The sequence below is a fragment of the Streptomyces sp. NPDC096012 genome (assembly GCF_040426375.1).
Taxonomy (GTDB): Bacteria; Actinomycetota; Actinomycetes; order Streptomycetales; family Streptomycetaceae; genus Streptomyces.
The window spans coordinates 11,917-69,587 of record NZ_JBEOTD010000024.1; the positions used below are offsets into that span (position 1 = coordinate 11,917).

40 protein-coding genes and 2 pseudogenes (1 of these 42 running past the window's edge) are annotated in these 57,671 nt (G+C 73.9%); 26 read left to right on the forward strand and 16 right to left on the reverse strand.

Annotated elements, in window-relative coordinates; genetic code table 11:
• A pseudogene (locus ABVB68_RS22440) lies at window positions 1–318 on the reverse strand (hypothetical protein); the annotation flags it as partial.
• Here ABVB68_RS22440 and ABVB68_RS22445 point away from each other — a divergent pair.
• The 10 genes from ABVB68_RS22445 to ABVB68_RS22490 all read left to right on the forward strand — a co-directional run bounded on the left by ABVB68_RS22445 (window position 299) and on the right by ABVB68_RS22490 (window position 25,958).
• Complete coding sequence (locus tag ABVB68_RS22445) at window positions 299–12,619, forward strand: hypothetical protein (protein ID WP_353602887.1); 12,321 nt, start codon at window positions 299–301, stop codon at window positions 12,617–12,619. The pseudogene ABVB68_RS22440 and the gene ABVB68_RS22445 sit on opposite strands and share 20 nt — an antisense overlap.
• 592 nt (window positions 12,620–13,211) lie before the next feature.
• The gene (locus ABVB68_RS22450) at window positions 13,212–13,514 is read left to right on the forward strand and encodes a chorismate mutase family protein (protein ID WP_353602888.1); all 303 of its coding nucleotides are present in this window, start codon (window positions 13,212–13,214) and stop codon (window positions 13,512–13,514) included.
• Window positions 13,511–15,691, forward strand: coding sequence for an aminodeoxychorismate synthase component I (pabB, locus tag ABVB68_RS22455; RefSeq protein WP_353602889.1), 2,181 nt, complete (start codon window positions 13,511–13,513; stop codon window positions 15,689–15,691). Before ABVB68_RS22450 ends, pabB begins: the two co-directional genes overlap by 4 nt.
• On the forward strand, window positions 15,688–16,665 hold the full coding sequence (locus ABVB68_RS22460; protein ID WP_353602890.1) for a prephenate dehydrogenase/arogenate dehydrogenase family protein: 978 nt from the start codon (window positions 15,688–15,690) through the stop codon (window positions 16,663–16,665). Before pabB ends, ABVB68_RS22460 begins: the two co-directional genes overlap by 4 nt.
• Window positions 16,666–16,757: 92 nt before the next feature.
• Complete coding sequence (locus tag ABVB68_RS22465) at window positions 16,758–18,440, forward strand: class I adenylate-forming enzyme family protein (RefSeq protein WP_353602891.1); 1,683 nt, start codon at window positions 16,758–16,760, stop codon at window positions 18,438–18,440.
• Complete coding sequence (locus tag ABVB68_RS22470; protein ID WP_353602892.1) at window positions 18,437–19,102, forward strand: mycothiol-dependent nitroreductase Rv2466c family protein; 666 nt, start codon at window positions 18,437–18,439, stop codon at window positions 19,100–19,102. Before ABVB68_RS22465 ends, ABVB68_RS22470 begins: the two co-directional genes overlap by 4 nt.
• A gap of 167 nt (window positions 19,103–19,269) precedes the next feature.
• Window positions 19,270–21,882, forward strand: coding sequence for an ATP-grasp domain-containing protein (locus tag ABVB68_RS22475; protein WP_353602893.1), 2,613 nt, complete (start codon window positions 19,270–19,272; stop codon window positions 21,880–21,882).
• Window positions 21,882–23,144: an MFS transporter gene (locus ABVB68_RS22480; RefSeq protein ID WP_353602894.1), complete on the forward strand. Its 1,263-nt coding sequence runs from the start codon at window positions 21,882–21,884 to the stop codon at window positions 23,142–23,144. The genes ABVB68_RS22475 and ABVB68_RS22480 overlap by 1 nt, the downstream gene beginning before the upstream one ends.
• Window positions 23,141–24,424, forward strand: coding sequence for an ATP-grasp domain-containing protein (locus tag ABVB68_RS22485; protein WP_353602895.1), 1,284 nt, complete (start codon window positions 23,141–23,143; stop codon window positions 24,422–24,424). Before ABVB68_RS22480 ends, ABVB68_RS22485 begins: the two co-directional genes overlap by 4 nt.
• 253 nt (window positions 24,425–24,677) lie before the next feature.
• Complete coding sequence (locus ABVB68_RS22490) at window positions 24,678–25,958, forward strand: MFS transporter (protein ID WP_353602896.1); 1,281 nt, start codon at window positions 24,678–24,680, stop codon at window positions 25,956–25,958.
• Between the two features lie 48 nt (window positions 25,959–26,006).
• Here the strand turns inward: ABVB68_RS22490 and ABVB68_RS22495 are convergent, their stop codons facing one another.
• Window positions 26,007–27,008, reverse strand: a complete 1,002-nt coding sequence (locus ABVB68_RS22495) for a histidinol-phosphate transaminase (RefSeq protein WP_353602897.1) — start codon at window positions 27,006–27,008, stop codon at window positions 26,007–26,009.
• A gap of 137 nt (window positions 27,009–27,145) precedes the next feature.
• Window positions 27,146–28,090 carry a hypothetical protein gene (locus tag ABVB68_RS22500; protein WP_353602898.1) on the reverse strand — a complete coding sequence of 315 codons (945 nt, stop codon included), beginning with the start codon at window positions 28,088–28,090 and terminating at the stop codon, window positions 27,146–27,148.
• Window positions 28,091–28,258: 168 nt separating this feature from the next.
• Here ABVB68_RS22500 and ABVB68_RS22505 point away from each other — a divergent pair, with 168 nt between their 5' ends.
• The 5 genes from ABVB68_RS22505 to ABVB68_RS22525 all read left to right on the forward strand — a co-directional run bounded on the left by ABVB68_RS22505 (window position 28,259) and on the right by ABVB68_RS22525 (window position 35,043).
• Window positions 28,259–28,435, forward strand: a complete 177-nt coding sequence (locus ABVB68_RS22505; RefSeq protein WP_353602899.1) for a hypothetical protein — start codon at window positions 28,259–28,261, stop codon at window positions 28,433–28,435.
• Window positions 28,436–28,624: 189 nt separating this feature from the next.
• Window positions 28,625–30,661, forward strand: a complete 2,037-nt coding sequence (locus tag ABVB68_RS22510) for an AMP-binding protein (protein WP_353602900.1) — start codon at window positions 28,625–28,627, stop codon at window positions 30,659–30,661.
• A gap of 3 nt (window positions 30,662–30,664) precedes the next feature.
• On the forward strand, window positions 30,665–32,755 hold the full coding sequence (locus ABVB68_RS22515) for an FAD/NAD(P)-binding protein (protein ID WP_353602901.1): 2,091 nt from the start codon (window positions 30,665–30,667) through the stop codon (window positions 32,753–32,755).
• Window positions 32,752–34,152: a nitrosuccinate lyase gene (locus tag ABVB68_RS22520; RefSeq protein WP_353602902.1), complete on the forward strand. Its 1,401-nt coding sequence runs from the start codon at window positions 32,752–32,754 to the stop codon at window positions 34,150–34,152. The genes ABVB68_RS22515 and ABVB68_RS22520 overlap by 4 nt, the downstream gene beginning before the upstream one ends.
• A 150-nt stretch (window positions 34,153–34,302) precedes the next feature.
• The gene (locus ABVB68_RS22525) at window positions 34,303–35,043 is read left to right on the forward strand and encodes an isocitrate lyase/PEP mutase family protein (protein ID WP_353602903.1); all 741 of its coding nucleotides are present in this window, start codon (window positions 34,303–34,305) and stop codon (window positions 35,041–35,043) included.
• A gap of 398 nt (window positions 35,044–35,441) precedes the next feature.
• On the opposite strand, the gene ABVB68_RS22530 is transcribed toward ABVB68_RS22525, so the two are convergent.
• The 5 genes and pseudogenes from ABVB68_RS22530 to ABVB68_RS22550 form a co-directional block, all read right to left on the reverse strand.
• Window positions 35,442–36,413 carry an aldo/keto reductase gene (locus tag ABVB68_RS22530; protein ID WP_353602969.1) on the reverse strand — a complete coding sequence of 324 codons (972 nt, stop codon included), beginning with the start codon at window positions 36,411–36,413 and terminating at the stop codon, window positions 35,442–35,444.
• Window positions 36,414–36,502: 89 nt separating this feature from the next.
• Entirely contained in the window at window positions 36,503–36,967 is a 465-nt protein-coding gene (locus ABVB68_RS22535) for a Rossmann-fold NAD(P)-binding domain-containing protein (protein WP_353602974.1), read from the reverse strand.
• A gap of 112 nt (window positions 36,968–37,079) precedes the next feature.
• Window positions 37,080–37,511, reverse strand: a pseudogene (locus tag ABVB68_RS22540) (SDR family oxidoreductase); the annotation flags it as partial.
• Window positions 37,441–38,490 carry a ParB/RepB/Spo0J family partition protein gene (locus ABVB68_RS22545; protein ID WP_353602904.1) on the reverse strand — a complete coding sequence of 350 codons (1,050 nt, stop codon included), beginning with the start codon at window positions 38,488–38,490 and terminating at the stop codon, window positions 37,441–37,443. The gene ABVB68_RS22545 and the pseudogene ABVB68_RS22540, both read right to left, overlap by 71 nt.
• A gap of 587 nt (window positions 38,491–39,077) precedes the next feature.
• Complete coding sequence (locus tag ABVB68_RS22550; RefSeq protein ID WP_353602905.1) at window positions 39,078–39,443, reverse strand: YybH family protein; 366 nt, start codon at window positions 39,441–39,443, stop codon at window positions 39,078–39,080.
• Window positions 39,444–39,545: 102 nt separating this feature from the next.
• On the opposite strand from ABVB68_RS22550, the gene ABVB68_RS22555 reads away from it, so the two are divergent.
• The gene (locus ABVB68_RS22555) at window positions 39,546–40,460 is read left to right on the forward strand and encodes a LysR family transcriptional regulator (protein WP_353602906.1); all 915 of its coding nucleotides are present in this window, start codon (window positions 39,546–39,548) and stop codon (window positions 40,458–40,460) included.
• A gap of 139 nt (window positions 40,461–40,599) precedes the next feature.
• Here the strand turns inward: ABVB68_RS22555 and ABVB68_RS22560 are convergent, their stop codons facing one another.
• The 8 genes from ABVB68_RS22560 to ABVB68_RS22595 form a co-directional block, all read right to left on the reverse strand.
• Window positions 40,600–42,168: an MFS transporter gene (locus ABVB68_RS22560; RefSeq protein ID WP_353602907.1), complete on the reverse strand. Its 1,569-nt coding sequence runs from the start codon at window positions 42,166–42,168 to the stop codon at window positions 40,600–40,602.
• A 37-nt stretch (window positions 42,169–42,205) separates the two neighbouring features.
• Complete coding sequence (locus ABVB68_RS22565; protein ID WP_353602908.1) at window positions 42,206–43,624, reverse strand: FAD-binding oxidoreductase; 1,419 nt, start codon at window positions 43,622–43,624, stop codon at window positions 42,206–42,208.
• A gap of 100 nt (window positions 43,625–43,724) precedes the next feature.
• On the reverse strand, window positions 43,725–44,351 hold the full coding sequence (locus ABVB68_RS22570) for a 4'-phosphopantetheinyl transferase superfamily protein (protein ID WP_353602909.1): 627 nt from the start codon (window positions 44,349–44,351) through the stop codon (window positions 43,725–43,727).
• 94 nt (window positions 44,352–44,445) lie between these two features.
• On the reverse strand, window positions 44,446–45,297 hold the full coding sequence (locus ABVB68_RS22575; RefSeq protein ID WP_353602910.1) for an alpha/beta fold hydrolase: 852 nt from the start codon (window positions 45,295–45,297) through the stop codon (window positions 44,446–44,448).
• A 114-nt stretch (window positions 45,298–45,411) separates the two neighbouring features.
• Complete coding sequence (locus tag ABVB68_RS22580; RefSeq protein WP_353602911.1) at window positions 45,412–46,251, reverse strand: class-II aminoacyl-tRNA synthetase family protein; 840 nt, start codon at window positions 46,249–46,251, stop codon at window positions 45,412–45,414.
• Window positions 46,251–46,496: an acyl carrier protein gene (locus ABVB68_RS22585; protein WP_353602912.1), complete on the reverse strand. Its 246-nt coding sequence runs from the start codon at window positions 46,494–46,496 to the stop codon at window positions 46,251–46,253. The genes ABVB68_RS22580 and ABVB68_RS22585 overlap by 1 nt, the downstream gene beginning before the upstream one ends.
• Window positions 46,493–47,371, reverse strand: coding sequence for a diiron oxygenase (locus ABVB68_RS22590; RefSeq protein WP_353602913.1), 879 nt, complete (start codon window positions 47,369–47,371; stop codon window positions 46,493–46,495). Before ABVB68_RS22590 ends, ABVB68_RS22585 begins: the two co-directional genes overlap by 4 nt.
• Window positions 47,372–47,462: 91 nt before the next feature.
• Window positions 47,463–48,173 (reverse strand): class I SAM-dependent methyltransferase, encoded by a 711-nt coding sequence (locus tag ABVB68_RS22595; RefSeq protein ID WP_353602914.1) that lies wholly within the window; start codon window positions 48,171–48,173, stop codon window positions 47,463–47,465.
• Window positions 48,174–48,612: 439 nt separating this feature from the next.
• On the opposite strand from ABVB68_RS22595, the gene ABVB68_RS22600 reads away from it, so the two are divergent.
• From ABVB68_RS22600 to ABVB68_RS22645, 10 genes are all read left to right on the forward strand, one after another.
• Window positions 48,613–49,764, forward strand: a complete 1,152-nt coding sequence (locus ABVB68_RS22600) for an acyl-CoA dehydrogenase family protein (protein WP_353602970.1) — start codon at window positions 48,613–48,615, stop codon at window positions 49,762–49,764.
• A 194-nt stretch (window positions 49,765–49,958) separates the two neighbouring features.
• Entirely contained in the window at window positions 49,959–50,420 is a 462-nt protein-coding gene (locus ABVB68_RS22605) for a PhzA/PhzB family protein (RefSeq protein ID WP_353602915.1), read from the forward strand.
• Between the two features lie 50 nt (window positions 50,421–50,470).
• A complete protein-coding gene (locus ABVB68_RS22610; protein WP_353602916.1) occupies window positions 50,471–51,643 on the forward strand; it encodes a 3-deoxy-7-phosphoheptulonate synthase in 1,173 nt (390 codons plus the stop codon).
• Window positions 51,644–51,798: 155 nt separating this feature from the next.
• Entirely contained in the window at window positions 51,799–52,422 is a 624-nt protein-coding gene (locus tag ABVB68_RS22615) for an isochorismatase family protein (protein WP_353602917.1), read from the forward strand.
• The gene (locus ABVB68_RS22620; RefSeq protein ID WP_353602918.1) at window positions 52,419–54,338 is read left to right on the forward strand and encodes an anthranilate synthase family protein; all 1,920 of its coding nucleotides are present in this window, start codon (window positions 52,419–52,421) and stop codon (window positions 54,336–54,338) included. The genes ABVB68_RS22615 and ABVB68_RS22620 overlap by 4 nt, the downstream gene beginning before the upstream one ends.
• Complete coding sequence (locus tag ABVB68_RS22625; protein ID WP_353602919.1) at window positions 54,335–54,670, forward strand: hypothetical protein; 336 nt, start codon at window positions 54,335–54,337, stop codon at window positions 54,668–54,670. The genes ABVB68_RS22620 and ABVB68_RS22625 overlap by 4 nt, the downstream gene beginning before the upstream one ends.
• Window positions 54,671–54,704: 34 nt before the next feature.
• Window positions 54,705–55,538, forward strand: coding sequence for a PhzF family phenazine biosynthesis protein (locus ABVB68_RS22630; RefSeq protein ID WP_353602920.1), 834 nt, complete (start codon window positions 54,705–54,707; stop codon window positions 55,536–55,538).
• A 38-nt stretch (window positions 55,539–55,576) separates the two neighbouring features.
• Window positions 55,577–56,215 (forward strand): phenazine biosynthesis FMN-dependent oxidase PhzG, encoded by a 639-nt coding sequence (gene phzG / locus ABVB68_RS22635; RefSeq protein ID WP_353602921.1) that lies wholly within the window; start codon window positions 55,577–55,579, stop codon window positions 56,213–56,215.
• A 69-nt stretch (window positions 56,216–56,284) separates the two neighbouring features.
• Window positions 56,285–56,668 carry a VOC family protein gene (locus ABVB68_RS22640; protein ID WP_353602922.1) on the forward strand — a complete coding sequence of 128 codons (384 nt, stop codon included), beginning with the start codon at window positions 56,285–56,287 and terminating at the stop codon, window positions 56,666–56,668.
• Between the two features lie 25 nt (window positions 56,669–56,693).
• Window positions 56,694–57,671, forward strand: partial view of a phenazine antibiotic biosynthesis protein gene (locus ABVB68_RS22645; protein WP_353602923.1) — the 5' portion only. 132 nt of this gene lie beyond the right edge of the window; 978 of the gene's 1,110 nt are visible here — the first part of the coding sequence; its start codon is at window positions 56,694–56,696; its stop codon lies off the right edge, out of view.

A 57,671-nucleotide genomic window follows, 5' to 3' on the forward strand; every position in this document is an offset into this window, starting at 1 on the left:
CCCGGCGCCCCGCCCCGTCACCGAGAGCGGTACGACCGTGGACAGCGGGCCGGTGACGACCTCCGGCGCCGAGCCGTCTCCGCCACCTCCGCAGCGCGCGAAGCCGGTGTCGGACGCGAAGCGCCCGGCGCCCCGCCCCGTCACCGAGAGCGGTACGACCGTGGACAGCGGGCCGGTGACGACCTCCGGCGCCGAGCCGTCTCCGCCACCTCCGCAGCCCGCGAAGCCGGTGTCGGACGCGAAGCCCCCGGTGCACAGCGCCGTCGCCGCACCCCCCGCCACCGTCTCCGCCGAGCCCGTGACGGCCGAGCTCGCCACGCCCTCCCGGCCCCCGACCGACGTGGCCACCGACCTGCACCTGGAGTCCGGGGACACTGCCACCATGTCCGCCACCGCCACCGACGCCGAGGAGACCGGCGGACACACCGGCGGCGCCGGTCCGGGCGGCGGACACGGCCCCGCGGACGGCGGAACCCCGCCCCCGCCCGAGCCCGGCACCCCGGAGGCCACCGCTCCCGGCAGCCCCCCTCCCGCACCCCCGGCCCGCATCGTCGTACGGCCCACCGCCGGGCCGGTCGTCACCACCCTCGACGGGCACACCGTGCCGCTGGCCCGGTTGCGGCGCCTGGTGCCCGACACCGCGGTGAAACCGGTGCCGGGGCGCGCCGTGCGGACGCTGACCATCTCGCAGAGCGCGGCCGAGGACGGCACCGCGCACGGAGCGAGCCGGCGTGCCCTGATCGACCAGGACACCTACCGAGGAGTGCGCACCACCTCGCTCGGCCCGGAGACCTCCACGGCGCCGGACCCGTCCGAGGGGCGGCCCGCTCGCCGTACGGTGTTCACCGGCCCGCCCGCCCCGCTGCCCGGCTCGGGCACCGAGCACGGGGCCGACTACTTCGCCGGGCACGGCACCGCACGCACCGTCACGCTCGGCACCGACGACGCGGCGCACCCCACCGTGAAGGTCAGCGGCGTGCAGCTCGGCGAGGTGCTCAAGACCTGGACGGGGGACGGCGACCAGGACCGGCCGCTGGTGCTGTTCTCCTGTGAGACCGGACGACAGCCGGAGGTGGCGGGCCTGCCCGTGGCCCAGCACGTCGCGAACCGGACCGGGCGGCCCGTGTACGCGCCCACCACCGAGGTCGGCACGGCCCGCGACCGGGACGGCGACGTCCGTGCGGTGCTCACCGAGGGCCCCGACGGGCCGGGACGGTGGCGGCTGTTCACCCCCGAGCCCACCGGCGCCGATCTGGACGCCCTGGCCCGTGTGGCCGGCCTGCACTCGGGACCGGGCCCTGCGGACGCCTTCGCCCGGGCCCGCACCCTCCAGCAGATCCGCACCCTGCGCGACGCCCTCGGCCCGGACGCGGAACAGCGCCCCGAGAACCACGAGTCGCTGGCCGGGCTCGCCTACGTGGACGGCCTGCGCTGGCTCAGCCCGGACACCGCGGCCCGCTACGGCGACGGCCGGATGACCCCGGACCTGCTGCAGCGGATGACCGTCGACCGGCGCCGCGCCGGCGCCCCCGCCACCAGCCCGGGCGGCGACCCCACCGCCGAGGAGTACACCGCGTTCCTGCGGGCCGCGGCCGGACTGCGCACCACGGCCGGGCCCGACACCACCCTCGACGCCCTGCTGCCCCCGCCACCGCCCGCCCTCCCGGCCACCACCCTCGTCTCGCCCGAGGACGTACGGGGACTCGCCTACGCGCCCGCCGCACAGGTCACCTGGTCGCTCTCCGACACCCCGCTGCCGCTGTCCGAACTGGCCCTGAGCCCCGAGGACACCGCCGAACTCGCCCGCCGCAGGCCCGATCTGGCGCCCGCGCCGAGCCGCCCGGAGAGCACCGCCGAGGACCTGACCCTGCTCAGCAAGGACGCCGTACCGTCCGGCCGGGCGGACGTCGTGCACGCGGACGGCACGGCCTTCCGCCGACTCGACACGCCCGGCGACGGCAACTGCTTCTTCCGCGCCCTCCTCGACAGCGCCCGGAGCCAGGACGTACCGCCCGCGTGGGCCGCGCGCAACGTCGCCGGACTGCGCGGGCTGCTGCGCGACCGGATCGCCGGGTCCGAACTGGCCGCCGCCGCGGCCGAGGCGACCCCGGACCCGGTGCTCGCTGTGGTGGACGACCTGCGGATGACCGCCCTCGCCGGAGTGCGCGACCCGCGCCGGCACCAGGCCGTCACACGGCGCTGGAACCGGATCGCGCAGCAGGTCGTCACCGAAGGCGACCCGCGCCGGTGGCGGCGCATCCTCCGGGACAGCGGCTATCCGCACCTCGCCACCGTGGCGCCCACCCCGGCCGCCGCCCGGGACCTGGGCACCGAGGGACTCATGGCCGCGGCGGCCGAGCACCCCGCCCTGTGGTCCTCGCCCTTCGCCGACCTGATCCCGCAGGCGGCGGCGCACACCCTCGACCTCGATCTGCGGCTCGTGCAGCCGGACCGGCACGCGCCGGGCACCACCCTCGTCACCCCGCTCCACCCGGGCGGACGCGGCGGCACCCTGCACCTGTCCTACAACGGCAGCGACCACTTCGACGCCCTGGTCCCGGCCTCGGCCCCGCTCACCGCCGTACCGGACCCGGTCACCACCACCGGTGCCCCCCACCCCGCCCCGGCGTCCGGCACCCCGGACCCGGCCCTCCCGGACCCGGTGACCGAGGAGTTCGCCGCGCCCGACCCGTTCGGCGAGTGGCTGCGCGGCATGGGCGGGGTCGACGGCGTCTACGGCCCGGACACCGGCCACGCCGACCACGGCGATCCGGTGCCGCTGGAGACCCAGCTCGAACGGCACCGCCCGGCCCGGCTGCTGACCGGTCCGGACGCCCGGCCGCCCGGTCCGGCACCGCGCACCGTCACCTTCGAGGACGGCAGCCTCCTGCCCGCCGCCCTGATCAGCCCCGAGTCCGACCCGGAGGCCCCGCGCCCCGACGGCACCCCCGCGACCACGTCCGGCGGGCTGCTCACCGGGCCCGGAAGGCTCACCCTGCGCTCGCCCGGCCACGTGGCAGGGGAGATCCTCGGACAGCTGCCGAAGAAGCTGCGCGACCGTTTCGACGAGGCGGAACTGCTGCGCCTGCTGACCCACCAGCCCGCCGCCTTCACCGCGCCGCGCGGCGCACGCCTCGTCGGCCGCGAGAAGTCCGGCGTCGGCCTGGAGATGACGGTCGAGGCCATCCCGTACCACCGCTGGGAACGGTTCAGCGACGTCAACGGCTCCACCGTGCGGATGGACACCATGCGGCGTGGCCAGGCCGGCACCGGCGGCGGGCGCAGTGTCGGATCCGGGCGCCGGGTCGCCGCCGCCCTCGGCATGGGTCCACCGCTCAACTGGCTGCTGAAGATCGGTGTTTCGCTGGGCTGGACGCGCCGGACCGACTACACCCTGGGCACCCAGGCCTACCACCAGTCCGAGCACCGCGGCTGGGAGGGCTCGCACCTCCACCTGGACGACGTCCACTACCGGGTCCGGGTGGAGCGGGTCACCGAGGCGCCGGGTCCGGGCGGACGGGACGGCCGTACCGACTCGGGGGCCACGGCGCCCCGTTGGCGGCGCACCCAGGTGCACAGCGCCCGCTTCGCCATGCGCGACGGGCTGAGCTGGCGGCTGCCGGACGACCTCACCGTGCCCTTCACGGGCCCCCGCCGGGCCCCGCGTACGCTCACCTTCCCGGACGGCGCCGAGCCGCGCGTCTCCGACATCACCGGTCTGTACCTGACGGACCCGCCGGAGGAACTGGCCCTCGCCGTCTCCGGTGCCCGGCCCGGCAGTTCTGCCCACCGCACGCTCGTGTCCTACGTCCGGCCGGGCCGGCTGCTCTCCCTGTTCGGCCGGCTCTCCGGGCCGGTCAGCGGGCCCGAGCTGACCCGGGGGAGCGGCCGGCACCCGCTCGGTCACCTGATCGTCGAACGGTCCGTCCCGCACCGGGCGACCCTGGTCACCGAGTCGGTCAAGGCGGAGCTGCGCGACCTCACCCAGACCACGTACCAGAACCAACGCGGCCACGTCCGCGAGACCCGCTTCGGCCTGCAGATCACCTCCGGGCCCAACTACACGATCGCCGGCCCGGAGACAGACGTACGCCTCCAGGGCGGCGCGGCGATCCGTACGGACCTGGGCATCGGCCGGGGCCACCACCTCGGCACCGACGCCGCCCGCAAGGTCACCGGCCGCATCCGCAACCAGCCCGTCGCGCTCTACCGCGTGGAGCGCACCCTCGTGGTCCGCAAGGCGGGCGAGCCGTCCTCCGCGGCCCGTTCGGTGCGGGTGGTCAGCCTCGACTGGATGTCCACCCAGGACGCCCGTCGCCTCGCCGGCTGGGACGGCCGCACGCCCGGACGGACGGGACCGCACCCGGACGCCGAGCCGCCGGTCCCGTGGTACCTCACCCGGGAGGACCCGGTGCACCTCGGCGGCCAGGTCCGCGCCGAGGGCTTCCGCCCGGACGGCCCGAGCGACGTACCCGATCCGACGGCCTCACCGGACCCGGTCGCGCCTGCCGACCAGGACGAGCAGAACCAGGACCGGCAGGACCAGCGGCCCGCCCCGGCCGCCCCCGCGGCTTCGCCGGACCCGATGCGCGTCTTCGCCGACAGCGTCCTGGAGACCCTGCACCGCTCCTACCCCTCGCTGTTCGTGCCGCCGCTGATGCTGCGGCACCCCCGGCTGGCCCGGTTCTGGTACGGCGACGGGCGGATGCGGACCGCGCTGCACAACGACCGCCAGGTGCGCGAGGCCCTCGACCGGCCGACCCTCGCCCAGAGTCTGGACGAGCTGACCACCACCGGTGTGCCCGTCACCCTCACCGAGGACGGCAAGGTGAGCCGTGGCCACCACACCCTGGTCCTGCGGGCCCGGCTGACCGACCGGCGTTTCGAGTCGACCCTGAGTGAACGCTCGCTGCGCAACGCGGTGATCGGCACCGAGATCTCCGGCCAGGGACAGCAGGCGTCCACCACCCTCTCCGCCGGTGCCGAACTCGGCATCTCCCCGCGCGACCATGACAAGGTGCCCGGCACCGGCCTGCCGGGCCGGACCGGCAACGTCTCCCTCGGCGCCCGCTACGCCGTCACCGGCCAGAAGGCCACCCGTGCCACGGTCGCGGTCGCCCACGACCACCTCACCTACCAGAACGGCGCCGACCTCTACAGCTACCGGGTCGAACTGGGCGCCTCCTTCGAGGGCCACCGCCGCCCGCGCGGCTGGGCCCGGCTCGCCACGTTCGGCGTGCTCGGTACCGGCGTCTTCGTCAGCAAGGTCGCCGAACGCCCGCTGTTCACCGGGGGCACCGAGACCGTGGGCCGGGTGGAGCTGGCCGTACCGGCGGCGCACGGCTCCGACCGCTACGCGCCCACCGACCCGACGCCCACCGGCTCTACGCCCGCCGGCCCGACGCCCGTCGGCTCTACGCCCACCGACCCGACGCCCGTCGGCCCTACGCCCGCCGGCCCGGCACCCGCCCCGGCCCCCGGACCACGCCCCCTGTCCGCCGCCGAGGCCGACCAACTCCTCGACGGCACACGCCCGTTGCCACGCACGGACGATGCCGACCGGCAGCTCGTCCGGAAGCTGCTCGGCGCCCCGCACGTGGTCCTCAGCACCGCGGGCGGCCGGCAGCGCCGGCAACTCGCGCAGGAAACCGCCGACCGCGCCTCGGGCGGCACCTGGCACGTCAGCGCGCCCGGCGCCCCCGTACGCACGGCCCTGCGCCGGGCCCTGGCCGACCTCGGCGTGGCCGGTCAACTCGGCCAGTACCTCGGCCCGTTCGGCTCCCGGATCACCGGACTCACCGGCGCCGGGCCGCTGCGCACGCACTACCTGAAGGCCGCCGTCCGCGGCGAACTGCACGGCCTGCGGGTCCGCAGCGACCCGAAGCCGTCCAGCCTGGAAGCCACCCTCGGCAACGAGCACCGGGTCACCGGCAGCGCGACCACCGTCTCCCGCACCACCCTCGGCCTCCAGGGCACCGACATGCCGCTCCAGCAGGCTCCGGGCAAGCAGGCGGTGGTCGGCTCCTACTCGACCGCCCTCCAGTACGCCTGGGGCAAGGGCCGGAGCGTCTCGGCGACCGTCACACGGGGACGCCAGACCACGCTCGCCTTCGCCGGACGGATGTACCTCGTCGTCGCCGACGCCGCCGAGACCGTCGCCGTTCGCGACCGCTGGACGGCCGCGACGGGCATCGTCGGCACCCGCGCCGGAGCGCGGATCAGCTCCGCCGCCGGCCGGATCTCCCAGGGCCTCGGCCGCGGCCTCGCCCCGCGCCGGGCCGCCGCCGCGCTCCAGCGGATCCGCGACGCGGTGATGTTCCACCTGCCGATGCAGGACGCCATCGAGGCCGGGCTCGCCCCCGACGGCCTCGGCACCGGCACCCCGCGCAACCTCGGCCGCGGCTACCGGGTGCCGGCCTTCCTGCGCGGGCGCCGCTTCGCCGCCCACCCCAGCGGACAGCTCGACGCCGGTCACGCGGCCCAGCAGCTGATGCGGCGGCTGGAACGGAGCGGCGTGCCCTCGCACGACCGCGAGCAGGTCCTGCAACGGCTCTCCCCGGACTTCCTCCGCGCCCACCTGCACGAGCTGACCACCGACGGAATGACCCTGCCCGTCCGCTACCGCACCTGGACCAGCCCCACGCACCTGCCCGTCGGCGGCAGCCCCGGACAGCTCCACTTCAGACTGACCCCGGTGACCACCACGGTGGAGCGGCTGCGCACCGGATACGAGCTGGAGGACTACCGCACCACCGCGCGCGACGACGCGGACGGCTCCTCCCAGGACCGCGGCGCCGACGTCACCCTCAGCGCCGGTGAGCGCGCCGCGGGCAGCGGCGTCCTCGTCGCCAGCCCCTCGCTCCAGGGCACCGCCGCCAAGCAGCGGTCCAGCGGCCGTACCGAGACCACCGGCACCACCTCGATGCCGAACGTCGCCACCACGCAGGCGCACGCCGAGATCGTCACCAGCTACACCCTCACCGTCACCATGACCGACGCCACCGGCGAGCCGCTCCCGCCGCGCGCCGTCGCCCAGGTAGGCGACCTCCACGAGATGGTCCCGGCCGGCCTGCTCACACCGGACGGCGACGGCGCCGACGGCGCGCTCACCGAGCAGGACGTGCCGGAACCGGAACGCGCGGTGCGGATGCTCACCGCCGAGCAGGCCCGCCCCGACGGCATCGCCGCCTGGCGCACCTCCGGCTCCGCGGGAACCGGGACCGACGGCACCGGCCAGGGCGCCACGGACGTCCTGCCCTTCGACGACCGCGTCGGGTCCGGCATCCTCGCCGTCGACATCCGCGGAGCCGCCAACGTGCGGGACGCCCTCACCCTCGCCACCGCCCGCGCCGACGGCCTCGGCGACAGCGACCTCGGCAGGCGGCACACCGGCCGGGCCCTCTCCGAACGCGTCCGCATGGCCCGCCTCACCCCGCTCACCGGCCTCGGCACCGCCCCCGCCCAGGCCCAGCAGGAGGCCACCACCCAGACCGGCCTGACCGCCGGCTTCCGCGAGGCGCTCGGCACGAACGGCTCCGTGCTGCCCACCCAGGCCTCCGCCCGCCTCTTCGGCCAGTTCCACACCGCCGAATCCCGCCTCTACGCGAAGATGCACCGCAGCGGGGCCCGCCTCCTCGCCGTCGAGAACAAGCCGCGCATGGAGGCCATGCAGCGCCAGAAGACCTCCGACGCGCTGGAGTCCGGCATCACCGACAACGTCGAGGGCGCCGTCGGCACCTCGCCGCTGGCGGGCAACAGCAACGCGGGCGTCACCAACCCGGGCGCCACCGTGCCGATCGGCGGCTCCAAAGACGGCACCACGCTCAAGGCCACCGTGGACACGACCTCCGGCACCCACGTCAAGGTCGTCACCGACCGCACCATGCTGTTCGCCGTCCCGGTCAGCTGGCTGTCCGTGGCCGAGGTGGACCACCGGGTCACCGACGGCCGGCCGCTGCGCGCGCTCGGCAAGGCGCGGCGCGGCCCGCGCGCCGTGGAGGCCGAGACCACCGCCCTGGTGTGGCTGCGCGAGGACATCGCCCGCGACTACGGCCTCCTGGACGAGAGCACCTTCCCGGACGAGGCCGGCGCCGCGTGGGACGACCTCGCCAGGGCCGCCGGTGACCTCGCCAAGGCCGAGAGCTCCTACTACGACGCCCGGGCCCGGGCCCGCGAGACCTGGCTCGCGCTGAGCGACGACGAGCGGGCCGCCCTCGGCGACGGCCGGCCCGATCTGCCGACGGTCCTGCCGAGGACAGCGGCCGAGTCCCCGGCCGTACGCGCGTGGCAGGCCGCCCGGGACGAGGTCCGCCGCTGGCAGGGCCGCACCGACACCGCCGCCGCCGACCACCAGCGGCTGCACCTCGCCGCCTCCCGCCTCACCGCCCACCACCAGGGATCGGTCTCGGTCCCGGTGCCGGACCGGCCGCAGCCGTACACCGAGCCGGGCTGGCGCTCCGAGGCCCCCGCCCCGTACACGGTCACCGACGGCACCGGAACCGGCCCGCGCACCCTCACCTCCCCGGACGGCGCGACCGTCCGCGAGATCCACGACGTGCCGCACGACGGCGCCTCCTTCTTCCACGCGCTGCTCGCCGCCGCCGGGGACCGCGGGCGACTGCCCCACCTGCTCGGCACCGACCTCGCCGCCCGGTTCGCGGCCGCCCCCGGCGACCCGGCCGTCACCGCCGAGGCGATCGGCGCCGCCCGCGACCGCCTCGCCTGGGCGCTGGGCGAGGACGGCAACGAGGACCTCCTCGACGCCCTCGCGATGGACGTCCGGGACACCTTCACACGGGACGAACTCGACGCCGCGGGAGTCACGTTGACCCCGGCCCAGCGGGCCGAGTTCGACGCCTTCGGCCGCCTCCCGGACACGTACTGGCCGTCGGCCGACGAGCGCGCGGCACTCGCCGTGGCCGCACTGTCCCGGCCCTTCTCGAGCGAGCCCAGGGGTGCCACGACGGACGGTGGGAACGGCACGGGCAGCACGGACGCAGGGGCCGGCACGCGCACCACCCGGGACCTGGACGGCGACACGACCCCGCCCGAGCGCCGCGCCGGCGACCACGGCGGCGCCGACCTGCTGCCCGCCCTGGCCGCACGGGTCCTCGGCACCCCGCTCACCGTGGTGACCGGCGAGGGCCGCGAACAGCTGTTCCTGCCGCCCGGCGCCGACCCGGCCGCCGTCGACCCGGCCACCGACCCCGTCCTGTTCACCGCCGGTGGCTTCTTCCACGCCGCCCTCCCGCCCGGCACCCCGGCCCCGGTCACCACGCCACTGCCGGCCCCGGCCACGCCGGAGGGCTCCGGTACGGCGACGACGCCGACCCCGGCGGCACGGGAGGGCTCCGGTACGGCGACGACGCCGACCCCGGCGGCACGGGAGGGCTCCGGTACGGCGACGACGCCGACCCCGGCGACACGGGAGGGTTCCGGTACGGCGACGCCCGGCCCGGCGCAGCCGCCCGCGCACCGCAGCCACACCGTCCCGCCCTGGATGCCGCCCGCCGACGGCGACGGACCCCGCTACCGCCTCGGCCGCGACGGCGTCCTCACCGCACCCGACGGCGCCACCTACACCCAGGGCACCGCCACCGGCCGTGGCAACGGCTTCTTCGGCGCCCTCTCCGCGGCCCTGCGCCACGCCGCCCGGCAGCCGGGCGTCGAGCGTCAGGAGGCGACCCGCCTCCGCGTCCGCGCCGACATGCGGCCCGCCCAGCTGATGCGCCTCAACGGCCTGCCCGGTGAACCGGCCCGGCGCGACGCCCTCTTCACGCCCCCGCCCCTGGTGGTCCGCCCGGGGGAGCCCGAGCCGAGCCGGTACGCCCGCGACGGGCACCTGCGCCGCCACCTCGCCGAGGCCCCCTGGAACCCCGGGGCCGACCGCGCGGTGGCCGAGTGGGCCGCCGCCGCGACCGGCACCACCGTCACCCTGGTCGAGGAGAACGGCACCGCCCACACCTACCCCGGTCCGGCCGGCGACAGCGGCACCCATCTCCGCCTGCGCCGCCGGGGCGGCGACTTCGTCCCCCTGTACGAGCGCACCCCGGCACCCCGGCCGAAGGCGCCCGCGCCCGCCCCCGCAACGGTGCCGGAGGAGGCGTACGACCTGAACACGCTCTCCGGGGCCGACGCCGCGACGGACCCGGGCGTGAACATGGGCCATGCCACGGTCACGGACCCGGCGTCGGACGTCGAGATCGATCTCGACTCCGGAAAGACGACGGCCGTGCTCACGCCGTTCAAGTCGGGGAACTTCGAGTTCACCAACCTGAAGCACACCGACGAGCGGTACCGCGACCGGGCGATCCGCATCATCGAGCTGCTGCGGAAGCACGACACGATCAGGGACTACATCGGTGGCCGCCCGTGCCGTATCACGCTGCACGTGCGGACGACCGAGACCCCGGCCGACGTCATCGACCGCGGTGACGCGGGTGTCGAGATCAACCTCGCGAGCTACTACTTCGAGAAGTACGACATGGGTTACATCATGGGCATGCTGGCCCATGAGATCGGTCTGCACCCGCTCGCGTCGCGGGACACCGGGATTCCGGACGAGGAGTCGATGTTCGAGGGTGTCCCGCTGACGGTACCGGGCCTCGCGGACCTGAAGAACCCGCGCACGATGAACACCGAGGGCGCCGGTCAGGCGGACCACATCATGGCGGCCTTCCCGAGCAGTACCCGGCACCGGATCTACCGGGACATCGTGCAGAAGATGGCGCATGTGCTCGCGGAGGACGCGCGCGTGGGCGAGGAGGGCGCCAGGCCTCAGGACGTCACGGACCTGGTCGACTGCTACCTGATGGACCTGGCCACGATCGCGCTCACCAACGACCGCCGCAAGGACGCCGCCTGGGAGCCCCGCAACACGGCGAAGGTCTACAACGCGTACAGGGAGATGTTCCTCGCCCAGCTGGCGGCCGACAGTCCGGTGCGCGCTCTCGTGCCACCGGACAAGGTCTGGTGGAGGGTGACGAGCAACTTCCTGGGTCTGGGCAGCAGCGCCCTGTTCAACAACCAGGGCGACAGCATCCAGTCCCGGCTGCCGCGCAGCACCCCGTCCACCACGGCCGGGGCACCCGCGCCCCGGCCGGCCGGACCGCGTGACGACCGCCCGCGCTTCGTCGTCCGCTCCGCTTTCGACGCGCGACGGTTCACCCACGGCGGCGAGCCCGTCACGGACCTCACGGTCCGTCTCGCGATCAGAGGCCCGGAGGCCGAGACCGCGCACGTCCGCGCACAACTCGACACCGGCGTCCGGGACCTCCTCAACGCCCCCGCCCACCGCCTCCCGAACGGCGACCGCCTGCATGTCACGGTCGAGTACGTCGATCCGGCGGACGCGCCGCACCTGACGGTGTCCCTGGCGGGCCGGGACCGGGCGATGGACCAGAACACGTGGTGGGTGGATGCCGAACCCGTTGAGCTGGTGCACGAGTTGAGCCACCAGCTGGGTCTGCGGGACGAGTACCGGGACGCGGACGCCCCGCACCGCCCGCACGTCGCGGGCAGTCTGCTGGGCGACCTGCACGCGGAACCCGAGGACACCTCGCTCGCGCCCGGCGGTCTGCGGGGGCGGCACCTGGCCCTGCTGGGCGCTCTGATCGGTGACGTCGAAACGGCCGGGACCGGTCCGGACGCCGGGTGGGAGGACGTGCGCCGGGCCGTGGCCCCGGTGGCGCGCGCGTCGGTGTGGGTGGACCCGGTGTCCCTGCCGCGGCCGGCGGCCGGGCCGGTGGACGCCGAGGTCCCCGCCCGGATGCCCGGGGAGACCACGGCCGTGCTCACGCCGTTCAAGTCGGGGAACTTCGAGTTCACCAACCTCAAGCACACCGACGAGCGGTACCGCGACAAGGCGGTCCGGATCATCGAACTCCTCGGTGACCACCCGACGATCGGCCGATACCTCGGTGAGCGTCCGTGCCGTATCACGCTGCACGTGCGGACGACGGAAACTCCGGCCGACGTGCGGGACCGCGGTGACGCGGGCGTGGAGATCAACCTCGCGAGCTACTACTTCGAGAAATACGACATCGGTTACATCATGGGCATGCTGGCCCACGAGATCGGCCTGCACCCGCTCGCCTCCCAGAACACCGGGATCCCCGACGAGGAGGAGGCGTTCCGGGACTTCCCGCTGCCCGTACCCGGACTCGGCGACCTGAAGACGCCCCGCACGATGAACACCACGGGCGCCGGTCAGGCGGACCACATCATGGCGGCCTTCCCGAGCAGCACCCGGCACCGCATCTACCGCGAGATCGTCCTGGAGATGGCCAGGACCCTCGCCCGGGACGCGCAGCACCGGGTGGAGAACGCCAGAACCCAGGACGTGACCGACCTGTTCGACTGCTTCCTCATGGACCTCGCCTCCATCGCCGTCACCAACGACCACCGGGCGAGAGCGGCCTCGGAACCCAACTACACGGCCCGGGCCTACAACGCCTACAAGGAACTGCTCCGCGCGGAGCTGACGGCGGACCCCGCCCTCGTCGCGCTGCTGCCGGCGGACAAGGGCATGTTCGGCGTGCTCAACGACTTCCGGCGCATCGGCACGTCCGTCGCCGTCGGCAACAGCGGTGACAGCATCCAGCGGGCCGGCACGGGCTGACCCGGCCGGTCGCAGCAGGGCCCGCGTCGGCGATGGCGGCGCCCTCGTCCGGCGCCGGCGAGTGGCGACGATCGGCCGCCGGCGAGTGGCGACGATCGGCTCGGCAGGGAGCGCGGAGTGTGCCGCAGCCCGCTCGAGCGCGTCTGGAGCGCCGCGCAGGCGGCGTGATCGTGTGCCCTTGGGCAGCCGGCCGAGGTGGTGCTCGGCCGGCTGGATATGGTGGCGAGCGAGGCGCCCGTGGCGGAGACCGGGGCGGGATGCCGCGCCGCCGCCGGTATGTCCACTGCCCTTCGAATGACCGGCTGTCGGCCCGTCACCTGCCCATTCGCGCCGTCGTACCGGCGGTTTCGGCCGCGACGTCACCGGCGTGTTCCAGCCACGCCGCGGTTACCGACCGTTTCGGCCATCCGCCTGCTCGACCGAGCGCCGCGCGGCGGGGCTCTGGCTGAATGTCAGCCGTCGGAATGCCCCGCTTGTCCTCGTATCGATCCACGCATTGTCTGCACTGCGTTGATACGAGCTATCGGGCAGGTGGCGGCACAAGGGAGCCGACGGGCACATTCGAACGGTGAACAGGCGGGGAGGGACAGCCATGGGGGACAGGCCGACGACCGGCGTCACCATCGAGGACCTTCGAGCGGAGCTCGACGCGATCGACGAAAAACTGCTGGAACAACTGCGCGCCCGCATCGAGAAGTGCGTGGAGATCGGGCACTTCAAACGGGAGCACGACGTGCCGATGATGCAGCCGCACCGCATCGGCGTCGTGCAGGAACGCGCCGCCCGGTACGGCGAGCGGCACGGTATCGACCAGACGTTCCTGCGCAGGCTCTACGACCTCGTCATCGAGGAGACGTGCCGGGTCGAGGACTGGGTGATCGGGAGGTCCTCGTGAGGACCCTGCTCATCGACAACTACGACTCGTTCACCTACAACCTCTACCAGTTGCTCGGCGAGGTGAACGGACGGCCGCCGGTCGTCGTCAGGAACGCCGCCGACTGGTCGTCGCTGCGGTTCGACGAGTTCGACGCCATCGTCATCTCGCCCGGCCCCGGCCGCCCAGACCGCGACCGGGACTTCGGCATCAGTGCCCGGGCCATCATGGACAGCGGACTGCCCGTCCTCGGCGTGTGCCTCGGGCACCAGGGCATCACCCATCTGTTCGGCGGCAGCGTCGGGCTCGCCGCCGAACCCATGCACGGGCGGATCTCCGCCGTGCACCACAACGGCGCCGACCTTTTCGCCGGGCTGCCGAGCCCGTTCGACGTGGTGCGCTACCACTCCCTCGCCGCCGTCAGCCTCCCCGAAGAACTGGAGGCCGTCGCCTGGACCGAGGACGGCGTCGTCATGGGCGTGCGGCACGTGTCCCGGCCGATCTGGGGGGTGCAGTTCCACCCCGAGTCCATCAGCAGCGAGTACGGGCGCGAACTGCTGGACAACTTCCGCCGGCTGGCCCTCGCCCACGCGGCCGGCGCCGTCGACCGGTCGCGCTACACCGTGCACGTGCGCCGGGTCGACGTCGAGCCCGACACCGAGACCGCCTACCGCACCCTCTTCGCCGGGGACACCCACGGCTTCTGGCTGGACAGCGGCGCGGTCATCGAGGGCCTGTCCCGCTTCTCCTTCCTCGGCGACGGCCGCGGCCCCCTGGCCGAGTACGTCAGCTACCGGGTGTCCGACGGCGGCGTCACCGTGCGCAGCCCCGGCCGCGAAGGCGACGAGGGCGAGATCGTCGAGCAGGGCTTCTTCGAGTACCTCGAGGGGCAGATCCGCTCGCGTGCCGTGCCCGTGCCGCACGGCCTGCCCTTCGAGTTCAACCTCGGCTACGTCGGCTATCTCGGCTACGAACTCAAGGCCGAGACCGGCGGCCAGGCGGTGCACAAGTCGGCCACCCCGGACGCGGCGATGCTCTTCGCCGACCGCATGCTCGCCGTCGACCACGCCGAGGGCGTCAGCTATCTGCTGGCCCTGTCCGCCGACGGCGACGACCAGGACGCCCTGCGCTGGCTGGCGGAGACCGAGAACCGGCTGCGCGCGCTGTCCGTCCCGGCCGCCGGGCAGCAGGACGCGGCCCCCTTCCGCGGCGTCGGCATGATCGACCCGGCGGCCGCCGGAGTCGTACGCCTCCGCCACGACAAGGACGCCTACCTCGACCGGATCCGGCAGAGCCTGGAGGAGATACGGCAGGGCGAGACCTACGAGGTCTGCCTGACCAACTCCGTCGTCATGGACGTCCGCATCGATCCGCTGACGACCTACGCCCGGCTGCGCCTGCTGAGCCCCGTGCCCTACGGCGCGCTGCTCGACTTCCCGGGCGTCGCCGTGCTCAGCGCCTCCCCGGAGCGGTTCGTCACGGTCGGCACCGACCGGGTCACCGAGTCCAAGCCGATCAAGGGCACCCGGCCGCGCGGGGCGACTCCCGAGGAGGACGAGGCGCTGCGCCGGGACCTCCTCAGCCAGGAGAAGGACCGCTCCGAGAACCTGATGATCGTCGACCTGATCCGCAACGACCTCAACGTCGTCTCCGAGGTCGGGTCCGTGCACGTACCGAGCCTGTTCCAGGTGGAGACGTACGCACCCGTCCACCAGCTGGTGTCCACCATCCGCGGCACGTTGCGACCCCAGGAGACGGCCGTCTCCTGCGTTCGGGCGGCCTTCCCCGGCGGCTCGATGACCGGGGCGCCCAAGCTGCGCACCATGGAGATCATCGACCGGCTCGAGGAGGGGCCGCGAGGCGTCTACTCCGGGTCCCTCGGCTGGTTCGCGCTCAGCGGGGCCGCCGACCTCAACATCGTCATCCGCACCCTGGTCGCCACCCCCGACCGCGTCGCCTTCGGCGTCGGCGGTGCCATCGTGGCCCTGTCGGACGCCGAGGAGGAGTTCGAGGAGACCGTCGTCAAGTCCCGCGCGATGGTCACCGCGGTCCTCGCCACCGCACTCGAACCCGACCCGACGGGCTCCCCGGCCCCGACCGGCTCAGCGACCGCCCCGGCCTCGCCGGTCTCGCCGACTTCCCCGGCTTCTTCCGCCGCGCAGGACTCCTCGGCCGCCCCGGTCGGGAGCCTGCCGTGATCGGGCGCGCCGTCGTGGTCGGCGGTGCCGGCGCCGTGGGCCGGCTGTTCACCGAACGGCTGCTCGCCGGAGGCGTCGAGGCGACCGTCGTGGACCCGGCGGTTGAGGTGACCGTAGTGGATCCGGCGGTCGAGGTGACCGTAGTGGATCCGGCCGTCGAGGCGACCGTCGTGGACCCGGCCGTCGTGGACCCGGCGGCCGGTCCCGGCGCCGCGCCGCTGGAGGCGGCCCGCTGGGTGCGGGGCGACATCACCGCCGTCGATCCGGCGCTCGCCGCCGAACTCGGCCGCGCCGACCTGGTCGTCCTCGCGGTCCCCGAACCGGTCGCGCTGGCCGCGCTGCCCGGCCTGGCCGCGGCACTGCGGCCCGGCGCGGTGCTCGCCGACACGCTGTCCGTGAAACAGGCGGCGGCCCAGGCCGTACGCGACCACGCCCCCGGCGTGCAGGCGGTCGGCCTCAACCCGATGTTCGCCCCCGCGCTCGGCTTCACCGGCCGGCCCGTGGCCGCCGTGGTCGTCCACGACGGCCCCGGCGTCACCGAACTGCTCGGGCTGGTCGAGGACTGGGGCGCCACCGTGGTGCGCGTCGACGCGGCCGAACACGACCGGCTGGCCGCCGCCTCCCAGGCCCTCACCCACGCCGCCGTGCTCGGCTTCGGCCTCGCCCTGGCCGGGACGGGCGTACCCGCCGCGCAGCTGCGCCCGATCGCACCGCCGCCCGCGACCACCCTGCTGGCGCTGCTCGCCCGCGTCGTCGGCGGCACCCCGGAGGTGTACTGGGACGTCCAGTACGCCAACGCCGAGGCGCCCGCGGCCCGCAAGGCACTGGCCGCCGGCATCCACCGGCTCGCCGAGACGGTGGAGCACGGCACCGAGGCCGGCTTCACCGCCCTCCTCGGTGAACTGCGGGACTACCTGGGCGACGACCTCGCCCACCACCAGGACGCCTGCGCTCGGCTCTTCGCACGGAACTGACGCATCACACGCGGCCGGCCGGCCGCGGCCGGGAGACACCGACGGCGGCGATCCCACCGCACACTGCCCGACCCCTGTCCGAGAGGCTGCCCATGACCACCTTCGCCCCCACCGTCCTCACCCCCGAGCAGCGCTCCGCGCTCGCCGCCGACCCCAGCGTGGGCGGGGGGAACCTGCTGCGTTCGGCGCTCGCCGCCAACCCGCACCCCGACCTGCCGTTCCTGCGCTCCAGCCGACCGATCGCCACGCCGGACGGCGAGTTGCGGGAGGAGTTCAGCCTCGCCGAGTTCGACGCGCTGGCGCAGAGCTGGTCGGCCTGGTACCTGGCGCAGGGCGTGCAGACCCGGGACCGGGTCGCCGTCTGGTTCGAGGACTCCCTCGGCTACTCCCTGCACTTCTACGCGCTCGCCCAGATCGGCGCCGTGGCCCTGCTGATCAACTCCAACGCCTCGCAGGCCATCGCGACCTCGCTCATCGAGCAGACCACGCCGGTCGGCCTGTACGCCGACCAGGCCCGCCTCGACCGGCTCGGCCCCACCGCCGACCTCGGCCTGAGCTGGACCGCCAGCGTCGAGGAGCTGCCCGCCCCGCCCGCGGCGACCCTGCCGGACGACGCCTACTGGCACCACCACGACGACGACCCGGTCACCATCCTGCACTCGTCCGGGACCACCGGCCGTCCCAAGCCCACCATCCACACCCACAAGTCGATCGTCTCCGGGCCCAAGTTCCGGCTGGTCGACCACACCGAGCACCCCGGCGCGCTGATGATGACGGCGCTGCCCCAGTCGCACCTCGGCTGCATCGCCTACACCGTCTACGCGGTGCTCGGCGGCACCCCGATCGTCGCGCTCAGCGACCGCAGCGGCCCGGGCCTGGCCGGCGCGGTGGCGAAGTACCGGCCGACCTCCGTGATGTCCTTCGCCCACGCCTACGCCGAACTCGCCAACATCGAACCGGAGCCCGGCGCGCTGGACTCCGTCCAGGCCTGGGTGTCCATCGGCGACGCCGTGCACCAGGCGCACATCACCAAGGTGCTGTCCATGCGCAGCCCGGGCCTGGCGCCCGCCGCCTTCCTGGACCGCCTCGGCACCACCGAACTCGGCTGGGGCGTCCTGCTGAAGGCCCGCACCCTGGACAGCAAGCGCAACGACCGCTGTGCCGGCAAGCCGGTCGGCGTCGCCGAGGTCACCATCCTGCGCAAGGACGGCAGCCACGCGGACGACGGCGAGATCGGCTACCTGGCCGCCAAGGGGCCCGCGATCACGCCCGGTTACTGGGGTGACTCCGAGACCACCTACCGCTACCGGCTGTCCGGCTACTGGATGCCCGGCGACATGGCCTACCGCGACGCCGAGGGCGACTTCTTCCTGGTCGACCGCGCCGCCGACGCGATCGAGACGGAGGAGGGCACCGGCTACTCCGTCTTCATGGAGGAGGTCATCCTCAACGAGGTGCCGGACACCGGTGACGTCGCCGTGGTGGCGGGCCGCCGCGACGGCAAGGTGGTGCCCGTGGCCGTCGTCACCGTCGCCCAGTCCGTCGCCGACCCCGACCCGGAGAAGCTGCTCCGCCAGGCCAACGACGCCCTGCGGGCCGCGGGCCACCCGCTGCTCGGGCTGCTGGAGATCGTTCCGGAGGAGCCCGGTCTGCCCGTGGGTGTTACCGGTAAGGTCCTGAAGCGGCAACTGCGCGAGCAGTACACCGACTTGACCGCCTACGTCCGGGACCGCGACGGCGCGTCCGTCGCGGTCCACGAGGAGCCCATCGCATGACCGCACAGACACCCGCCACCGCGAGCACCCCCACCGGGGCGGCCTCCGGCGCCGGTACGGACACCGCCAAGGTCGACTTCTACTTCGATCCGGCCTGTCCCTTCGCCTGGATCACCTCGCGCTGGATCCTGGAGGTGCAGCAGCACCGCCCGATCGACCTGCGGTTCCGGCTGATGAGCCTGTTCGTCCTCAACGAGGGACGGGAACTGCCCGACTGGTACCGCACCCTGGTGGACAACTCGCTCGCCCTCAACCGGATCTGCGCCGCGGCCGCGCACCACCACGGCGAAGAGGTCTACCCCGGCCTGTACCAGGAGATGGGCACGAGGATCCACAACGGCGGCAACAAGGACTACCTCGCCGTCGCCGCGGAGGCGCTCGCCGCGTGCGGGCTGCCCGAATCGCTGCTGGCCGCCGCCGACACCGACACCTATGACGAGGAACTGCGCAAGAGCCACCACGAGGGCATGGACCCGGTCGGGGAGGACGTGGGCACGCCCACCATCCACATCGACGGCGTCGCCTTCTTCGGCCCGGTGCTCAACTCCATCCCGCGCGGCGAGGAGGCCGCACGGATCTTCGACGGAGCCCGCGCACTCGCCAACTACCCGGACTTCTTCGAGCTGAAGAGGACCCGGACGGGCAGTCTCCGCTTCGACTGAGACGGCCCCCGCGGCCGGGCAGCTCCCGTTGCCGGAGCGGCCCGGCCGCCGCCGGACACCGTCCGCGCCGAACGCCGAACGCCGAACGCCGGACACCGTCCGCGCCGAACGCCGGACATGTGCCGCCCAGGCACCCACATCGTGAACAGCACTCGGGGGAGACGGAGATGGACGACCCGCAGCACGGAAGACAGAGACCCGCCGCCTTCGTACTGGCGGGATCATTCCTGGTGGTGTGCCGGTCACCCGCCTATCTGGACGAGCTGACCCGGCGCGGCCTGAAGATCCTCCTCATCACGCCCGCGGCCGGGCGGGACGAGGCCCTGGCGAAGGCCGCGGAGGCCGGCCATCCCGCCACCGCCATCGACGACTTCGCCTTCGTCGACGGGGACCCCAGCCGCGACAACTCCTACCTGCCGGGCGCGGTGGCCGCCGCCCGCCGCTGGCGCGAGGAGTACGACATCGTCGGCGCCTGCGCCGTCGGCGAGACCCAGGTCGAGCCGATCGGGCTGCTCGCGGACGCCCTCGGCGTGCCCAGCCCCGGACTGCGGGCCACCCGCGCCTGCCGCAGCAAGTACCTCCAGCGCTGGTACCTGCCCGAGTGCAGCCCGGCGGCCGTCGTCGTGCCGCCCGGCGAACGGGACCGCGTCGACGCGGCGGCCCTGCGCTATCCGGTCGTGTTCAAGCCCGCCGGACGGCACTCCAGCTCCGGGGTGGAGAGCGTCGCCGGCCCGGGCCGGCTCCGCGACCTGCTGGCCGGACATCCCCCGCACGAGACCGTGCTGATCGAGGAGAAGGCCACCGGGCAGGAGTACTCGGTGGAGTCCCTGGTCCAGGGCGGCGACATCGTGTTCGCCTCCGTCACCCGCAAGGAGACCACGGACACGCACGCCGCCACCTTCGTCGAACTGTCCCACACGGTGCCCGGCGACCGCCCGGCCGACGAGGCGGCGCTGCTGGCCGCCAACGCGGGGATGCTGCGGGCGCTGGCCTTCCGCGACGGCGTCGCGCACGCCGAGTGGCGGGTCGGCGAGGACCGCCGGCCCGTCCTGATGGAGGTCGCCGCGCGGCCGCCGGGCGACGGCCTGTGCGTGCTGTACGAGCTGGCCACCGGGGCCTCGCTGGAGCGGCAGATCATCCGGATCGCGCTCGGCGAGCCCGCCGCCTATCCCGCCCCGGTGCGCGTGGCCCGGCAGGTCTACCTGGAGCACACGCCCGGCGTCCTGCGCGACGTCACCGTGACGGGCTTCGACGTGGCGCCCGCCTGGGTCGGTGAACGCGGCCTGTGGCCGCGCACCGGGCCCGGCGCCGCCGGCGACCCGCCCACCCTGCGCGCGATCCTCGTCCACCAGGACCGGGGCGCCCGCCTGGGCGCACTGCGCAGCTCCGAGGACCGGGCCGTGTCCTTCCTCATCGACGCCCCGACCGTGGCCGGACTGGACGCGCTGGAGGCCGACGTGCGCGCCGCCGTCAGCATCGACACCGTTCCCGACGAGCCCCCGGTGCCCGGTTCCGTCACCCATGTCCTCGTGGGCCACAGCCCGGTCATGCTCGGCAAGCTGGACGGCCTGCTGCCGGCCGACTCGGTGCTGGTCCTGGAGGAGCCCGAGGTCATCGCGGCCCGGGAACTCGCCGGGCTCGCCGAGCGGCACGCCTGCGTGGCCGCCCTGCTGCCCGCCGCCACCCAGGACGAGGCCCACCCCGAACGGGTCGTGGCCGCCGTGCCGCGCCCGCCGCAGGTCCGCGCGGTCGTCCCGGTCGTCGAGTACGCGGTGGTGACCGCCGCGGCGCTCGCCGAGGAGTGGGGGCTGCCCGGCGCGGGCAGCAAGGCGGCCGTCGTCTTGCGCGACAAGGCCCTGCTGCGGGCCACCCTGGCCGGCGCCGGCATCGCCCAGCCGGCCTGGGCGAGCGCCGGCGGCCCCGACGACGTGACCGCCTTCCGCGCCGCGTACGGCGGCGAGGTCGTCCTCAAACCCGCCAACCGGCAGGCCAGTCTGGGCGTGCAGCTCCTCGGCCCGGCCGACGACGTGACCGCGGCCTGGACCCACACCACGGCGGCCGACGAGCCGGCCCTGCGCGCCCACCACGGGGAGTCGGCCCGCCACCTCGTCGAACAGCGGCTGCGCGGGCCCGAGGTGAGCGTCGAGGCCGTCGTCCACGAAGGGGTCGTCGGTTTCGTCAACGTCACCGCCAAGTCCCTCCAGGACTCGCGTCATCCGGTCGAGACCGGCCACACCGTGCCCGCCCCGCTGCCCGAGGCCACCACGTCCGCGCTGCGCGACGCGCTGGTCCGGCTCGCCGGGACCGTGGGCTTCCGCTCCGGGATCCTGCACTCGGAGTGGATCCTCGCGGAGCCCGACGGCCGCCCGCACCTGATCGAGTGCGCGGGCCGGATGCCCGGCGGCGGCATCACCGTCCTGATCGACGAGGCGTACGGCATCGACATCCTCGGCTGCCTGCTGCGCGTGCTGGAGGGCCGTGGCCCGGTCGAGCCGCGGCCGGCCCGCCGGGGCGCCGCCGTACGGTTCCTGACCCCGCCGCCCGGCAGGGTCGCGGCGGTGTCGGGTGCCGACCGTGCGCGCACCGCCCCCGGCGTGCTCCAGGTGCACCTCGCCGTGGCGCCGGGCGCCACCGTCCGCCCCGTCACGAGCTCCTGGGAGCGGGCCGGCTTCGTCATCGCCACCGCCGAGGACGCGCCGGCCGCCGCGCGACACGCGATGGACGCGGCCGGCCTGATCGACGTCGTCACCGTGGCCGAGGCGCCCGCGGGGGCGCGGTGATGCCCCGCTCCGTGTTGCGCGCCTACGTACCGGCCACCGCCAACGGCCGTGCCTTCGCGGTGATCTCACTGGTCAACGCCATAGGCACCGGCCTGTATCTGGCGGCGTCCGCGGTGTTCTTCGTGCGCTCGGTGGGGCTGACGGCCGCCGAGGTCGGCACCGGGCTCGCCGTCTCCGGTGTGGTCGGCTTCCTGACCACCGTGCCGATCGGCGCGGCCGGCGACCGCTTCGGTGCCCGGCGCACGCTCGTCGCCCTCCAGGTGTGGCGGGCCGGCGGCTTCGCCGTGCTCTGTCTCGTCCACGGCCTGGTGGGGTTCACCCTCGTCTCCTGCGCGCTGGCGGCCGCGGAGGCGGCGACCCAGCCGATGACCCAGGCGGTGGCGTCCGCGACGGTCGCGGGCACCGATCGCACGCGCACCATGGCCATCATCCGCACCGTGCGCAACGCCGGGTTCTCCGTAGGGGCGTTGCTGGCCGCGCCGCTGCTGACCGCCGACAGCGTCTGGCCGTACCGGGTCATCGTCCTCGGCACCGCGGCCGCCTTCCTCGTCTCGGCCCTCATGCTCACCCGGCTGCGGCTGGACGGCGCCGACACCGTCCAGCGCAAGGTCGGCCCGCTCCGTGCGATACGCCGGTTCCGCGACTGGCGCTACGGACTGCTGACCGTCCTCAACGGCGTCCTCAACCTGCATGTGACGATCCTGTCGGTGGGACTCCCGCTGTGGGCCCTCGAAGCCACCGCGATGCCCGCCGGGGCGCTGCCCTTCCTGGTGCTGGTCAACACCCTGATGTCGATCGTGCTGCAGGTCCCGGTCGCCCGGATCGCCGAGCGCGAGGGCGGCGCCGCCCGCTCCCTGTGCCTCGGCGGCGTCGCGCTCGCCCTGTGCTGCCTCGCCCTGGCGGCGGCCGGCACCCCCGGATCGCCCTGGGCCGCCGCGGGCGTACTCGCCCTGGGCTGCGTCCTGCTGACGTTCGGTGAGATGTGGCAGGCCACCGGCGGCTGGGAGTTGAGCTACGACTGGGCCCCCGAGGACCAGAAGGGCGTCTACCTCTCGGTGTTCAGCCTCGGCGGCACCGGCCAGCGCATCGTCGGCCCGGCGCTGATCACCTCCGTGGTGATCGCCGCGGGTCCGGCCGGCTGGATCGGTCTCGCGGCGGCGTTCTGCCTGGCCGCCCTGCTCGTCACACCCGTCACCCGCCTGCTGCGCACCGCCCCGCCCGCCGCCGAACCGGCGGCCCCCGTCGAGAGGATCCACCCGTGAGCGCCGAGCCCGCCGTCCCGGCCTCCGCCGCCGCAGCGCGGCCCGGAGAACTGCTGCTGGCCGGCGTCGGCACGATGGGCCGGCCCTATCTGGAGGCCGCCGCCCGGCTGGGCCTGCGAGCCCGCGCCGTGGAGTCCGCGGCGACCTGGGACAACCGGCCGACGGACCTCGCCGGGCGTTTCTACCGGGTGTCCGGCGACCGCGAGGAGTCCTGGGCGGGCGCGGTCGCGGCCGCCGTCGCCGAGCGGGTGCCCGACGGCCTGATCGGATTCGCCGAACCGCAGGTCGTCGCGGCGGCGCTGGCCCAGGAGCGGTACGGCCTGCGCGGGCCGTCCCTGCACGCGGCGGTCGTCTCCCGCAACAAGGCACTGCAACGCGCCCTGTTCGGCGCGCACGGCGTGCCGCAGCCCGCCCATCTGCACGTGGCCCGGATCGCCGACGCGCGCGCGTGGATGCTCGAACGGCTGCCGGTGGTGGTCAAACCGCTGAACCTGTCGGGCAGCGAGGGGGTGGAACTGGTCCGCACCCCCGAGGCCGTCGAGGAGGTCGTCGCCCGCCGTGCCGGTGAGGGCCAGCTCCTGGTCGAGGAGGCGGTGGACGGCCCCGAGTACAGCTGGGAGGCGCTCGTCCGCGAGGGTGAGGTGCTCTTCGAGAACCTCACCGCCAAGGAGACCACACCGCCCCCGTACTTCGTCGAGCTCGTCCACCGCTGCGGTCACGACCCGGACCCCGCGGCGGCGGACCGGATCCGCGAGCTGACGTCGGGGGTGCTGCGCGCCATCGGTATGCGCACCGGCCTGGTGCACCTGGAGTTCCGGACGAGCACGGCCGGCCCGGTGCTCATGGAGGTCGCGGTGCGCACCCCCGGCGACTACCTGCCCGACGCGATCGGGCTGACGTACGGCTTCGACCTGTACGAGGCCGTGGTGCGGCTCGCGCTCGGACTGCCGCTGCCGGACCTGCCGCGGCGGCCCGTGTCCTACGCGGCCACGGTCTTCCCCACCGCCCCGCCCGGCACCGTCACCGGCATCACCGGCGTGGAGAGCGTCACCGCCCATCCGGCGGTGGTGCGGGTCCGGCTGCGCAGGCGGCCTGGCGACACCGTGCGTCCGCTCACCTCGTCCGGGCAGCGCATCGGCCATGTCCTGGTCGCCGCGGGCTCCCCGGCCGAACGGGACGACGCGGTGCGGTTCGTCCGCGAGACCCTGCGCGTCGAGGTCGTGCCCACCGGGCCCGCCGCGCCGGCCCGGCCGGACCTGTCCGGCGGAAAGGGCGCCTGACCTCGTTCACCGGCCCGCTCCACCGGGCGCCACGCCCTGCGCGGTCCGCTCCCGAACCGTTCGGGAGCGGACCGCGGGCAACCGCTTCGTCGCCTTCAAGTGCCTTTGCATCCCTATGTGATCCTTCCCAAGTCGGCAGATCCCAGACACGCACCCTCGTCGGGGTGGTGCGGCACCCGGGAGCCGGAAAGACTCCGGTGAGCACGCCATCGGGAGCGCCCGTGCCGGACACGGGCCGCGCGGAAGGAAGCGCATGGGCCTCGGCCGGATCATCCCCCCTCAAGGGCCCCCACGGACCCTGGCTCTGGCACAGTTGACCAACTCGGTGGGCGACGGCGCCTACTACGTCTGTTCCGTGCTGTACTTCAGCCACGTCATCGGCCTGTCGCCGACGCAGATCGGCGCGGCGCTCACCGTCGGCTGGGCGCTCGGGGCGGTCGCCGGCGTCCCGCTCGGCCATCTCGCCGACCGGCGCGGACCGCGCGGCATCGCCATCCTCATGTCGCTGGCGACGGGAGCCGCCATCGCCTGCCTCCTCTTCGTGCGCGGCTATCCCGCGTTCCTGGCCGCGGTGTGCCTGTACACGTGCTGCCAGTGCGGTCTCGCGGCGGCCCGGCAGGCCCTGCTGGCAGCGCTGGTTGAGCCCGCCCGGCGCACCGAGACACGGGCGTACCTCCAGTCGACGGTCAACGCGGGCCTGGCGCTCGGCGCGGCGCTCGGCGGCATCGCCCTGGAGCTCGACAGCGAGGGCTCGTACCTGACCGCGCTGGCGATGGACGCGCTGACCTTCGTCCTGGCGGCCGGCGTGCTGTGGCGGCTGCCGGTGCCGCCCGGGCGGTCCGGGACCGAGGACCGTCCGGCGGGCTCCGGCCTGACCGTGCTGCGGGACCGCCCCTACGCCCTGGTCTCGCTGCTCAACATGGTCATGCTGCTGTACATGCCGCTGCTGAGCGTCGTACTGCCGTTGTGGATCGTGGAGCGCACCGAGGCACCGGGCTGGACCGTGTCCGCGCTGCTCGTGCTCAACACGCTCACCGTGGTCCTCTTCCAGGTGCGCATGGCCTCCCGGGTGACGGGCCTCCGGTCGGCGTCCCGCGCGGTGCGGCACGCGGGCGTCGTGATGCTGCTCGCCTGCCTGTGCTTCGCGTTGTCCGGGGCCGGCGGACCGGCCTGGCTGCCGCTGCTGGTGCTGCTGGTCGCGGCGCTCGTGCAGGTCTTCGGCGAGATGCTGCTGGGCTCGGGTTCCTGGGAGATCGGCTTCGCGCTCGCCCCGGCCGACAAACAGGGGCAGTACCAGGGCTTCTACGGCGCCGGAACCGCTGTGGCACGGCTTATCGGGCCGCTGCTGCTGACCACCCTCGTCCTCTCCTGGGGCACCGGCGGCTGGCTGGTTCTCGGTGCGCTGTTCCTCGCCGCGGGCGTCGCGATGGAACCGGCCGTCCGCTGGGCGGCGGCCGGCCGCGCGGACGGCCCGGGGAGGGTCACGAGCGCCGGGCCGCGGCCGGCGCGGGGGAGGAGCCGGGTCGGCGACTGAGCCGTGACGGCGGGCGCCCGGGCGGAATCCGGCGGCCGAGCCGCCCGGTCAGCCCGCCTCGGGCACGAACCGTGCGGCGATCCGCAGGACGACGTCGTTCGCCTCCGGCTCGCCCACCGTGATGCGCGCTCCCTCGCCGGGAAAGGCGCGCACGGCCGCCCCGGCCGCGGCGCACGCCTCGCCGAACGCCGTCGTGCGCGCGCCCAGCCGCAGCCAGACGAAGTTGGCCTCCGACGTCGCCACGGGCACGGCCGGGCCCAGGGTGCGCAGCGCGCCGGTCAGCCGGTCGCGCTCCTTGACGACGGCCTCCACGCGCTCCAGCAGCTCGTCCTCGGCGGCCAGTGAGGCGAGCGCGGCGGACTGGGCGAGGCCGTTCACCCCGAACGGGATCGCGGCGTGCCGGATCCGGGCCGCCTGCTCCTCGTGCGCCACGGCGTAGCCGACCCGCAGACCGGCCAGGCCGTACGCCTTGGAGAAGGTCCGCAGCACGATCAGCCCGGGCCGGTTCCGGTACAGCTCGATGCCGTCCGGGACCTCGGGATCGCGGACGAACTCCCGGTACGCCTCGTCCAGCAGCACCGGGACGCCGTCCGGCACCCGGTCCAGGAAGGCCTCCAGCTCGGCGGCGGTCACGGCGGTGCCGGTGGGGTTGTTGGGGTTGCAGACGATCACCAGCGCGGTGCGCGGGGTGATCGCGTCGGCCATCGCCGCCAGGTCGTGCCGTTCCGCCCGCAGCGGCACCCGCACGGACGTGCCCCGGCACAACGCGGTGAGATGCGGATACGCCTCGAACGACGGCCAGGCGTACACCACTTCGTCGCCCTCGCGCAGGGTGGAGTGCAGCAGGTGCTGGGTCACCCCGACCGATCCGGCGCCCGTCGCGATGTGCTCGGGCGGCACGCCGTGCCGGGCGGCGAGCGCCTCGGTCAGCGCGGCGACCGCACGGTCCGGATAGCGGTTGACGGTGCCGCTCGCCGTCACGAGCGCCGCGCGTACCGACGGCAGGGGAGGGAAGGGGTTCTCGTTCGCGGCCAGCGCATAGCGTGACATCGGCGTGCTTCTCCTGGGGAATTCGGTGCCGTGGGGCGACGGGCGGCGAAAGTGAAACGGGGAGCAGCTGGTCGGTGGCGGTTCCGCATACGGTGCGCGCCGCCCTCCGCCCCGCGGCACATTCCGTTTTCCAGGCGCTAGGAATCACCGGAGCCCGGCTCGCCGGGCATTTGGTCGCTCAACGCCATGAGGTATCCGAGCTGGAGCCGGTGCTGCGCCCCGTGATCGTCCTTCAAACGCGCCACGTGCGTCTGGAGTGAACGCAGGCTCAATCCGAGGCGACGGGCGATCTCCTTGTCCGAGCGGCCTTCGATGAGCAGTTTCCGGATCGTTTCGCGCATGTCCGGGATGACGTCCCCGGCGGCTTCCGCGGCCCGCACCGGAACGAACGGAAAAGGCTCGGCCCGGTCCCACTGACGGGTGAAGACGTCGGTGAGGAAGCCGACCAGCGCCGGTTCCCGGACCAGCACGGCGGTCGTGCGGTCCCGGCTGCCCGGAATGAACGCGACCGACCGGTCGATGATGATGAGCCGCTCGAAGAACTCGGGCAGCGTGCGCACCTGGACACCGAACTCGGTCACCGCCTTGACGTATTGCTTGGTCGGCTCGTCGAACCGCGTGCTGTGCTGGTAGAGCGTCCGCATGGCCACGCCCGCGGCCAGCTGCCGGCGCACCGCGGCGAGCGCGTCCCGCAACACGGCGTGCGGGCGCGACCCGTCCGGCTGGGCGGTGAGGATCTCGCTGCGGGCCCCGTCCAGCTCATTCTGTATCGCCCTATTGATGTCCGGAAGGCCGTGCAGATAGCGAAAAGCGGAATGCGCCGTGCCGCTTTCCGCGGGGAGGAACCGGATATCGGATTCCGGTCGTGGGGCCGCCGGCGCCCAATCCGCCTGCTCCGCGACCGCGCGCGACAGGCCGCTGAGCGCCTCGGCGACATTCCGCATGGTGGTGCGGTAGTCCGCGGCCTCATCCGTGAGCCTGTCCGAACAGGCGGCTATTGCCTCCCCGATCGCGTCGACCCCGTTCGGCCGCGAGGTCATCCCTGCGATTCCCGTGCCCGTTTTACGCTGAGCTGTTTCCATTTCAATCCTTCGCTTCACGGCAGTGCGCCGACCCGAAGCATGTTAGGTCTTCTTTGTTCGCTCCCGGGCCGCGACGGTTGTTCTGTCGGGGGACCGGCGGGCCATGCGCTTGCTCGCTCAGTTCCGTGATCCGTGCTTTCCGATGTCTTTAGGTGATGGAGGCGAGTCATGTACGGCGGCATTACCGGTTCCCACACCCTGACGGCGGCCCGGCCCGGCTCTTCGAGGGCGGCCCGCACCGAAGCGCTGCGGGACGACGACGTCGGCTGGAACCGGTGCGGCACGGACCCCGCGGCCCGGGCCGGCCGGTCCGGCTCCGCCCCGGGAGCGCTCGTTCCCGCCTGACCGGAGACCACCCGAGTCCGGCACTCCTGGTCGGCGCGGACCGTCGGGTCCGCGCCGACCGGCGCGACCGGGGGAGCCGGCCGAGCGGGGCGGCCGGGGGATCCGCGCCGAGCGGTCCGGCCGGGAGGTTTCGCACCCACCGCAGCCAACCACCGCGCCGGCGGCGCGCACGACGGGAGGAGTCCGACCGTGAGGGCCGTTGAGACCGTCCTGCGCCGGCACGCCGAGGACGGCGACCGGCCGCTGGTGGAGGTGACGGCCGCGGACGGCAGCGCCGTCGCCCACTCCTACCGCGAGGTCACCCGGGCCGCCCGCGCCCTCGACGACCGCGTCGCCGCGGCGACGGAGACCGCCCGCTCCGGCGGGCGGATCCGGGTGGGCGTGCTGTGCGGCGACACCCCCGAGTCCCTGGTGGCCGACCTCGCCCTGCTGGCCCTGCGGGCCACCAACTGCCCCGTGCCGCCCGGTGCTTCGGCACGGACCGCGGCGACCCTCCTGGCGGGCGTCTCGGCCGTCCTCGCCGACGCCCACGGCCTCGGCCGGCTGGCCGCCTGGGAGGGGCGCGGGGTGCTGCCGGCGGGGTGCCCGGTGCTCCCGCTCGACGTCGCCGCGCTCACCGAGGAGGCCGCCGGCGCCTACCGCGTCCCGGACGACGACCGGGACTGGATCTGCACGATCCTCCCCGCCACCCCGGCCACCGGGCCGGGGCCGGGAGCGGGCGCACCGGTCGGCATCCGCGCCCACGCGGTCACCGCGCTGCTCGACGCGGTGCGGGCCGAGGTGCCCGCCGCGACCTTCGCCCGATGCGCGGCCACCCTGCCGCTGTGGTCGCCGGCGCACCGTCTGGCCGCCACCCCGCTCACCCTCGCCGACGGGGGCTGCCTGGTGCTGCCGCCGGCCGGCGTCGCGCCCGCCGCCCTGCCCGGCTGGACGGCCGCCGTCCGGCCCACCGCGCTGGCCGTCACCCCGGCCTGGGCGGTCGCCCTGATCGCCGCCGCCCGCACCGCCCGACGCGAGGGCGCCCCACTGCCGGCCGCCGTCTTCGGCACCCCCGGCCTCCCGCTGCTGTGGTGCGGTCCGGAGGTGCCCGAGGCGCTGCTCCGTGAGTTCGACGGCCTGGGCCTGCCCGTCTACGCCGGCTACGGGTTGCCCGAGAGCACCGGCCCCATCAGCTGGAACACCCCCGCCGCCCGGCGGGCCGGCACGGTCGGCCGCCCGCTCGCCCATGTCCGCGCCGAGATCGCCGCCGACGGCGAACTGCTGGTCAGCGGACCCGGGTTGGCCGTCCCCCTGCCGGCGCACGGCACAGCCCGCGACGCCACCGCGCACCCGGGACAGCCCCTGGGGGAGCTGCTCGCCGTGCCGGCCCCCGAGGGACTGGTGACCGGCCCCCCGGCGGCCGACTCCCCGGTGCCCGAAGGCCCGTCGCCCAGGGGCCTGCCGGCCGGGGAACCGGGTCAGGACGGGCCGGCGGCCGAGGGCCTCGTGGCCGGAGGGGCCGGGGACGCCGGGCCGCCGAGCGGCGACGGGCGGTGGGCCGAGCCCGGAGGATCCGGTGGCGGTCCCCGGATGAACGGTGACCGGCTGCACACCGGTGTCCGGGCCACCATCGACGCCGACGGATTCATCCATCTCGTCCGCCCGGCGCGCACCGGGACCCCCGGGCAACCCGTCTCCGCCGAGGTCGGCCGCCTGCTCTACTCGCTGGTCCGCTCCATGCGGGCGGCCTGCGTGGTGGCGTTCGACGGCACGGCGGACGGCTCCCTCGTCCAACTCGCGGCGGGCGCACGGGCCAACGGCACCGGACGCGTCGTGGGCCACGTGCCCGACGCGCACCGGGCCGCCGACGCCCGCACCCGGCTGACCGCGGCGGGACTCAACCCCTGGGCCGAGGTCCGGCACTCCGGACTGCACGACCTCGGCCGCGCCCCCACCCTCGTCGACCTCGCCCTGCTCGACTGCCGCCCGGAGCTGACGCTGCCCGCGCTCACCGCCCTGGAACGGCGGATGCGGCCCGGCACGATCGTCCTCGCCCTGGGCTCCGCCCCCACCGGCCCCTACCTCGACCGGGTGTCCGACGGCGAGGACTACTTCTCGATGCCCCTGTCGGTCGGCTCGGGGCTGGAAGTCTCCATCCGCCTCACTCCGGCCCCCGGCAGTTCCCGGCCCGGCACGCCTCCCGCCGCCGGCCCCGCCACGCCCACTCCACAGCCCAGCGGAGAGTGACCCTTGAACAGCACACACTCGGAGATCTGCGTCGTCGGGGCGGGACCCCGCAGCGTGTCCGTCCTGGAACGGCTGCTCGCCCAGGAACGCAAGTCGCCCTCACGGGAGCGGATCACCGTGCACGTCGTCGACCCCTCGCCCCCCGGACCGGGCCGGGTCTGGCGCACCGCGCAGTCCGAGCACCTGCTCATGAACACGGTGGCCTCCCAGGTCACCGTGTTCACCGACAACAGCGTCAGCATCGCCGGCCCGGTCGAGGACGGCCCCAGCCTGTACGAGTGGGCGCGCCGCCTCGCCGACGCCACCCTGACCCCGCCGATCCCCGGTGGCCCGGACGAGCGGGTCCTCGCCGAGGCACGCGCTCTGGGACCGGACTCCTACCCCACCCGCGCCTTCTACGGCCACTACCTGCGCTGGGTGTTCCGGCTGCTGGTCGCCACCGCCCCGGGCCACATCACCGTCCGCGTGCACGAGGCGCTGGCCGTCGCCCTCGACGACGCCGGTCCCGGCCCGGACGCACCGCAGACCGTGCTGCTCGACGACGGCACCCGGCTGGCCGGACTGGACGCCGTGGTGCTCGCCCAGGGACACCTGCCCGAGCTGCCCACCGCCGAGACACGGCGGTTCGCCGACTTCGCCGCCGCGCACGGGCTGACGTACCTCGGGCCCGCCAACCCCGCCGACCACGACCTGTCCGCCATCGCCCCCGGCCGGCCCGTGCTGCTGCGCGGCCTCGGCCTCAACTTCTTCGACCACCTCGCCCTGTTCACGCTCGGCCGCGGCGGTTCCTTCACCCGGGTCGACGACCGGCTCGTCTACACCGCATCCGGCGAGGAGCCCCGGCTCTTCGCCGGCTCCCGGCGCGGTGTGCCGTACCACGCACGCGGCGAGAACGAGAAGGGACCCCACGGCCGCCACGAGCCCCGGCTGCTCGACCCGTTGCGGGTCGAGACGCTGCGCGAGCGCGCCCGGCGGGGCGACCTGGTGTCCTTCCGTACCGACCTGTGGCCCCTCGTCGCCAGGGAGGTGCAGGGCGTCTACTACGCGGCACTGCTGACAACCCGCGGACAGGACCCGACGGCGTTCGCCGACGCCTACGCGCGCCTCGCCGACGACCAGGAGGACGGGTTCCTGAGCGCCGCGGGCATCGGACCGGGGGACCGCTGGGACTGGGAGCGCATCGCCCGCCCCTACGGCGACCGCGAGTTCGCCTCCGTGGCCGACTACCGCGCCTGGCTCCTCGGGCATCTGCGCCGGGACGTGGCCGAGGCCAGGGCGGGCAACGTCAGCGGGCCGCTGAAGGCCGCCCTCGACGTGCTGCGCGACCTGCGCAACGAGATCCGGCTCGTGGTGGACCACGACGGCATCGACGGCGACTCCTACCGGGACGACCTGCACGGCTGGTACACCCCGCTCAACGCCTTCCTGTCCATCGGGCCGCCGGTCTCCCGCATCGAGGAACTGATCGCCCTCATCGAGGCCGGCGTCGTCGAGATCCTGCCGCCGGGGCTGCGGGTGGACGCCGTGGCCGACGGGCCGGCCGGTCCCGCCTTCGTGGTGGGCGCCGGGCCGGCGGCGGACGGGACACCGCCGTTCACCGCGTTCGTCGAGGCCCGGCTGCCCGAGCCCGACCTGCGCCGCACCGGCGACCCCCTGCTGCGCCACCTGCTGCGCACCGGCCAGTGCCGCCCGCACCGGATACCCGGCGCCGGCGGAACCGGCTACGAGACCGGCGGACTCGACGTCACGGAACGCCCGTACCGTCTCGTGGACGCCGCCGGCCGGCCCCACCCGCGGCGCTTCGCGTACGGCGTGCCCACCGAGGCCGTGCACTGGGTCACCGCGGCCGGTATCCGGCCGGGCGTGGGCTCGGTGACCCTGGAGGACGCCGACGCCATCGCCCATGCCGTACTGTCCCTGCCGGCCCGGACCGCGGCCGCGACGCCGCGAGCGGCCGGCGGCCCACCGGCGGAGGCGACGCCACCGGAGGCGGGCGGGCGTCCGGCGGACGCGGCCGTGCGGCCGGCGGGTGCGGGACCGGCGGACGCGACGGTGCGGCTGGCCGGTGCGGGATCGGCGGAGGTGATCGCATGACGCGCGACGCGCTCGGCCTCGACTGCGGGCTGCTGTCCCCGGTGCGGGCCGGCACCCCGGTGGAGGAGGCGACCGGGGACCGGGCCTGGCTGCAGGCCATGCTGGACGCGGAGGCCGCGCTCGCGCGCGCCCAGGCCGGGCTGGGGGCCCTGCCCGCCGCGGCCGCCGCCGCCATCACCGAGGCCGCCGACGCCGACCGGCTCGACGCCCGCGCACTCGCCCTGGCGGCCCGCGAGACGGCCAACCCGGTGGTCGGACTGGTCCGCGCGTTCACCGCCGTGGTGGCCGAGGCGGACCCGGCCGCCGCCGAGTACGTGCACCGCGGGTCCACCAGCCAGGACATCCTGGACACCGGGACCATGCTGGTCGCGGCCCGTGCGCTGCGCCTCGTCGTCGCCGATCTGCGCACCACCGCCGAGGAGTTGGCCCGGCTCGCCGGGGCGCACCGGAACACCGTCATGGCCGGCCGCACCCTGGCCCTGCACGCGGTGCCCACCACGTTCGGGCTCAAGGCGGCCGGCTGGCGGTCCCTGGTCCTGGACGCCGCCGAACGGCTCGGGCGGATCCTGGACCACGGGCTCCCGGTCGCGCTGGGCGGCGCCGCGGGCACCCTCGCCGGATACCTGGAGTACGCCCGCCTGGACGGGGCGCCCGGGGCCGCCGACCCGGGCGGCTACGCCGACGCGCTGGCCGCCGCCTTCGCCGAGGAGACCGGTCTGGCCCGGCCGGTGCTGCCCTGGCACGCGCTGCGCACCCCGGTCGCCGACCTCGGCAACGCGCTCGCGCACACCGCGGCCGGCCTCGGCAAGATGGCGGCGGACGTGCAGGTGCTGGCCCGTACCGAGGTGGGCGAGGCGGCCGAGCCCGCCCCGGCCGGCCGGGGCGCCTCCTCCGCGATGCCGCACAAGCGCAACCCGGTGCTCGCCACGCTGATCCGCTCGGCCGCCCTCCAGGTCCCGCTGCTGGCCGCCGGGCTGACCCAGTGCCTGACCACCGAGGACGAACGGTCCGCCGGTGCCTGGCACGCCGAGTGGAGTCTGCTGCGGGAGGCCCTGCGCCTGGCGGGTGGCGCCGCGCACACGGCGGTGGACCTCGCCCGCGGCCTGACCGTGCACGCCGACCGGATGCGGGCCAACCTCGACCTGACGGGCGGCCAGATCGTCTCCGAGCGGCTCGCCGCGGTCCTCGCGCCCCGGCTCGGCAAGGCACCGGCCCGGCAACTGCTGACCGAAGCCTCCGCGCGGGCCGCGGCCGACGGCATCCCACTCGCCGACGTCCTGGCGACCCGGCCGGAACTGGCCGGGATCCTCGGCCCGGACGAGCTGACCGCACTCCTCGACCCGGCCCACTACACGGGCGCCGCCGCCGACTTGGTGAACCGTGCCCTGAAACGCTAGAACACCCACGGACCGGCCCCGGCCGGTCCGGGCCGCCCGCGCGGCCACCGTACCCACCCCGCCGACCGGCCGGGGTGGGCGCTCCTTGCCCGCCGCCCCGGGCCGAACAGCCCGGCGCTGCGGCCTTCACGCAGCCCCAGGAGGCAGCCCATGGCCACCCCCACCCGTACCGACGTCTTCCGCGACCTGCACGAGCGGACCGACCCCGCCGATCCCCTGGTGATCCCCAACGTCTGGGACGCGGTGAGCGCCCGCGTGTTCGCGGAGGCCGGGTACGCGGCGCTGGCCAGCTCCAGTGCCGCGGTCGCCGCCGTGCTCGGGTACCGCGACGGCGGCGACACCCCGGCCGGCGAGATGTTCGACGCGCTCGCCCGGATCGTGCGCGCCGTCGACGTCCCGGTCACCGTGGACGTCGAGGACGGCTACGGGCTGGCGCCCGAGGAACTGGTGGAGCGGCTGCTCGCCGCCGGAGCCGTCGGCTGCAACCTGGAGGACACCGACCACCGCACCGGCACGCTCAAGGACGCCCGCGCGCACGCCGACTGGCTGGCGGAGGTCACGGCCGCGGCCGGCGGCCGGCTCGTGGTCAACGCCCGGGTGGACTGCTACCTGTACGGCGACCAGGGCACCGAGCAGGCGATCGGCCGCGCCCTGCTGTACACGGAGGCCGGCGTGGACGTGGTGTACCCGATCCTGGCCCCGGTGGCACTGCTGCCCGAACTGGCCGGTGCCGTGGCCGTCCCGCTCAACGCCCTGCACCGGTCCGGCGGTCCGGACCCCGCCGAACTGGGCCGGCTCGGCGTCACGCGCGTCACCTTCGGAGACGGACTGCACCAGCGCGCCACGGCCGCCCTGCGCGACATCGCCCGGTCCCTGACGGGGAACGGCTGAGCGCTCCTCCCGGGCGCGCACCGCGTGCCCGGGACGGCCGCCCGATCGCCCGGGTGTGTCTCACAGTCCGGCGACTGGCCCGCGGGGCGGCGGCGCGGTCCGTGCGCTCCCAGGTGAACTCCGGCAGCTCACGGCCGAAGTGGCCGTAGGCGGCCGTCCGGGCGTGGAGATCGGGCGGAGCAGACCCGTGGGCACCAGGCGGTACGGGGCCGGCCCACACGGCATCAGGCGGGGTGCGGGACCGGACCGTACGGCGTCAGGCGGTGCGGGGCCGGACCGTACGGCGTCAGGCGGTGCGGGGCCGGACCGTACGGCGTCAGGCGGTGCGGGGCCGGACCGTACGGCATCAGGCGGTACGGACCGGCTGGTACGGCGTCAGGCGGTGCGGGGCCGGCGGGTCACCAGGCGTACGCCTCGGGGGCGGGCCGGTGGCCGGGGAAGATCTCGTCGAGCCGGGCCAGGGACTTCGGCTCCAGCACCACGTCCAGCGCCCCCAGCGCGCCGTGGAGCTGGTCGAGCGTGCGGGGGCCCACCACGGGTGCGGTGACGGCAGGGTTGGCGAGCAGCCAGGCCAGCGCGACGTGCCCCGGCTCCTCGCCCAGTTCGGCGGCGAAGTCCTCGTACTCCTGGATCTGCGGGCGCCGTGTCGCGAGCGCGGCGGCGGCCCGGGCGACCGTGCGCCTGACCCCGCGCCGCTCGTCACGCAGCACCCCGGCGAGCAGGCCGCTGTGCAGCGGTGACCAGGGCAGCAGACCGATCCCGTAGCGCTGCGCGGCCGGTACGACCTCCAGCTCGACGGTGCGTTCCAGGAGGTTGTAGTGCGACTGCTCGCTGACCAGTCCGGGCAGGTGCCTCGCGCGGGCCGACTCCTGCGCCTCGGCCAGGTGCCAGCCGGCGAAGTTGCTGGATCCGACATAGACGATCTTGCCCTGGGTCACCAGGACCTCCATCGCCTGCCAGATCTCCTCCCACGGCGTGGACCGGTCGACGTGGTGCATCTGGTAGAGGTCGATGTGGTCGGTGCGCAGCCGGCGCAGGCTGGCCTCGACGGCGCGGCGGATGTGCAGGGCGGAGAGCCCGCCCTCGTTGGGCCAGGGACCCATGTCCGAGTACACCTTGGTGGCGAGCACGATCCGTTCCCGGCGGCCGCCGCCCCGCGCCAGCCAGTTGCCGATGACCGTCTCCGTCAGACCGGGGTGTTCGGGCCAGCCGTAGAGGTCGGCGGTGTCCACGAAGTTGATGCCCGCGTCGAGCGCGGCGTCCAGGATCCGGTGCGCCTCGGGCTCCTCGGTGTGCACACCGAAGTTCATCGTGCCCAGGCAGAGCCGGGAGACACGCAGACCGCTGCGGCCGAGGTGGGTGTACTCCATGACCGTCCTTTCGGGCCGGGGCCGACGGCCGCCGGCCGGTGGATTCCGAACCGCCGGCCGGCGGGGCCGAAGGCGGGGGAGGGCCGGTCTCAGCCGAAGTCGCGGGCGTGATCGGCGGCCCACCGGCTGAAGGCAAGGGCGGGCCGGCCCGTCAGGTCCGGCACGGCCGAGGTGACCGGCAGGGCGGTGGCGGGGTCGCGTTCCGTCTCGGACCACTCGCCGAGCAGGTCGCCGACGATGCCCGGCCGCAGGAACCGTTCGGCCTCGGACCGCCAGGTGGCCGGCTCGATCCGCACCACGCGCAGCGGACGGCCCGTCGCCTTCGCGATGGCCGCCACCTGCTCGGCCTGAGAGACGGGTGCGGGACCGGTGACGGTGTAGTGCCTGCCGTGGTGCCCGTCGGTGAGCAGGGCGCGTACGGCCGCCGCGGCGAGGTCCGCCTCGTGGATCACGGGGCAGACGGCGCCCGGGTGCGGTAGTCGGACCACGCCGTCCGCCCGAGCGCCGGGCGCCCACCACAGGGCGTTGGTGGCGAACGGAGCCGGCCGCAGCACCGTCCACTCCTCGGGGCCGTTCTCGGCGAGCGCCGCCTCCGCGGCCCGGTAACGCGGGTAGACCCAAGTCGCGGTCGCGGGCGGTGAGCCCGGCCGCCCAGGCCCCGGTGAACAGGACCACCCGGCGTACCCCGGCACGCTTCGCCGTCTCGGCGAATGCCGGGATGGCGTCGAGAACGGGAAACAGAAAAGCGGCGGTCACCCCGTCGAGCGCCGCGTGAAGACTTTCCGGCGCGGTCAGATCACCACGCACGACCGTCACCCCGGACGGCATGTCGGCCTTTTCCGGATGGCGGGTCAGGACACGTACTGCGGCTCCGGCGGAAACGAGTTCCCGCACCACATGGCGGCCGGTTTTGCCGGTGGCTCCGGTGACCAGAATTGTCATGCGCAGAGCATATGGACTTCTTCTCGATTCCACGAGGGTCGCCGAATTCGACGGCCCGGGCGAGGGAACCCGCCGGTCGCTGGAATCAGGCGACGGTGTTCTTCGGGCCCCGGCCGTCGACCGCGCGGGCCCGCTCCTCCAGCTGCTGCGCCGCATCCCGCCACGAGGCCGCGCACTCGCGGGCCGCGGCGGCCACCTTGGCGGCGCAGTGGGCGGGTATTCGGTCCACGAGTTCCTCCCACCGCCGGTTGGCCAGGGCGTGGGTGTCCAGGAGCCGCAGCAGGAACCGCCCGTGCTCGGTCAGCCTGATCGAGGGGTCGCGCTTCAGCATCATCAGGGTCTCCGCCAGGGCGAAGTCGGAGACCGCGGACGCGGAGTCCCGGGCAGGGGACACCGAGGGTGCCGCCGGCGTGCCCCCGGTCTGTCTGGGGAGCGTGGGACTCGCGCCGTTCTGCACGCGCTCGCGCACGTCGCGTGCGGTGGCCAGGGACAGGCCGCTCTCCCGGGCGATCTCGCGCAGACTGGCCTGCGGATGGGTGCGGGCGTACTCGCCGGCCAGCCGGCGCTGCTCGGAATTGTCGACCAGCCGGGACCGGCCGTCGCGTCCGATGCGGGCGTTCAACTGAGGAATCGCGTCAGTTGAACGCCGGCGGATGGCGCCCACCGTCTTCGGTGACAGCCCGGTGGCGACGGCGATCATGCGGTCCGACCAGTCGGGGTGCGAGCGGATGATGCGCAGGGTTGCGGCGTTGCGGTCGGCGCGGGTCAGCGGCAGGCCGTGCCGGGCGTTGCGCTCCACCGCGAGCAGGAAGGCGTCCTTGGCATCTCCGTCGAAGAACTGGACGTCGATGTGGGTCTGACCGTTGAGGCGTGCGGCACGCAGCCGGTGCACGCCGTCGATGACACGGCGGGTGGCGCGGTGGACGATGATCGGCGGCAGCGGCGCGGCGCACTGGGCGAGATGGCGGATGTGCTCCTCCTTCTCACCGGAAACGCGCGGGGAGTCGCCGACGGACAACGAGTCGATGGGCGCCCGCTCGACCGGCAGACTGTCCGCCAGCGCGTTCCAGAGTTCCGCCGATTCGCAGACGGCCGGTTCTGCGGGACGGGCCGCTCGGAATTCGGTCACAGTCATTCTCAATCTCCTATTCCAATGTCCGTGCGAAATACATAAAGATGTGAGATTGACGCGCGTGTCACGGTCGGGGCAGCGGCGGACGCCGCCGTGGATGTGTGATCTCCGCCGGCGCCGCCGGCCGCGTGCGGTCATCGGCTGTGGCCGGAACGCCGGTGGCGGGAACGGAGCGGGGACACGCGAAAGCCCGGCCGCCGATGCGGCACCGCGGCGAAAGGCATCGCGGGCCGAGCGGGCCGGGCTGAGAGGGGCGGACGCCAGAAAAGGGCCGCCGGACGACGATTAGGGGCCGGCGGACGGCGGAAACGGTTCGCCGGGCGGCGGAAACGGGTCGCCGGGCCGGAAAATGGCGCAATGCAGAACTGACCACTGTAAGAGCCTCCCCCGTGTGGCCCTGAACCTGCCGCCGTGCACCTTATCCGGTGGTGGCGTGACGTCAACGCGTGACGACAGCGTCACGCAGATGAGCGCTGGTGCCCCGATCGGGACAATATGTTTTTCGGCCGGAACCGGATCCTTCCGGGTGCTGGGCGCCAGCCGCTACGGCCGGTGGCGCCCAGGCGCGGACGGCCGGAGCCGATGGGCCGTCAGCTCGTCGGCGGACGGAACTCCGGCTGGTCGATGATGCGCTGCCAACTGCCGTCGGCCTGCCGCCTGACCACCTGCGCGCGGGCGCCGGCGCCGTCCTTCGGCGGCGTGGAGGTCAGCGCGATGTCACCGCAGACCAGGGTCGGAAGGGGCTCCTCCGGCTCGAAGCGCGGAGCGTTGGCCAGCACCTTCTCCCACAGCTGACGGATGGCTTCCCGGCCCACCGTGACGCTGCCTGGCGGGTAGGCCATCACCGCCTCCTCCTCGTACAGCGCGGCGAGGCCGGCGGCGTCGCCCGCGTTGGCGCGCTCCACGAAGAGACGGGTGATGTCCTCCGGCTTCATGGCCTTCTCGTTCTCGGACACAGTCATCCTTTCCTGCCGTCCAGGTACCAACGTGGCAATTTTCCATCGATGGCCGAGAACAAGTCCAATCAATCGTGCCGATCGGCGTTATAACCTAGGGTTATGGAGATAAGGCAGCTGAAGTACTTCATCGCCGTGGCACAGGAAGCCAATTTCACGAGGGCCGCCGAGCTGGTCCATATCAGCCAACCTGGGATCAGCGCGCAGATCCGCCAGCTCGAGAACGATCTCGGGGCCACGCTGATCGACCGCTCCGGGCGCAATGTCGCCCTGACCGCGGTCGGCGAGGTGGTGCTGGCCCACGCCAAGGCCGTGTTGTCCTCGATGGAGTCGCTGCGGCACGCCGTGGACGAGATGAACGGCCTCGTGCGCGGCAAGCTCGTCGTCGGCATGGTCACGGCCTGCACGGTCCAGCCGCTTTTCGACGCCCTGTCGAGCTTCCATCTCGCCCACCCTGGCGTGGAGATCAGCCTGCTCGAGGAGGACTCCGGCAAGCTGGTCGACTACGTCCGCGAGGGCAGCGTCGACCTGGCGCTGATCGGGGCGGCCCACCGGGCGCCGGAGGATCTGGACGGCTGGCAGGTGGTCAGCGAGCCGATCGTCGCCGCGGTGCCGGTCGGTCATCCACTGGCCGGAAAGCACGGTGTCACCCTCGCCGAACTCAGCGCCTACCCGATCATCTGCCTGCCGGCGGGGACCGGTATCCGGGCGACGCTCGACCAGGCCTCCGCCTCGCTCGGCCTGACCCCGACCATCGCCCTCCAGGCAAGCGCGCCGGGGGCGGTGATGAACCTCGCCGAGCGCGGCCTCGGCGTGGCGGTGCTCTCCGAGTCCATGACCGCCGGGCAGCCGGGGCTGCGGACCGTGGCCATCACCGACGCCGACGTGCCCGCGGTGCTCGCCCTGGTCTCCGCGCCGACCAAGAGCCCGGCGCTGCGCGAACTGCTGCTGCACTGCCGCCAGTCCTTCGGCGACACGACCGCGGCCCAGCCCGTCGCCTCGATGAGCGGGGCCTAGGCCTGGCGCACGGTTCCCGGCCGCCGCCCTCCGGGTGACGGACGGGAACCGCCGGACGAGCCCGGCGGGGCCCTGGGACACGAGGGCGGGGCCCGTCGCCGCCCCGGCGACGGGCCCCGCGTCCTCGGGTCGGCCCGGGTCAGCTCTCCGCGGCCACCGGGGACTGGCCGGGCGCGTCCGTCGCGGCGGGCTTGGGCTGCTGGGCCGCCTGGAAGTCGGCGGGACGGATCAGCGCCATCGAGAGCACCCCGCCCAGCAGGGCCAGCCCGGCGGAGATCGCGAGCAGGGTGTTGAGCCCGTCCACGAACCCGGTCGCGGCGATGTGCTGCACCTTCTCCGCGTACTGGCCGGGCACCAGGTGCACCGCCTGCGCGGTCTCTCCGCCCCGGGTCAGCGCGGCCAGCTGGTCGCTGCGGCCCGCCAGCTCCGGCACCCCGTGCAACCCCTCACGGAACCGGTCGCCGATGACGCTCGCGAAGGTGGAGCCGAGCACCGCGACACCGGCGCTCACGCCGAGCTGACGGAACGTGCCGTTGACGCCCGAGGCCATGCCGGAGCGGGAGAAGTCCACCACGCCCACGGCGGTGGAGGCGAGCGGCGGGTTGACCAGTCCGGCGCCGATGCCGCCCAGCACCAGGCCGGGGATGAAGTGCTCCCAGCCGGTCGACTCGTTGATCCCGCTCATCAGCAGCAGCGCGGCACCGACCAGCAGCAGGCCGCCCCCGATCATGTAGCGGGGCTGGATCTTCGCGCTGAGCCGGCCCGCGATCAGGGAGGCGACCAGCATCGAGAGCGAGGCCGTGAGCAGCCGCAGACCGGTCTCCAGGGAGGAGTAGTCCAGGGCCTCCTGGAAGTAGATGGCGAGGAACAGGAACATCGCGAACAGCGAGCCGTTCATCGCGAACGCGGCGATGGAGCCGCCGACGAAGGTGGGGATGCGGAGCAGCCGCAGGTCGAACATGGGCTCGGCGGAGCGTCCCTCGACGACCAGGAAGGCGACCAGCAGCACACCGCCGACGGCCAGTCCGGTCACCGCGCGGGAGTTGCCCCACGAGGTCTCACCGGCACGGATGAGGCCGTAGACGAGGGTGGCGAGGCCGCTGGTGAGCAGGACGAAGCCGGGCCAGTCCAGCTTGCGGGCGAACGGCGACTTCGACTCGTCGACGCGCAGGGCGATGATCAGGGCGACCACCACGCCGATCGGCACGTTGATCAGGAAGATGCCGCGCCAGTTGATGCCGCTGGAGATCAGGCCGCCGGCCACCGGGCCGATGGCGGAGGCCAGACCGGTGACCATGCCCCACACGCCGAACGCCATGCCGCGTTCCTTGCCCTGGAAGCTGCCCGCGAGCAGGGCGAGTCCGGTGGCGAACATGATCGATCCGCCGATGCCCTGGAGCACCCGGGACAGGATCAGCATCAGCGGGGACTGCGCCACACCGCAGAGCAGGGAGGCGAAGGTGAACACGCACACGCCGAGGGCGTAGAGGCGTTTGCGGCCGAACCGGTCGGCCAGCGTGCCGCTGGTCAGCAGGAAGGCGGCCAGGGCCAGCGCGTACCCGTCGATCACCCACTGGAGATCGGCGAAGCTCGCTTCCAGGTCCCGCTGCACGTCGGGCATGACGACGTAGACGATGGTGGTGTCCAGCAGGAGCATGAACGTCCCGCCGCACACCCCCAAGAGTGTCCACCATTTCTTTTCCATCATCGTTCCTTCTGCTGTCCGAGCGGTCGGGGGCGGTCTGCTACCGCGGGGCGGGAGCGGGGGGGATGTTGTGGTTCAGCCGGAAGAGGTTTCCGGGGTCGTACGCGGCCTTGATCCGGCGCAGCCGCAGGTAGTCGTCGGGCGTGTAGGCCAGCCTGACCTCGTCGGGTGTGGCGTCGGCGCCGTAGAGGAAGTTCAGGCAGCGCCCGGTGGTGAGCGAGGACAGGGCGTCCATGAGCCGGCCGTGCGCCGCCCGGACGGCGTCGGCGTCGTCCTCGGTGACCCGGTCGAGCACCGCGAGCAGGTAGCCGGCCTCGCGGTTGCCGACGCAGTTCGCCTCCCGCGGCGCCCGCGCGAGCGCGCCACCGAGGTGACGCACCTCCACCACGCTGGTGATCGGCGCGTCCGGCCCGGCGAGCGCGAGCACGGTGCCGGCCGTCTCCTCGTCGAGGTCCCGGAGCATGGCGTTGGTGCCGACGTAGGCCGCGGGCGGGACGGGGTCGTTGTGGATCGTGCCGGACTCCGTGTACGGCAGCTCGCGCACCGAGTCGGCCAGGCGCGGGCCCAGCGCGCGCAGCGGGGCGATGAGGCGCTCCCCGGCCGCCGGGTCGCCGAGGAAGGCGATCCGCACGTGCACCACGTACCGCCCGCGCAGGGGAGGGGGCAGGGAGGGCAGGTCCGGCAGCGGGACCAGGGCCAGGGAGGAGGTCATCTCCTCCGGCACCGTCCGGGTCCAGCGGAGGTAGGCGCCGAGGATGTCCCGCGCGGCGGCGCCGTCGAAGTAGAGACCGCCGCCGTACAGCCGCTCGACCGGGACCAGGTCGACCTCCAGCGCGGTGACGACGCCGAAGTTGTCCCGGCCGCCGCGCAGGGCCCAGAAGAGGTCCGGTTCGCCGTCCGCGGTGACGTCCCGCAGCCGGCCGTCCGCGGTGACGGCCTCGATCCGGCGGACGTGGTCGGCCGCGTAGCCGAACTTCCGTGCCAGCAGGCCGAGTCCGCCGCCGAGGGTGTAGCCGACCGCGCCGACGTTCGGGGCGCTGCCGTTGAGCGGGGCCAGCCCGTGCACGGCGGCGGCCTCGACCACCTGCCGCCAGGCGACGCCCGCGCCCAGGCGCGCGGTCCGGGCCACGGGGTCGACGCGTACCTCGTCCATCCGGCGGGTGCTCACCAGGACACCGGTGCCGGCCGGCAGCGCGGGGCAGTGACCGGTGGCCTGTACGCCCACGGGAAGGCCGTGCGCGGCGCCGAACTCCACCGCCAGCTGGACGTCCTTCGGTTCGGCCGCGCCGACGACGACCGCCGGGCGGTGCGGCCGGTGGGTCTGGTAGCGGGCGCGCTCCTCGTCGTAGCCGTCCGAGGCCGCCGTGAACAGCGGTCCCCTGACACTCGCGGCCAACCGGTCGGCGGCCACGGCCAAGTCCTCCCGCGGGGCGCGCGGTTCGAGGGCAGAGGACACCATCCGTTCCTTCCGTGTGAGGACGACAGTGCCGCTGACGGGGGTTTGCAGCGGCACTGTCGTCACCTTCATGTTTCCGGCGATGCGATCAGAAGTCCAAGACCTAGTTTTTTGGGGAGACCGAACTTTTGGTTATGGCCTGGAGCGGCCGGCCGGGGACGGTCCCGGGGCGGCGCCGCGACCAGGCGTCCGGCAGACCGGGCGGCGGGTCGGCGCCGACGGCCACCGCGAACGCGAACAGGGGCGTCACCAGGTCCTCGACCAGCGCGAAACGGTCGCCGGCCCGCGCCCACAGCCGGCCTTCGTGCCGGTACAGGCGCACCCGCCAGAACAGCCCCCCGTGGGCCCGGTCGCAGTCGGTCAGCGCCTTGAAGGCGGCCTCCTTGGCGGCGAACAGCCGCCGCAGCCCCGCCGGATCGCCGTCCGGCCACAGCGACGCCCGCTCCCGGTCGTCCAGCAGGAACCGGTGCAGCCGTGGATCGGGGCAGCGGGGCTCCAGGTCGACGCCGACGCCGCGGACGCCGGGTGCGACGGCGGCGACCGCGATCTCAGGGGTGTGGGTGACGGAGGCGGGGAAGCCGTCGGGGCCGACGGGCGCGCCGCTGCGCCGCCGGCCCACCACCGTCACCGGGCTGCCCGCGCGCCGCAGCGCCCTGCCCACCGCGACCCGGCCCGCGCGGTGCTGCGCGGCGACGGAGCCCGGCGCTTCGACCGCGACGCTCTCCAGCACGATCCGCCGGGTACGCGCGGGGCTCCCGAGCAGCCAAGTGCGCGGGAGCCCCGGACGCGGGGGTCCCGGCAGCCGGGGCCCCGACGGCGTCGGCTCAGTCACCGGGGCCGGTCACCCGCTCCACGAACGAGACGACCTCCCGCTGGAACCACTCGGGCTCTTCGAGGAAGGCCAGGTGGCCGCCGTGCGGCACGGTCACGGTGGTGGCGTCCGGCAGCAGTCCCACCAGCTCCTGCACCGCGTGGGTGCTCAGCGAGAAGTCGTCGCCGCCGACGAAGAGCAGCGTCGGCTGCCGCACCTCGGTGATGATCTGCGGATCGAGCGGGGCCTTCACCGACACCGCGAGCCCGGCGCGCAGGGACTCCACGGAGTGGATGCCGAGGAAGTTCTGCTTGCGGCCCAGGAACCCGATCGGCCCCGCCGACTCCACGGCCAGATCACCCGAGACGAGTGGGTACAACTGCTCGTAGAGGACGCCCAGTCCGGAGGTGTCCAGCGTCTTCAGCCAGGACTTGGTGATCCGGCGCAGGCGCTGCGGGCCGTGCGGGCTCATCGCCGGGCCGGCGAGGATCAGGCCCTGCACGCGGTCCGGGTGGGCCACGGCGAAGTCCCGGCAGATCAGCGTCGAGAACGACGTGCCCAGCAGGATGGCCTTCTCCAGACCCAGCGTGTCGAACAGGGCCTTGAGGTCGCTGATGTGGTCCTCCCACACCGGTTCGCCGGGGTGGGGGCTCGAGTCGCCCTGGCCGCGCAGGTCGTACGCGGTGAGCCGGGCCGTCGAGGCCAGGTTCGCGGTGTACGACCGCCAGGACTTGCGGTCCATGAAGAAGTTGTTGACGAGGACGATGTCGGGGCCGGATCCGCGTCGCTCGTAGGCGATGTGGATGTCGTCGGCCACCTGGACCGTGCCGGTCTCCAGGGCGTCGTCGACGGTCGTGTCGGTCATCGGCTCACTTTCGACGGGAGGCGGGCGGGGAGGGGAAAGGGAGCCGGCCGGCACGGAAGCGACCGGCCGGCTCCGCCCGCGGCCCCGTACTCGGTGCCGCGGGCGGGCCGGGGCTCACACGGCGTCGAGGACCGCCTCGGCGGCCGACCGGGCGTCCCCGAACCGGGCGGTCAGCGCGTGCACCCACCGCTCCAGGCCGAAGGCCAGGCAGCTGGTGGAGGCGGGCGAGCCGTCCGGCAGGGAGATCGAGCAGCGCTCCCCGAAGAAGTTGCGGTGGTAGTTCACCGACCCGATGGCCAGGCCGTCCACCACGAACTCCTCCTTCACCGGGAACAGCCGCTGCATCGTGGCCCGCGAGCCGTTCCGGTCGAAGAAGGGGTCGGTGGCCACCTCGGTCGACACCGCCAGACCCAGCCGGCCCGCCAGACCCAGCACCTGCTCCTTGGCCTGCTCCAGATGCTCCCGGGCGCCGTCGGCCGAACCGACGAACACGATCTCCCGCATGCTGAAACCGAGCAGCCGGCGCAGCCCCTCGTAGTGCGTCTCGTTGCGGAAGCACGTGGCCACCGTGGTGAATCGGTTCTCCGCCGCGGCCAGGGTCTGGTCCCGCAGATGGAAGTAGACCGAGTAACAGGCGGCGGACGGCAGGGCCAGCGACGCGTCGCCGAGCACACCGGCCGGCAACTGCTCCAGCGGGGACCGCGCCCCGGCCCGCAGCTGCGCGAGCCGCTCGGGGTCGGCGGCGACCGCCGCCAGGCCCAGGTGCGGGAAGTTCTCGTAGTAGTCGATGGCCTCCAGGTCCCGCGGACTGAGCAGGAACGGGTACCGCCGCTCCTGGGCTCCCCACTGGTGCGCCCAGGACAACGCCAGCGAGTCGAACGCGCGCAGCAGCCGCAGCTCGTCCGCGCCGAGGACCCCGAGACCGTTGTCGGTCGTCCCGGTGGCGGTCCCCATCAGTTCGCCGCCCCCTGGAGGAAGCGCTTGTCGATGGCCCGCAGGGTGCGGAAGTCCTGGACGTCGATCTCCTCCGGGTCGATCGCCTCACCGCTCAACTCCTCCAGCAGATAGAGGAATTCGACGAAGGCCAGCGAGTCGACCGCCCGGCGGTCGATCAGGTCGTCGTCCAGGCTCAGCTCGCCCACCTCCGGATTGCGCTGGTGGATGAAGGTGAGGATCCTGGTCATCTTGTCGTCGCTCATGCCGTGGCTCCCTGAACCTGAAGGCCGTTGCGGGCGAGAAACTTCCGGGTGCGGTTGAGAATGCTGTCGTGCGCCGCGTGGCGGGCCGGGTGCTCCAGCAGTCGGCGCCGCAGTTCCAGCGGCTGGTCGAGGCCCGCGTCGCGGTAGACGGCGGGGTTGTACAGACTGCGGACGCTGTACTCGAGGTACGTCTCCAGGTACTTGGCGAGCACCGGGATGTCCTCCGGCCGGGTCTCCTTGACCTGGTCGAGGAGCTGGGTGAACAGGTGCCGCCCGAAGGCGACGTGCCGGCTCTCGTCCTGGTGGTGGACCCGGTTGATCTCCCGCGCGATGGGCGGCAGCGCCTGGTCCGTGGCCATCCGGGCGTTGAAGTAGTCGACCAGCTCTTCGAAGATCAGGATGCGGGCGAAGATGATCAGCTCGATCGCGGCCTCGCCCACCCCCTCGATCACGCCCGGGCCGACCTGCGGGACCGCCGGGTACACCTTGCCGCCGTACTTCAGGCAGAAGGTCCCGAAGAACCACATGTGCTCGTTCTCCTCCCCGATGAAGTGGTGGAGGAATTCCGAGGCGTCCGCGTAGGTCTTGGTGTGGATGCGCAGCACGACCTCGCTGAGCAGCTCGCGGATGCCGTGCACGTTGAGGCTGAAGAAGTGCACCGCCTCGTGGCGGGTCAGGGCGAGCTGCTGCTCTCGCGACAGCGCGTCCCACTCCTCGGTCCCGGCCAGCGTGACCAGGTCCTCGCTCATCCAGGGGCGGTCCGTCCCGAGGGTCTCGGGCCAGTCGAAGATCGTGTACGGGTTGTAGTAGTCGGACTCCGCCATCGCTTCCAGCCGGGCCAGATCCAGCTTGACGGGCTTGACGGTCGTCGTCATCGGCAGACCTTCTTTCGTGAAGAGTGCGGGGCGGCGGACGGGCCGGCGGCCCACCCGCCGGATCCGGGCCGCGCCTCCCGGCCGGGGCGGCTCAGGAGCGCTCGGCCAGCACGGACCAGACCGGGAGTTGGGTGCGTCCCTTGTCGTCGATCTCCACCTGGGTGCCGGTCTTCTCCAGGAAGGTCCGGGTGGCCTCGGCCACACCCCAGTAGACGGCCTGGGTCAGCTCCGTCACCGTCCAGCCGGCGTCGGTCAGGACCTGACGGACCGTCTGTTCGCTGACGGACAGCGGCTCGGGCATGCCACCGGGGACCGCCGCGAAGCACAGCATGTCCAGCCAGGCGCCGGGCCGGCCGGCCCGGCGCAGCGCGGCGGCGTAGCGCCGCCGGCCGTCCGCGTCGAGCGTGTGGAACAGGGCGCTGTCCAGCAGGGTGTCGAAGCGGCCCGCGTACTCGGTCAGACTGGTGGCGTCGGCCACGGCGAACTCGATGTCCGCGCCACCGGGCCGGCCGGCCGCCCGCTCGACGGCCCGCTCGATCGCCGTGGACGCGGCGTCCACCGCGGTGACACGGTAGCCGCGGGCGGCCAGGAAGACGGCGTTGTCGCCGAGGCCGCAGCCGGCGTCGAGGACGTCGCCGCGAATTCGCCCGCGCCGCTCGAATTCAATCACACCGGGCTGGGGTTCGCCGACGTCCCAGGGCACTCGGGTGATGCCGGTGTCTCCCAGTAGTTCACCCCCGCGATATACGGCGTTGAAGTCGGCGGTCGCGTAATCGTAGGACTTCTGGGCACTTTCACTCATGCCAGTCTCCTGGGGGGTTGGGCCGGGCGTACGGTCCTGCCGAACCAAAGGGATTACCACAGCGCCCGGGACCCGCGTAAGGCGCTCGGACCTGCGGCGCCGTGTGTTCAACCGAGGAATCTCCTCGGTTGAACGCGGCCCGCACGGCACTCGCGGGCCGGCCCCGACGGTATGAACAAAGCATTCCGCTTTTCGCCGGGGGGCCGTTGTCGCGGCGGCCGGTAAGCGGAATGCAAGGTATCGGTACGTTGCTCCTCGCATTTGCCGGGGGTGGCTGTGCCGAACGGGCCCACGTACGATGCCTGAGCGGCCGGAGGAAACGGACCGCCAATCGTCCGGAGCGACATCCGCACCGGGGCTTCAGCGTCCCGAAAATCCGGAAGGAAAAAAGAAATTGCGCGGTTCAGGGAATAATGTAGACGCGCAGGCGGCCGAGTTGGTGAAACGGTCCGCCGGACTCCGCGAGGAACTCTGGAAACACGCGGCGGAGAGCGACCGGGCCCGTCGGCTGTCCGACGAGGTCATGGCCGAGATCACCGGCGCCGGCCTGACCCGGCTCCTGGTGCCCGCGAGCCACGGCGGCCACGAGACCGACGTACGGACGCTGCTGGAGGTCTGCACCGAGCTGGGCCGCGGCTGTCTCTCGGCCTCCTGGGTCACCGGGGTGCTGAACGTCGGCAACTTCGTGGTCGCGCTCTTCCCCGACCGCACGCGCACGGAGGTCTGGGGCGACGACCCCGACGCCCGCACCGCGCTCATCCTGGGCGCGCCCGTGCGGACCGTGGAGCGGGTGGACGGCGGCATCCACGTCACCGGCGAATGGCCGTACGCCTCCGGCTCGTTGCACGCGGAATGGATCTGCGGACTGGTCCTGACGGACACCGGCGGCGGCCCCCAGCCGCACTTCGCGCTGATGCCCGCAGCCGATGTGACGGTGCGCGACACCTGGCACTACGTCGGGATGCGCGGCACCGGCAGCAACACGGTGGTCGCCGACCGGGTCTTCGTGCCCGAGCACCGGCTGCTGCCCTACAAGCCCCTGCTGGACGGTGAGACCGACGGACTGGTCCCACCGGACCGGCTCTACCGCAACAGCCTGACCGGTGTCTTCATGGTCGGTCTGATCGGTTCGCTCATCGGCGGCGCCGACGCCGCCCTGGACTACGCCCTGGAACACGCCGGCACCCGCCGGGTGGCGGGCACCACCTACGCCAACCAGGCGGAGTCGCCCACCGCCCGGCTGGCCCTGGCCGGCGCGGCCACCCGGCTGGACACCGCCCGGCTGCACGCGCGCCGGATGGCCGACGTGGTCGACGGGCACGCCCTCGCCGGCGAGAACCCGGACCTGCTCACCCGGGCCCGGACCCGCATGGACGCCACCCACGTCGTCCAGCAGTGCCGCGAGGCCGTCGACGACGTCGTCACGCTCTACGGCTCCTCCGCGCTCGACGTGTCCAACCCGCTCCAGAGGCTCTGGCGCGACATCCACGTCGGCAGCCGGCACGCCGGCTTCGGCATGGGCGTCCCCGAACAGGTCTACGGCAGCGCCCTGGTCGGCCAGGACCCGCGCGGCATCAGCATGATGGTCTGAGACGGCCCGGCCCGCGCCGCTGCCGCGGCGCACTTCCCGCACCGAGCACTCCCGTCCCGTACTCCCCGCACCGAACACCTCCCGTTCCGATGCGTTCCGGGCCCGCTCCACGACCAGGGCCCGCCCCGTGACCCCCGCGCGAGCAGGACGACCGCGGTGGCACCACCTCCCAGTGACGGAAAGCGAGACGAGGCATGTCCGACGAGCACGAGACACGCGAACACAACCGCGCCGTCGTCGCGCGGTACATGAACACCCGCGGTCAGGACCGGCTGGAGCGGCACCTGCTGTTCACCGAGGACGGCACCGGCGGCCTGTGGACCACGGAGACCGGCGAACCCATCGTCATCAACGGCCGGGACCGGCTCGGCGAGCACGCCGTCTGGTCGCTCAAGTGCTTCCCCGACTGGGCCTGGACCAACGTCGAGATCTTCGACACCCAGGACCCCGACCGGTTCTGGGTCGAGTGCGACGGCGAGGGCCAGATCCTCTTCCCCGGCTATCCGCCCGGTCACTACACCAATCACTTCCTGCACTCCTTCCTGTTCGAGAACGGGAAGATCAAGCAGCAGCGTGAGTTCATGAACCCCTGCCAGCAGTTCCGGGCCCTGGGCATCGACGTTCCCACGGTGCGCCGCGACGGAATCCCGACCTGACGCCAGCCGACCGCCCGTCGATGCCCGACTCGACCTCGCAAAGGGAAGCCGTGCGCACCACAGCCCAGGACACCCAAGCGTCACTCGCCCTGCAGCAACCCCAGTGGGAGGACGCCCGCCCCGTGGAACGGGTGCGCGACGCCCTCGGCACCTGTCCGCCGCTGGTCACCGCCGACTCCGCCGAGCAACTGCGCGAGCTGCTCGCCGACGTCGCGGCCGGCCGGGCGCACCTGGTCCAGGCCGGGGACTGCGCCGAGGACCCGGCCGAGTCCACCCCCCGGCACGTGCGGAGCAAGACGCAGCTGCTCGACCTGCTCGCCGAGACCGTCGGCGCGGTCACCGGCAAGCCCGTCCTGCGGATCGGCCGGATCGCCGGTCAGTTCGCCAAGCCGCGCTCCAAGCCGCTCGAGCAGGTCGACGGGGTCACCCTGCCCGTGTTCCGCGGGCACATGGTCAACGGTCCCGAACCCGAGCCGGACCAGCGGCGGGCCGACCCCGGGCGTATCCTCACCTGCTACCGCGCCGCCCAGGACGTCGTGCGGGAACTGGCCTCGGTCAACGAGGGCCGGCCCGCCGCCGAACAGGTGTGGACCAGCCACGAGGCACTGCTGCTCGACTACGAACTGCCCATGCTGCGACGGGCGTCCGACGGCACCGAGTACCTCGGCTCGGCGCACCTGCCCTGGATCGGGGAGCGGACCCGCCAGCCCGACGGCGCCCATGTGCGGCTGCTCGCCGGCATCACCAACCCCGTCGCCTGCAAGATCGGCCCGGGTACCACCGCCGAGGACGTCACCGCCGTGGCCGACCGGCTCGACCCGCACCGCCGGCCGGGCCGGCTGGTGCTCGTCGCCCGGATGGGCACCGGCTTCGTCTCCAGCCGGCTGCCCGCGCTGGTGGCGGCCGTAAGGGCCGCCGGGCACCCGGCGATCTGGCTGTGCGACCCGATGCACGGCAACACCATCACCAGCCCCACCGGCCACAAGACCCGGCTGGTGGACGCGATGCTCGCGGAGATCCAGGGCTTCGGCGCGGTGCTGGCCGAGGCGGGCGGGGTGAACGGCGGGCTGCACCTGGAGACCACCCCGGACGACGTCACCGAGTGCGCCGCCGACGTCTCCGAACTCGGCAGCGTGGGGGACCGGCACACCACCTTCTGCGACCCGCGGCTCAACCCGCGGCAGGCGCTGAGCCTGGTCACCGGCTGGGCGCACACCATCTGAACCGCAGGCCGCCGGGCCACGGCCGCCGCACACACACGCTCTGACCGCCCACCGCCCACCGCCCACCGCCCACCGCACCATCCGCCGCTCCGGGGCGGCCCGCCCGAGCGGCCGCGCCCCGGCGCCCCACCCTCCCGCCCGAAAGGAGCCGACCGGTGGTCGGTATACCCCCCATCACGCCCTACGCCCTGCCGACGCCGGACAGCCTGCCGGCGAACGTGGTCGACTGGACGCCGGACCCGCAGCGCGCGGCCCTGGTCGTCCACGACATGCAGCACTTCTTCCTCCGCCCGTTTCCCGAACCGCTGCGCTCCCACCTCGTCGACAACGCGGCGCTGCTGCGCAAACGGGCCGCGAGCCTCGGGGTGCCGGTCGCCTACACCGCGCAGCCGGGCGGCATGACGGAGTCGGAACGCGGACTGCTCAAGCACTTCTGGGGACCGGGCATGCGCACCGCGCCCGCCGACCGGGAGGTGGTGCCCGAGCTGGCCCCGGAACCGGGCGACTGGACCCTCACCAAGTACCGGTACAGCGCCTTCTACTCCTCCGACCTGCTGCAGCGGATGCGCTCCGCGGGCCGCGACCAGATCGTGCTCTGCGGGGTGTACGCCCACATCGGCGTGCTGGCCACGGCCATCGAGGCGTTCAGCCACGACCTCCAGGTCTTCCTGGCCGCCGACGCCGTCGCCGACTTCTCCGCCGAGCAGCACCGCATCACCCTCGACTACGTGGTCGAGTGCTGCGGGGTGGTCACGCCGAGCGTGGAGGTGTTCCGGTGAGCCCGCCCCACCCCGACCTGCTCGACCGGGTGCTCACCGCCTCCCGGCCGCCCGACTTCGCGCTGCTGCACCGTCCGGAGAGCGGCACGCCGGGCATGGTCGACGTGCTGCTGGGCGAGGTCTCCCACCCCGCCTCGCTGGCCGGCCTGCCGCTGCCCGACCTCGCCACCGCCCCCGCCGGCCCGGCCCACGAGGCGCTGGTCCTGGTGCCCTACCGCCAGCTCGTCGAGAGGAACTTCGCCGCTCCCGACGACGGAGCGCCGCTGGTCGCCCTCACCGTCTCCGAGCAGGCGGCGCTGCCGCTCGCCGACGTCCTCGGGCGGCTGCCCGACGTGCCCGTCACCCTGTCCGGACAGCGCTTCGACCTGTCCGACGACGAGTACGCCGAAAAGGTGCGGCGCGTGGTCGCCGACGAGATCGGCACCGGCGAGGGCGCCAACTTCGTACTGCGCCGCACCCTCCTCGCGGACCTCGAAGGCTACGGGCCGCACACCGCGCTGGCCGTCTTCCGGCGGCTGACCGCACTGGAGGCGAGCGCCTACTGGACCTTCGTCATCCACGTGGACGGCCGCGTCCTCGTCGGCGCCACCCCGGAACGGCACATCTCGGTGCGGCGGGGCCAGGCGGTGATGAACCCCATCAGCGGCACCTACCGCTACCCCTCCGGCGGCCCGGACCTGGCCGGTCTCACCGCGTTCCTGCGCGACCGCAAGGAGACCGACGAGCTGTACATGGTCCTGGACGAGGAACTGAAGATGATGTCCCGGATCTGCGAGCCCGGCGTCCGGGTCACCGGGCCCCGCCTCAAGGAGATGGCGCGGCTGGCCCACACCGAGTACTTCATCGAGGGCCGCACCCGCGGCGACGTCCGCGACATCCTGCGCGAGACGCTGTTCGCGCCGACCGTCACCGGCAGCCCCGTGGAGAGCGCGGCCCGCGTCATCCAGCGCCACGAACCGGAAGGCCGCGGCTACTACAGCGGCGTCGCCGCGCTGGTCAGCCGTGAGGCGTCCGGCGGCCGGTCGATGGACTCCGCCATCCTGATCCGCACCGCGGACGTCGCGCCGGACGGCCGGCTGGCCCTCGCGGTGGGCGCCACCCTGGTGCGCCACTCCTCTCCGGACGCCGAGGCCGCTGAGACCCGGGCCAAGGCGGCCGGGCTGCTCCATGCCCTGGGCGGGGAGCCCGGCCGGGCACCTGCCGGAGCCGCGGTCCCCGCCGCCCCCCGCTTCGCCGACCACCCCGGGATCCGCGAGGCGCTGCGCGGACGCAACACCGGCATCGCCGACTTCTGGCTGGCCGGCACGCCGCCCGAGGACCTGCGGGTGCCGGAGCTGAAGGGGCTGAAGATCCTCGTGGTGGACGCCGAGGACACCTTCACCGCGATGATCGTGCAGCAGCTCGAAGCGCTCGGACCCACCGCCGAGGTGGTCCGCTACGACCGCCTGTACGGCCTGGACCGCTTCGACGCGGTCGTCATGGGCCCCGGCCCCGGCGACCCGCAGGCCACCGCCGACCCGAAGATCGCGGCACTCGACGCGGCCCTGTCCCAGCTCCTGCGCGACCGACGCCCGTTCCTCGCGGTCTGCCTGAGCCACCAGGTGCTCAGCCGCCGGCTGGGCTTCCCCCTGACCCGGCGGGCCGAACCCAACCAGGGCGTGCAGCGCACCATCGACCTGTTCGGACGGCGCGAACGCGTCGGCTACTACAACACGTTCGCCGCCGTCAGCCCCGCCGACCACCGCCAGGTGCCCGGCGTCGGAACGGTCGCGGTCAGCCGCGACCCGGCCACCGGTGAGGTGGACGCACTGCGCGGCCCGCACTTCGCCTCCTTCCAGTTCCACGCCGAGTCGGTGCTCACCGTCGACGGACCCAGGCTGATCGGCGACGCGCTGCGGGGGGTGCTCACCCGGTGAAGCTGGAGATCGCCTGGTGGGACCTGGACGGCTCGCCACAGGACGTCGAGTCGCTGCGCGCGCACCTGCGGGACGGGGTGACGGACGACTGGGCCGACGTACCCGGCCTGCGCGTGAAGTTCTGGATCGCCGACCCCGACCGCAACCGCTGGGGAGCGGTCATGGTGTGGGAGACCGACCGGCCCGCCGACCGCCCACTGCCCGCCAACCGGGCCGCCGACCTGATCGGCCGGCCCCCCGACCACCGCATGCGCTGCGACGTCGAAGCCGTCGCCGAGGGCCTGCACACCCTGCCCGTCCTGCACGGACTGGGCGCCGCACTGGTCCGTTGAACCCCTTCGCCCCCGTCCCTCAGGAGCCTCGCTGATGCACGAGTACGTGCTGGTCGACGCCTTCTCCCGGCGGCCGCTGTACGGCAACCCGGTCGCCGTCTTCCTCGACGCCGGCGATCTGACGGCCGAGACGATGCAGCGCATCGCACGGGAGATGAACCTCTCCGAGACCACCTTCGTGCGACCCGCCCGACAGGACGGCGACGCACACATCCGGATCTTCACACCGGTCAACGAACTGCCCTTCGCCGGGCACCCGCTGCTCGGCACCGCGGTCGCGCTCGGCGCGGAACTGAAGCGGGACGGGCTGCGCCTGGAGACCGCCATGGGCACCATCCCCGTCGAGATCGGCGACGACGAGGGCGCCACCACCGTCCGCATGCGCCAGCCGCACCCCGTCTGGGAACCGTACGAGCACGCCGGGGAACTGCTCGCCGCGCTGGGCGTCGACGCCTCCACCGCACCGGTGGAGATCTACCGCAACGGGCCCCGGCACGTCTTCGTGGGTCTGGAGAGCGTCGCCGCGCTGTCCGCGCTGCGCCCGGACCACCGCTCCCTGTCCCGCTTCCCCGACATGGCGGCCAACTGCTTCGCCGGCGCGGGCCTGCACTGGCGGACCCGGATGTTCTCCCCGGCCTACGGCGTGGTGGAGGACGCCGCGACCGGTTCGGCGGCGGGCCCGCTCGCCATCCACCTCGCCCGCCACGGCCTGGCCGGCTACGGGCAGCCCCTGGAGATCCTCCAGGGCGTCGAGATGGGCCGGCCCTCGCTGATGCTCGCCACCGCCGAAGGCGCCGGGGACGACGTCACCTCCGTCCAGGTCGGCGGCCACGGCGTCCTGGTGGGACGCGGCACCCTCTACGTCTAGGCACGCCCGGCGGGCACCGGCGGCCAGGAAGGCACGGCATGAACACCAGCAAGTTCGAGAGCCTCACCGGGCGGATCGACCGCGAGTTCCCGGAGTACGACGACCCGCCGCGGGAGCCGATGGGCCTGGTCCGCGCCTGGCTGGCGCACGCCGCCGAACAGGGCGTACGCGAGCCACGGGCGCTCGCCCTGGCCACCGCCGACAAGCGGGGCCGGCCGTCCACCCGGGTGGTCGTCTTCGGCGCGGTCGACGACGAGGGCCTGCTGTTCACCACCCACAGCACCAGCCGCAAGAGCCGGGACATCGCCGAGACCGGCTGGGCGTCCGGGCTGCTGTACTGGCGCGAGACCGGCCAGCAGATCAGCCTGAGCGGGCCGGCCGTCCCGATCGGGGAGGCGGAGGCGGACGCCCTGTGGCACAGCCGGCCCGTCCCGCTGCACGCCATGTCCGCCGCGTCCCGGCAGAGCGAGCCGCTCACCGACCCGGCCGAACTGCGCTCCGCCGCCGAGTCCCTGGCCGCGACCGGGGCGGCGCTGGAGCGCCCGGACCGCTTCGTCGGCTACCGGCTGCGCCCGCACGAGGTGGAGTTCTGGTGCGCGCACTCGGACCGGCTGCACCACCGGCTGCGCTACGAGCGGGACGGAGACACCTGGCAGGTCTCCCGCCTCCAGCCGTAGCACCGACCACGCCGAGCAGGCGGCCGCCGCACCGACCACCCCCCCGACCACCCCAGGAGTCAACGGCCCATGCAGGAACGCGCGTTCCCCCTGATCTTCGCCGAACGGGTGTCGGCCACCGCCGAGTTCTACGAGCGGCTCGGCTTCACCCGGCTGCGGCAGGACCCGCCCGAGGGCGAACCGGCGTACGTCAGCCTGCGGCGCGGCACGGCGGAACTGGCCGTGGTCCCCACCGCCTGGCCCCAGACCCAGTACGGCACCCCGGCCGGCCGGGGGCCCCGGTTCGAGATGTTCGTCCTGGTCGACGACCTGGACACCACGCTGAAGGACCTCGCCGACGCCTCCGTCCCGCTGCTGCGCGCCGCCGTGGAGATGCCGTGGGGCGAGCGGATCGCCTACGTCGCCGACCCGGACGGCAACCCCGTGGCGCTCGCCGCCGGACCCCACTCCTGATCACACACCTGACCTGGGACGCACCATGACGCTGGACATCGCCGAGATCACCCGCATCCTCGAACCGCCGCACGGTACCCGGCCCGACCCGGACGCGTTCGTACAGGCCGCCATGGCCTGGCACTTCGACCCCGACACCGGATCACCGTTCTGGCTGAAGCGAGCCGCCACCCTCGACTTCGACCCCCGCAGCGACGTCCGCACCCACGCCGACCTCGCCCTCTTCCCCAACGTCGCCGGCGAACTGCGCCACGTGCCCGCCGCCGACCTCATCCCGCGCGGCTACGGGGACCGGGCGGACGTCGTGGGCGTCTACGAGAGCGGCGGCACCACCGGCGCCCCCAAGCGCGTGGTGCTGCTGCGCGAGTGGATGGAGCGCACCCTCGCGTGGAGCGACGCCGCACTGGACGCCCACGGCTTCCCGCGCGGTGTGGACTGGCTCGGCCTGGTGCCCGGCGGCCCGCACATCGTGGGTGAGTACTTCCGGCGCTCCGCCGCCACGCACGGCCGGCACGGCTTCTGCGTCGACCTGGACCCCCGCTGGGTGAAGCGGACCATCGCCGAGGGCCGCGGCGCCGAGGCGCCCTCCTACGCCGAGCACGTCATCGACCAGGCCGCCGAGGTGCTGCGCACCCAGGACATCGGCGTGATGACCATCACCCCGCCGCTGCTGGAGAAGCTGGTCCGCCGCGACGAACTCGTCGACCTGGTCAACGAGAAGGTCCGCGCGATCCGCTGGGGCGGCACCCAGCTCGACGCCGACTCCCGCCACCTGTACCGGACGGAGATCTTCCCGAACACGGTCCTCAGCGGAAACTACGGCAGCACGATGATCCTGGGCTTCGCGGGGGAGCGCGCGAACCTCCCCGACGACGCGCCCTGCGTCTTCGACACCCTCGACCCGTACGTGACCTTCGCCGTCGTCGACCCGGAGACCCGCCGGCCCGTCGCGTACGGGGAGCGCGGACGGGTCGTGGCCCACCACGTCAGCAGGTCCTTCCTG

Excerpts from the sequence above, each read along its gene's own strand:
- ABVB68_RS22450 (WP_353602888.1), top strand. The coding sequence starts at position 13,212 with ATGGGGGACAGGCCGACGACCGGCGTCACCATCGAGGACCTTCGAGCG.
- ABVB68_RS22465 (WP_353602891.1), top strand. The coding sequence starts at position 16,758 with ATGACCACCTTCGCCCCCACCGTCCTCACCCCCGAGCAGCGCTCCGCG.
- ABVB68_RS22470 (WP_353602892.1), top strand. The coding sequence starts at position 18,437 with ATGACCGCACAGACACCCGCCACCGCGAGCACCCCCACCGGGGCGGCC.
- ABVB68_RS22475 (WP_353602893.1), top strand. The coding sequence starts at position 19,270 with ATGGACGACCCGCAGCACGGAAGACAGAGACCCGCCGCCTTCGTACTG.
- ABVB68_RS22480 (WP_353602894.1), top strand. The coding sequence starts at position 21,882 with ATGCCCCGCTCCGTGTTGCGCGCCTACGTACCGGCCACCGCCAACGGC.
- ABVB68_RS22490 (WP_353602896.1), top strand. The coding sequence starts at position 24,678 with ATGGGCCTCGGCCGGATCATCCCCCCTCAAGGGCCCCCACGGACCCTG.
- ABVB68_RS22495 (WP_353602897.1), bottom strand. The coding sequence starts at position 27,008 with ATGTCACGCTATGCGCTGGCCGCGAACGAGAACCCCTTCCCTCCCCTG.
- ABVB68_RS22500 (WP_353602898.1), bottom strand. The coding sequence starts at position 28,090 with ATGGAAACAGCTCAGCGTAAAACGGGCACGGGAATCGCAGGGATGACC.
- ABVB68_RS22505 (WP_353602899.1), top strand. The coding sequence starts at position 28,259 with ATGTACGGCGGCATTACCGGTTCCCACACCCTGACGGCGGCCCGGCCC.
- ABVB68_RS22520 (WP_353602902.1), top strand. The coding sequence starts at position 32,752 with ATGACGCGCGACGCGCTCGGCCTCGACTGCGGGCTGCTGTCCCCGGTG.
- ABVB68_RS22525 (WP_353602903.1), top strand. The coding sequence starts at position 34,303 with ATGGCCACCCCCACCCGTACCGACGTCTTCCGCGACCTGCACGAGCGG.
- ABVB68_RS22530 (WP_353602969.1), bottom strand. The coding sequence starts at position 36,413 with ATGGAGTACACCCACCTCGGCCGCAGCGGTCTGCGTGTCTCCCGGCTC.
- ABVB68_RS22545 (WP_353602904.1), bottom strand. The coding sequence starts at position 38,490 with ATGACTGTGACCGAATTCCGAGCGGCCCGTCCCGCAGAACCGGCCGTC.
- ABVB68_RS22555 (WP_353602906.1), top strand. The coding sequence starts at position 39,546 with ATGGAGATAAGGCAGCTGAAGTACTTCATCGCCGTGGCACAGGAAGCC.
- ABVB68_RS22560 (WP_353602907.1), bottom strand. The coding sequence starts at position 42,168 with ATGATGGAAAAGAAATGGTGGACACTCTTGGGGGTGTGCGGCGGGACG.
- ABVB68_RS22565 (WP_353602908.1), bottom strand. The coding sequence starts at position 43,624 with ATGGTGTCCTCTGCCCTCGAACCGCGCGCCCCGCGGGAGGACTTGGCC.
- ABVB68_RS22575 (WP_353602910.1), bottom strand. The coding sequence starts at position 45,297 with ATGACCGACACGACCGTCGACGACGCCCTGGAGACCGGCACGGTCCAG.
- ABVB68_RS22580 (WP_353602911.1), bottom strand. The coding sequence starts at position 46,251 with ATGGGGACCGCCACCGGGACGACCGACAACGGTCTCGGGGTCCTCGGC.
- ABVB68_RS22585 (WP_353602912.1), bottom strand. The coding sequence starts at position 46,496 with ATGAGCGACGACAAGATGACCAGGATCCTCACCTTCATCCACCAGCGC.
- ABVB68_RS22590 (WP_353602913.1), bottom strand. The coding sequence starts at position 47,371 with ATGACGACGACCGTCAAGCCCGTCAAGCTGGATCTGGCCCGGCTGGAA.
- ABVB68_RS22595 (WP_353602914.1), bottom strand. The coding sequence starts at position 48,173 with ATGAGTGAAAGTGCCCAGAAGTCCTACGATTACGCGACCGCCGACTTC.
- ABVB68_RS22605 (WP_353602915.1), top strand. The coding sequence starts at position 49,959 with ATGTCCGACGAGCACGAGACACGCGAACACAACCGCGCCGTCGTCGCG.
- ABVB68_RS22630 (WP_353602920.1), top strand. The coding sequence starts at position 54,705 with ATGCACGAGTACGTGCTGGTCGACGCCTTCTCCCGGCGGCCGCTGTAC.
- phzG (WP_353602921.1), top strand. The coding sequence starts at position 55,577 with ATGAACACCAGCAAGTTCGAGAGCCTCACCGGGCGGATCGACCGCGAG.
- ABVB68_RS22640 (WP_353602922.1), top strand. The coding sequence starts at position 56,285 with ATGCAGGAACGCGCGTTCCCCCTGATCTTCGCCGAACGGGTGTCGGCC.